62 protein-coding genes (2 of these 62 cut by a window edge) are annotated in these 55,307 nt (G+C 60.6%); 25 read left to right on the forward strand and 37 right to left on the reverse strand.

Translation table 11 applies throughout. The annotated features are described in order from the left end of the window. Positions 1-386, forward strand: partial view of a winged helix-turn-helix transcriptional regulator gene (locus PO778_RS12985; protein ID WP_160730849.1) — the 3' portion only. The gene continues 169 nt to the left of window position 1, outside the view; 386 of the gene's 555 nt are visible here — the last part of the coding sequence; its start codon lies off the left edge, out of view; the stop codon is at positions 384-386. A 131-nt stretch (positions 387-517) separates the two neighbouring features. After that, a complete protein-coding gene (locus tag PO778_RS12990; protein ID WP_333908197.1) occupies positions 518-739 on the forward strand; it encodes a hypothetical protein in 222 nt (73 codons plus the stop codon). Positions 740-838: 99 nt separating this feature from the next. Here PO778_RS12990 and PO778_RS12995 read toward each other — a convergent pair whose 3' ends face one another. Genes PO778_RS12995 through PO778_RS13005 form a run of 3 tightly spaced genes read right to left on the reverse strand, consistent with a single transcriptional unit; the run spans position 839 to position 3,551 of the window. Continuing rightward, entirely contained in the window at positions 839-1,285 is a 447-nt protein-coding gene (locus tag PO778_RS12995) for a GtrA family protein (RefSeq protein ID WP_271439948.1), read from the reverse strand. A 13-nt stretch (positions 1,286-1,298) separates the two neighbouring features. Beyond that, positions 1,299-1,988, reverse strand: a complete 690-nt coding sequence (locus tag PO778_RS13000) for a ferritin-like domain-containing protein (RefSeq protein ID WP_271439949.1) — start codon at positions 1,986-1,988, stop codon at positions 1,299-1,301. 54 nt (positions 1,989-2,042) lie between these two features. Next, on the reverse strand, positions 2,043-3,551 hold the full coding sequence (locus tag PO778_RS13005; RefSeq protein WP_271439950.1) for a YifB family Mg chelatase-like AAA ATPase: 1,509 nt from the start codon (positions 3,549-3,551) through the stop codon (positions 2,043-2,045). A 190-nt stretch (positions 3,552-3,741) separates the two neighbouring features. Here PO778_RS13005 and PO778_RS13010 point away from each other — a divergent pair, with 190 nt between their 5' ends. The 6 genes from PO778_RS13010 (at position 3,742) to yihA (ending at position 8,003) form a co-directional block, all read left to right on the forward strand. After that, positions 3,742-4,578, forward strand: coding sequence for an alpha/beta hydrolase (locus PO778_RS13010; protein ID WP_271439951.1), 837 nt, complete (start codon positions 3,742-3,744; stop codon positions 4,576-4,578). Positions 4,579-4,644: 66 nt separating this feature from the next. Next, complete coding sequence (gene rpmH / locus PO778_RS13015) at positions 4,645-4,779, forward strand: 50S ribosomal protein L34 (protein WP_067784371.1); 135 nt, start codon at positions 4,645-4,647, stop codon at positions 4,777-4,779. 35 nt (positions 4,780-4,814) lie between these two features. Continuing rightward, a complete protein-coding gene (gene rnpA / locus PO778_RS13020) occupies positions 4,815-5,186 on the forward strand; it encodes a ribonuclease P protein component (RefSeq protein ID WP_160731662.1) in 372 nt (123 codons plus the stop codon). Between the two features lie 82 nt (positions 5,187-5,268). Continuing rightward, the gene (gene yidD / locus PO778_RS13025) at positions 5,269-5,481 is read left to right on the forward strand and encodes a membrane protein insertion efficiency factor YidD (protein ID WP_271440043.1); all 213 of its coding nucleotides are present in this window, start codon (positions 5,269-5,271) and stop codon (positions 5,479-5,481) included. A 60-nt stretch (positions 5,482-5,541) separates the two neighbouring features. Next, positions 5,542-7,326 (forward strand): membrane protein insertase YidC, encoded by a 1,785-nt coding sequence (gene yidC / locus PO778_RS13030; protein ID WP_271439952.1) that lies wholly within the window; start codon positions 5,542-5,544, stop codon positions 7,324-7,326. Beyond that, positions 7,323-8,003 (forward strand): ribosome biogenesis GTP-binding protein YihA/YsxC, encoded by a 681-nt coding sequence (gene yihA, locus PO778_RS13035; RefSeq protein WP_271439953.1) that lies wholly within the window; start codon positions 7,323-7,325, stop codon positions 8,001-8,003. Before yidC ends, yihA begins: the two co-directional genes overlap by 4 nt. A gap of 82 nt (positions 8,004-8,085) precedes the next feature. Here yihA and PO778_RS13040 read toward each other — a convergent pair whose 3' ends face one another. Continuing rightward, positions 8,086-8,523 carry a VOC family protein gene (locus PO778_RS13040; RefSeq protein WP_271439954.1) on the reverse strand — a complete coding sequence of 146 codons (438 nt, stop codon included), beginning with the start codon at positions 8,521-8,523 and terminating at the stop codon, positions 8,086-8,088. Positions 8,524-8,789: 266 nt separating this feature from the next. On the opposite strand from PO778_RS13040, the gene PO778_RS13045 reads away from it, so the two are divergent. From PO778_RS13045 to dapE, 3 genes are read left to right on the forward strand one after another with little or no spacing between them, the layout of a single operon-like run. Then, positions 8,790-9,455: a glutathione S-transferase family protein gene (locus PO778_RS13045; protein WP_160730840.1), complete on the forward strand. Its 666-nt coding sequence runs from the start codon at positions 8,790-8,792 to the stop codon at positions 9,453-9,455. Next, complete coding sequence (locus PO778_RS13050; protein ID WP_333908198.1) at positions 9,452-10,381, forward strand: S1/P1 nuclease; 930 nt, start codon at positions 9,452-9,454, stop codon at positions 10,379-10,381. The genes PO778_RS13045 and PO778_RS13050 overlap by 4 nt, the downstream gene beginning before the upstream one ends. Beyond that, the gene (gene dapE, locus PO778_RS13055; RefSeq protein ID WP_271439955.1) at positions 10,378-11,502 is read left to right on the forward strand and encodes a succinyl-diaminopimelate desuccinylase; all 1,125 of its coding nucleotides are present in this window, start codon (positions 10,378-10,380) and stop codon (positions 11,500-11,502) included. Before PO778_RS13050 ends, dapE begins: the two co-directional genes overlap by 4 nt. Here dapE and nth read toward each other — a convergent pair. Both nth and dapB read right to left on the reverse strand, forming a co-directional pair. Next, positions 11,492-12,139 (reverse strand): endonuclease III, encoded by a 648-nt coding sequence (gene nth / locus PO778_RS13060; RefSeq protein WP_271439956.1) that lies wholly within the window; start codon positions 12,137-12,139, stop codon positions 11,492-11,494. The genes dapE and nth overlap by 11 nt on opposite strands. A 10-nt stretch (positions 12,140-12,149) precedes the next feature. Further along, positions 12,150-12,878, reverse strand: coding sequence for a 4-hydroxy-tetrahydrodipicolinate reductase (dapB, locus tag PO778_RS13065; RefSeq protein ID WP_271439957.1), 729 nt, complete (start codon positions 12,876-12,878; stop codon positions 12,150-12,152). Between the two features lie 34 nt (positions 12,879-12,912). Here dapB and PO778_RS13070 point away from each other — a divergent pair, with 34 nt between their 5' ends. Then, positions 12,913-13,629, forward strand: a complete 717-nt coding sequence (locus PO778_RS13070; protein ID WP_271440044.1) for an NAD-dependent deacylase — start codon at positions 12,913-12,915, stop codon at positions 13,627-13,629. A gap of 5 nt (positions 13,630-13,634) precedes the next feature. Here PO778_RS13070 and PO778_RS13075 read toward each other — a convergent pair whose 3' ends face one another. The 5 genes from PO778_RS13075 to mutM form a co-directional block, all read right to left on the reverse strand. Beyond that, positions 13,635-14,030 carry a hypothetical protein gene (locus tag PO778_RS13075; RefSeq protein WP_271439958.1) on the reverse strand — a complete coding sequence of 132 codons (396 nt, stop codon included), beginning with the start codon at positions 14,028-14,030 and terminating at the stop codon, positions 13,635-13,637. Continuing rightward, complete coding sequence (locus PO778_RS13080) at positions 14,027-14,797, reverse strand: HesA/MoeB/ThiF family protein (RefSeq protein WP_271439959.1); 771 nt, start codon at positions 14,795-14,797, stop codon at positions 14,027-14,029. The genes PO778_RS13075 and PO778_RS13080 overlap by 4 nt, the downstream gene beginning before the upstream one ends. Positions 14,798-14,894: 97 nt before the next feature. After that, the gene (gene dnaA, locus PO778_RS13085; protein WP_160730834.1) at positions 14,895-16,376 is read right to left on the reverse strand and encodes a chromosomal replication initiator protein DnaA; all 1,482 of its coding nucleotides are present in this window, start codon (positions 16,374-16,376) and stop codon (positions 14,895-14,897) included. Positions 16,377-16,799: 423 nt separating this feature from the next. Next, entirely contained in the window at positions 16,800-17,060 is a 261-nt protein-coding gene (rpsT, locus tag PO778_RS13090; protein ID WP_160730833.1) for a 30S ribosomal protein S20, read from the reverse strand. A gap of 127 nt (positions 17,061-17,187) precedes the next feature. Next, positions 17,188-18,003, reverse strand: a complete 816-nt coding sequence (mutM, locus tag PO778_RS13095) for a bifunctional DNA-formamidopyrimidine glycosylase/DNA-(apurinic or apyrimidinic site) lyase (protein ID WP_271439960.1) — start codon at positions 18,001-18,003, stop codon at positions 17,188-17,190. Positions 18,004-18,058: 55 nt separating this feature from the next. Here mutM and PO778_RS13100 point away from each other — a divergent pair, with 55 nt between their 5' ends. Next, positions 18,059-18,790 (forward strand): class I SAM-dependent methyltransferase, encoded by a 732-nt coding sequence (locus tag PO778_RS13100; RefSeq protein ID WP_160730831.1) that lies wholly within the window; start codon positions 18,059-18,061, stop codon positions 18,788-18,790. A 4-nt stretch (positions 18,791-18,794) separates the two neighbouring features. After that, positions 18,795-20,354, forward strand: a complete 1,560-nt coding sequence (ubiB, locus tag PO778_RS13105) for a 2-polyprenylphenol 6-hydroxylase (RefSeq protein WP_271439961.1) — start codon at positions 18,795-18,797, stop codon at positions 20,352-20,354. 46 nt (positions 20,355-20,400) lie between these two features. Here ubiB and PO778_RS13110 read toward each other — a convergent pair whose 3' ends face one another. Next, the gene (locus PO778_RS13110) at positions 20,401-20,802 is read right to left on the reverse strand and encodes a DUF4345 family protein (protein ID WP_271439962.1); all 402 of its coding nucleotides are present in this window, start codon (positions 20,800-20,802) and stop codon (positions 20,401-20,403) included. Positions 20,803-21,015: 213 nt separating this feature from the next. On the opposite strand from PO778_RS13110, the gene PO778_RS13115 reads away from it, so the two are divergent. From PO778_RS13115 to PO778_RS13125, 3 genes are read left to right on the forward strand one after another with little or no spacing between them, the layout of a single operon-like run. Then, on the forward strand, positions 21,016-22,671 hold the full coding sequence (locus PO778_RS13115; RefSeq protein ID WP_271439963.1) for a bifunctional phosphopantothenoylcysteine decarboxylase/phosphopantothenate synthase: 1,656 nt from the start codon (positions 21,016-21,018) through the stop codon (positions 22,669-22,671). Then, the gene (dut, locus tag PO778_RS13120) at positions 22,664-23,110 is read left to right on the forward strand and encodes a dUTP diphosphatase (protein WP_271439964.1); all 447 of its coding nucleotides are present in this window, start codon (positions 22,664-22,666) and stop codon (positions 23,108-23,110) included. Before PO778_RS13115 ends, dut begins: the two co-directional genes overlap by 8 nt. Positions 23,111-23,123: 13 nt before the next feature. Further along, on the forward strand, positions 23,124-23,465 hold the full coding sequence (locus tag PO778_RS13125; RefSeq protein WP_160730826.1) for a hypothetical protein: 342 nt from the start codon (positions 23,124-23,126) through the stop codon (positions 23,463-23,465). A gap of 73 nt (positions 23,466-23,538) precedes the next feature. Here PO778_RS13125 and PO778_RS13130 read toward each other — a convergent pair whose 3' ends face one another. From PO778_RS13130 to secB, 4 genes are all read right to left on the reverse strand, one after another. Further along, complete coding sequence (locus tag PO778_RS13130; RefSeq protein ID WP_160730825.1) at positions 23,539-24,243, reverse strand: DUF4136 domain-containing protein; 705 nt, start codon at positions 24,241-24,243, stop codon at positions 23,539-23,541. Between the two features lie 144 nt (positions 24,244-24,387). Further along, the gene (gene trpS / locus PO778_RS13135) at positions 24,388-25,404 is read right to left on the reverse strand and encodes a tryptophan--tRNA ligase (RefSeq protein WP_271439965.1); all 1,017 of its coding nucleotides are present in this window, start codon (positions 25,402-25,404) and stop codon (positions 24,388-24,390) included. Between the two features lie 31 nt (positions 25,405-25,435). Then, positions 25,436-27,007, reverse strand: coding sequence for a murein biosynthesis integral membrane protein MurJ (gene murJ, locus PO778_RS13140; protein WP_160730823.1), 1,572 nt, complete (start codon positions 27,005-27,007; stop codon positions 25,436-25,438). A gap of 28 nt (positions 27,008-27,035) precedes the next feature. Further along, a complete protein-coding gene (gene secB, locus PO778_RS13145) occupies positions 27,036-27,584 on the reverse strand; it encodes a protein-export chaperone SecB (RefSeq protein WP_160730822.1) in 549 nt (182 codons plus the stop codon). 255 nt (positions 27,585-27,839) lie between these two features. On the opposite strand from secB, the gene PO778_RS13150 reads away from it, so the two are divergent. From PO778_RS13150 to PO778_RS13160, 3 genes are read left to right on the forward strand one after another with little or no spacing between them, the layout of a single operon-like run. Continuing rightward, a complete protein-coding gene (locus tag PO778_RS13150) occupies positions 27,840-28,502 on the forward strand; it encodes a Tim44/TimA family putative adaptor protein (protein ID WP_271439966.1) in 663 nt (220 codons plus the stop codon). Positions 28,503-28,509: 7 nt separating this feature from the next. Continuing rightward, positions 28,510-29,691, forward strand: a complete 1,182-nt coding sequence (gene mltA / locus PO778_RS13155) for a murein transglycosylase A (protein ID WP_271439967.1) — start codon at positions 28,510-28,512, stop codon at positions 29,689-29,691. Further along, the gene (locus PO778_RS13160; RefSeq protein ID WP_271439968.1) at positions 29,688-30,263 is read left to right on the forward strand and encodes a Smr/MutS family protein; all 576 of its coding nucleotides are present in this window, start codon (positions 29,688-29,690) and stop codon (positions 30,261-30,263) included. The genes mltA and PO778_RS13160 overlap by 4 nt, the downstream gene beginning before the upstream one ends. On the opposite strand, the gene ahpF is transcribed toward PO778_RS13160, so the two are convergent. From ahpF to aroC, 3 genes are all read right to left on the reverse strand, one after another. Continuing rightward, on the reverse strand, positions 30,264-31,856 hold the full coding sequence (ahpF, locus tag PO778_RS13165) for an alkyl hydroperoxide reductase subunit F (protein WP_271439969.1): 1,593 nt from the start codon (positions 31,854-31,856) through the stop codon (positions 30,264-30,266). It abuts the gene before it with no gap. A 161-nt stretch (positions 31,857-32,017) separates the two neighbouring features. After that, positions 32,018-32,584 carry an alkyl hydroperoxide reductase subunit C gene (gene ahpC / locus PO778_RS13170; protein WP_160730817.1) on the reverse strand — a complete coding sequence of 189 codons (567 nt, stop codon included), beginning with the start codon at positions 32,582-32,584 and terminating at the stop codon, positions 32,018-32,020. Between the two features lie 212 nt (positions 32,585-32,796). Then, positions 32,797-33,870, reverse strand: a complete 1,074-nt coding sequence (gene aroC, locus PO778_RS13175) for a chorismate synthase (RefSeq protein WP_160730816.1) — start codon at positions 33,868-33,870, stop codon at positions 32,797-32,799. A 283-nt stretch (positions 33,871-34,153) separates the two neighbouring features. On the opposite strand from aroC, the gene ruvA reads away from it, so the two are divergent. Continuing rightward, positions 34,154-34,759 carry a Holliday junction branch migration protein RuvA gene (gene ruvA / locus PO778_RS13180; RefSeq protein WP_160730815.1) on the forward strand — a complete coding sequence of 202 codons (606 nt, stop codon included), beginning with the start codon at positions 34,154-34,156 and terminating at the stop codon, positions 34,757-34,759. Positions 34,760-34,762: 3 nt separating this feature from the next. Here ruvA and PO778_RS13185 read toward each other — a convergent pair whose 3' ends face one another. Continuing rightward, the gene (locus PO778_RS13185) at positions 34,763-35,893 is read right to left on the reverse strand and encodes a dipeptidase (RefSeq protein WP_271439970.1); all 1,131 of its coding nucleotides are present in this window, start codon (positions 35,891-35,893) and stop codon (positions 34,763-34,765) included. A 191-nt stretch (positions 35,894-36,084) separates the two neighbouring features. Here PO778_RS13185 and PO778_RS13190 point away from each other — a divergent pair, with 191 nt between their 5' ends. Together PO778_RS13190 and ruvB are read left to right on the forward strand one after the other, a co-directional pair. After that, the gene (locus PO778_RS13190; RefSeq protein ID WP_271439971.1) at positions 36,085-36,564 is read left to right on the forward strand and encodes a DsrE family protein; all 480 of its coding nucleotides are present in this window, start codon (positions 36,085-36,087) and stop codon (positions 36,562-36,564) included. Between the two features lie 85 nt (positions 36,565-36,649). Beyond that, positions 36,650-37,705, forward strand: coding sequence for a Holliday junction branch migration DNA helicase RuvB (gene ruvB, locus PO778_RS13195; protein ID WP_160731658.1), 1,056 nt, complete (start codon positions 36,650-36,652; stop codon positions 37,703-37,705). A 273-nt stretch (positions 37,706-37,978) separates the two neighbouring features. Here ruvB and PO778_RS13200 read toward each other — a convergent pair whose 3' ends face one another. From PO778_RS13200 to PO778_RS13225, 6 genes are all read right to left on the reverse strand, one after another. After that, complete coding sequence (locus PO778_RS13200) at positions 37,979-38,197, reverse strand: hypothetical protein (protein WP_271439972.1); 219 nt, start codon at positions 38,195-38,197, stop codon at positions 37,979-37,981. 68 nt (positions 38,198-38,265) lie between these two features. Further along, positions 38,266-39,000, reverse strand: a complete 735-nt coding sequence (locus tag PO778_RS13205) for a hypothetical protein (protein ID WP_271439973.1) — start codon at positions 38,998-39,000, stop codon at positions 38,266-38,268. 54 nt (positions 39,001-39,054) lie between these two features. Beyond that, positions 39,055-39,462, reverse strand: coding sequence for a hypothetical protein (locus tag PO778_RS13210; protein WP_271439974.1), 408 nt, complete (start codon positions 39,460-39,462; stop codon positions 39,055-39,057). A 133-nt stretch (positions 39,463-39,595) separates the two neighbouring features. Next, positions 39,596-40,021, reverse strand: coding sequence for a rhodanese-like domain-containing protein (locus PO778_RS13215; protein WP_271439975.1), 426 nt, complete (start codon positions 40,019-40,021; stop codon positions 39,596-39,598). Beyond that, positions 40,021-42,693, reverse strand: coding sequence for an aconitate hydratase AcnA (acnA, locus tag PO778_RS13220; RefSeq protein ID WP_160730810.1), 2,673 nt, complete (start codon positions 42,691-42,693; stop codon positions 40,021-40,023). The genes PO778_RS13215 and acnA overlap by 1 nt, the downstream gene beginning before the upstream one ends. Before the next feature lie 178 nt (positions 42,694-42,871). Further along, positions 42,872-43,768 (reverse strand): DMT family transporter, encoded by an 897-nt coding sequence (locus PO778_RS13225; protein ID WP_271439976.1) that lies wholly within the window; start codon positions 43,766-43,768, stop codon positions 42,872-42,874. Positions 43,769-43,905: 137 nt separating this feature from the next. Here PO778_RS13225 and PO778_RS13230 point away from each other — a divergent pair, with 137 nt between their 5' ends. Further along, the gene (locus PO778_RS13230) at positions 43,906-45,327 is read left to right on the forward strand and encodes a L,D-transpeptidase family protein (RefSeq protein ID WP_271439977.1); all 1,422 of its coding nucleotides are present in this window, start codon (positions 43,906-43,908) and stop codon (positions 45,325-45,327) included. 55 nt (positions 45,328-45,382) lie between these two features. Here PO778_RS13230 and PO778_RS13235 read toward each other — a convergent pair whose 3' ends face one another. The 7 genes from PO778_RS13235 to ispG form a co-directional block, all read right to left on the reverse strand. Beyond that, entirely contained in the window at positions 45,383-46,102 is a 720-nt protein-coding gene (locus PO778_RS13235) for a murein L,D-transpeptidase catalytic domain-containing protein (RefSeq protein ID WP_271439978.1), read from the reverse strand. Between the two features lie 63 nt (positions 46,103-46,165). Continuing rightward, on the reverse strand, positions 46,166-47,059 hold the full coding sequence (locus PO778_RS13240) for a histone deacetylase family protein (protein WP_271439979.1): 894 nt from the start codon (positions 47,057-47,059) through the stop codon (positions 46,166-46,168). 32 nt (positions 47,060-47,091) lie between these two features. Next, complete coding sequence (locus PO778_RS13245; protein ID WP_271439980.1) at positions 47,092-47,529, reverse strand: hypothetical protein; 438 nt, start codon at positions 47,527-47,529, stop codon at positions 47,092-47,094. Further along, positions 47,526-48,059 carry a thioredoxin family protein gene (locus PO778_RS13250; protein ID WP_160730804.1) on the reverse strand — a complete coding sequence of 178 codons (534 nt, stop codon included), beginning with the start codon at positions 48,057-48,059 and terminating at the stop codon, positions 47,526-47,528. The genes PO778_RS13245 and PO778_RS13250 overlap by 4 nt, the downstream gene beginning before the upstream one ends. Continuing rightward, a complete protein-coding gene (locus PO778_RS13255; protein ID WP_271439981.1) occupies positions 48,056-49,510 on the reverse strand; it encodes an NAD(P)-binding protein in 1,455 nt (484 codons plus the stop codon). Before PO778_RS13255 ends, PO778_RS13250 begins: the two co-directional genes overlap by 4 nt. 3 nt (positions 49,511-49,513) lie before the next feature. After that, positions 49,514-50,224 (reverse strand): hypothetical protein, encoded by a 711-nt coding sequence (locus PO778_RS13260; RefSeq protein WP_160730802.1) that lies wholly within the window; start codon positions 50,222-50,224, stop codon positions 49,514-49,516. Further along, positions 50,224-51,351, reverse strand: a complete 1,128-nt coding sequence (ispG, locus tag PO778_RS13265; protein ID WP_160730801.1) for a flavodoxin-dependent (E)-4-hydroxy-3-methylbut-2-enyl-diphosphate synthase — start codon at positions 51,349-51,351, stop codon at positions 50,224-50,226. Before ispG ends, PO778_RS13260 begins: the two co-directional genes overlap by 1 nt. Before the next feature lie 228 nt (positions 51,352-51,579). On the opposite strand from ispG, the gene PO778_RS13270 reads away from it, so the two are divergent. Then, positions 51,580-52,587 (forward strand): zinc transporter ZntB, encoded by a 1,008-nt coding sequence (locus PO778_RS13270; protein ID WP_271439982.1) that lies wholly within the window; start codon positions 51,580-51,582, stop codon positions 52,585-52,587. 4 nt (positions 52,588-52,591) lie between these two features. Here the strand turns inward: PO778_RS13270 and PO778_RS13275 are convergent, their stop codons facing one another. From PO778_RS13275 to PO778_RS13290, 4 genes are all read right to left on the reverse strand, one after another. After that, complete coding sequence (locus PO778_RS13275) at positions 52,592-53,902, reverse strand: sensor domain-containing phosphodiesterase (protein ID WP_160730799.1); 1,311 nt, start codon at positions 53,900-53,902, stop codon at positions 52,592-52,594. Positions 53,903-53,991: 89 nt separating this feature from the next. After that, positions 53,992-54,633, reverse strand: coding sequence for an NrsF family protein (locus PO778_RS13280; RefSeq protein ID WP_160730798.1), 642 nt, complete (start codon positions 54,631-54,633; stop codon positions 53,992-53,994). A 2-nt stretch (positions 54,634-54,635) separates the two neighbouring features. Further along, positions 54,636-55,166 carry a sigma-70 family RNA polymerase sigma factor gene (locus PO778_RS13285; RefSeq protein WP_160730797.1) on the reverse strand — a complete coding sequence of 177 codons (531 nt, stop codon included), beginning with the start codon at positions 55,164-55,166 and terminating at the stop codon, positions 54,636-54,638. 28 nt (positions 55,167-55,194) lie between these two features. Then, positions 55,195-55,307: the 3' portion of a DoxX family protein gene (locus PO778_RS13290; protein WP_271439983.1), read on the reverse strand. It continues 349 nt past the right edge of the window; only the last 113 of its 462 coding nucleotides appear in the window; the start codon falls outside the window, past its right edge; it ends in the stop codon at positions 55,195-55,197.

Below are 55,307 nucleotides of genomic sequence, written 5' to 3' on the forward strand. Positions count from 1 at the left end.
CCAACCGCCTGGCGAAGCTGGTCGAACACGGCATCCTCAACCGTGAACCTTGCCCCGATGACAAGCGCCGGATCGAATATCGCCTGACGGAAAAAGGTTTCGACCTACTTCCCGCGATGCTGGCCCTGCGCCAGTGGGGCCAGAAATACGGCGTCGAGATCGAAGAAAATCCGGTCCTTGTCGATGAACAGGACCGTCTACCAATCGGCCCCGTTTCAATTCTTGCCCATGACGGCCGCATATTGGGGCCGCAGGATTTGTGGCTGTCGGAACGCAGCAATGTCGGCATTCGCGCCGATGGCAGCAAGTCCGATCAGGCCGGCTCGCTGAAGCTGGGTGATCACGCCTATGTTCAGGACGAGCAGAAACTCGCCGCCAACGGTTGAGCCAATCGGGCGTTAATCGCGGCCCGCCACTGACCCCGGATCACCGGTATATAGTCGTCCGTGGCCGCTTATGGCGCGCATCCAACCCGCATCTTTCGGACGACCAGCGGCAGGCATTTGTCGACCGCCTGATGCATGCCCGCCGCGCTGTTCGGACGGCGCAATCGAACAATGACGAAGCCGCTTTGCGCACGGCGCGCGCCGAGGTCGATCAGGCGAAGCGTGATCTTGGCGAAAGAGGCCCCGTTTGGTGGGATGATGGCGCGCCCGATTACAACCGGCGCATGGCGCACCGCACGCCTTACGCAGACTGGTGGGCCGAATTGGACGCTGGAACCGGGCGAGCCAGCTGACTGGCCGGGCGCAGTCAGATTAACCGGCCCAACCTCTACCGAGCCCAACCTCACCCAGCCAAGCCCAACCTCACCTAGCCAAGCCTCACCCAGCCAAGCCTATACCCGGCGAAACACCAGCGCTGCATTCAGCGCAAAGATCACCAGCCCCGCGATGACCGATACCAGCACGCGCGAGACCAGATAATTGATCGGAGTGAATTCGAGTGCGACCGCCATCAGCGCCATCGTGAGCCCGAGTCCGACCACGCCGTTTACCAGGAACAGGGCATATCCGCTGGATAGAGACCGTGTCGTACCCTTGAAGATCCATGCCCTGCCGAGGATGTAATGCAGCGTGTTCGCAGTAATGAATCCGATGCCGCTCGCTGGCACTTCATCGACCCCGGCATATTCGACCAGCAGCCATAACACGCCCAGCCCGACCAGAAACACGCCCGTGCTTACCACCGTATTGCGCACGAGCATCCATCCGACCCGCGCCTTGAAGAAACGGGTCAGAAGATTTCCCTGGGCCTGCTCGGCTTGTCCCGGCTGAAGCGCCATCGGCTGGGGGTGATCAGCCTGCGGCGACGCGCGGCCGGTGCGAATAGCGGTCCGGATCGGCTTCGCCTTCGTCGGACCAGTCCTCGCGCCGTTTGACAAACGGGTTCAGGAACAGGACGGGCAATTTGAGGAAAAGCAGTTCGGAATGGATGAAGCCATCGACCATCCGTTCCCACCACGTGTGTTCCCGCTTTGCGTGCTGTTTCAGCCAGTTTTCGTAAGGTGCCCAGTGGCTGGGTTCGTCTTTCTTGATGATCTCGAAAATCTTGACCAGCCGCGAATCCGATTTGACGAAACGGTTGCCAAGCAGGATCTCGACCTGCTTGTACCCGCGCTGTTCGGTCAGTGCGATCACCCGGCACATGCGTTCGAACAATTTGTCCTGATCGATCACTTCCTGCGTATCGAGATTGTCGATCGTGCGGCCGAACATGATTTCGATGAACCGGTCGATATGGCCAAAATGCCGATCGAGCCGCATCGGTTTCTTGCCTTGCAATTCAAACCAGCGCTTGAACATCACGTAATGTTTGCGCTCATCCGCGCGGTGCTGCTCGATTGCTGAAATCAGTTCGGTATTCTCGGGCGAACGCACCCGGACGGCGTCCAACACGCGGTCGATCGCGGTGTAACCGCGGTGTTCGTTATAAATGTAGATCGAACCAAGAAGGTCGAGGTAGCGATTCTGAAACCAATGGATCATTGGTGAGACTCCTTTTCAGCTTCAATAGCTTAACCGGAGCCTGATGGCCAAGGATTACGCCCTCGGGGCCTGGCGCCGGTAGCTGAGCGCTTCGGCCACGTGCGTCCGGCCTACCCCTTCCGAACCCGCCAGATCGGCAATGGTCCGCGCCACTCTGAGCATTCGCGTATAACCGCGAGCGGACAGGCGCATGGCTTCTGCGGCCTGCAGCAAAAGCTTGCGGCCATCTTCATCGGGAGTGGCGAATTTTTCCAGCGCATCCCCATCCAGCTCTGCATTGCTGCGGACCCCGGTTTCCTGCGAACGTGCGGTCTGGATCGACCGCGCCCTTGCGACCCGTGCGGCGACCTGTTCGCTGCCCTCTGCTGGGGGCGGCAAGGCCAGGTCCATCGCGCTGACCGGGTCGACTTCGACATGCAGATCAATCCGGTCGAGCATCGGGCCGGACACCTTGCTCTGGTAATCTGCGGCGCATTTGGGTGCGCGTGAACAGGCCAGTGCCGGATCGCCCAAATGGCCGCAGCGGCACGGGTTCATCGCCGCGATCAGCTGCACCCGGGCGGGGAAGCTGACATGCGCATTGGCGCGTGCAACATCGACCTTGCCGGTTTCCAGCGGCTGGCGCAGCGAATCGAGCACGGCGCGCTGGAATTCAGGCAATTCGTCGAGGAACAGGACCCCCAGATGCGCCAGGCTGACTTCGCCGGGGCGGACCTTCAGCCCGCCTCCGGTCAGCGCCGCCATGCTGGCCGAATGATGCGGCGCGCGGAATGGGCGGGCGCGGCTGATGCGCCCTTCCTCTAGTGTGCCGGCGACTGATTGAACCATCGAAACCTCCAGCGCCTCAGACGGGGACAGCTCGGGCAATATTCCGGGCAGGCAGCTAGCCAGCAGGCTTTTACCTGCGCCCGGCGGGCCGTTCATTAGTAGATTGTGCCCGCCCGCAGCCGCGATCTCCAACGCGCGTTTGGCGGTTTCCTGGCCCTTGACCTGTTTCAGATCGGGCCCGCGTTTGGCCGGCTCCACCTCGCCCTGCTGCGGTTCTGCAAGCGGGGCGGTTCCCTTCAGGTGGTTGAGCAGGCTGAGCAGGTCAGGCGCGGCACACACGGGGACGCCGCTGGCCCAGCGGGCCTCTGCCCCTTGCGATGCAGGGCAAATCAGTCCCGCTTCCTGTTCGCTTGCGTGCAACGCGGCCAGCAACACGCCGGGTGATGCCGCAATCCGCCCATCCAGCGCCAGTTCGCCAACGGCAATCCAGTCACCCAGCTGTTCGGCATCGGTCACCCCCATCGCCGCCAGCAGTGCCAGCGCGATCGGCAGATCGTAATGCGAACCTTCCTTGGGCAGATCGGCAGGCGACAGATTGATCGTGATCCGTTTGGGCGGAAGCGACAGGCCCATGGCCGCCATTGCCGACTGCACCCGCTCGCGGCTTTCGCCCACGGCCTTGTCTGCCAGACCGACAATGTTGAAACGCGGCAAACCCGGTGCGACCTGGCATTGCACCTCGATCGCGCGGGCTTCCAAGCCCAGGTAAGCGACCGTCCTGACCAATGCGACCACGCGCACGACCCCTCAAATTGACTGGTCCTCACCGCCGGTCTGTCTGACGCCTCACCGCCCCGATGTCGAGGCCGGAAGGTAGCGCATGGCAGATTTATCAATAGGTTGGGCGTGTGCGGCACATCGGTAACCCGGTGTTAAGTTTCTCCATTGGCAATTGTTCAAAGGCGCATCCTCCAAAGAGGCAGGCATGCGTAGCCTAGTCGCCATTCTTATCGCCCTTGCTGCCCTGCTTGCGCCGTCCGCGCAGGCCCAGGTGCTGTCGGTCGAAGAATGGGTAGAGGAATGGGATGAAGCGCGGCAGGAATGGGTCCGGATCGAAGACGGCGCGGCCCGCCTTGCCAATGTGGCACCGGCTATGGCCCGCGGCAGCCTTGCCTTCCCAGCTCCGCACGCGGTCAAATCCGATGGATATGGCCCCTTCCGTGTCACAGGTGAAAACAGCGCCGAACTGGTCGGCCTGACTGACCGGGCATCGCCGAGGCATTTCGAACGCCTGCTGCGCGACCATCCGGGCATCACCGTGCTGAAATTCGTCGAGGCACCGGGCACTGACGATGACCGGGCGAATCTGGCGCTGGGCCGGATGATTCGCGAAGCCGGCATCACCACTCACGTGCCAAAAGGCGGCTCGGTGCGTTCCGGCGCGGTCGAGTTGTTCCTTGCTGGCGCCGCGCGCAAGATTGACGAGGGCGCGGAATTTGCGGTGCATTCATGGATCGACATCCACGGCAAGCAGCCGCATGATTACGCGATTGATGCCCGCGAAAACCGCATCTACCTGGATTACTACCGTGAAATGGGCATGGCGCCTCATCAGGCCCGCGCGTTTTACGACATGACCAATTCAGTCGGTTTCGACGGTGCAAAATGGCTGACGGCGCGGGACATGCGCGGCTGGCTGGGCCAGGATAATACCGGCACCGGTGCCGATGGCGACATGAACGGCAACATTGTCATCCCCAAGCCGCGAATTGAACTGCCAGAACAGATTGCATATCTTGACTCGGACGCGATGCTACCTTAAGCGCGCGCTCCATACAGGCGGTCGCCTCTGACGGGCGGCCCTTTTTATTTCTCACTCGAGGTTATCATGAAGCGTACTTTCCAGCCTAGCAATCTCGTGCGCGCTCGCCGTCACGGTTTCTTTGCCCGCAAGAAGACTGTCGGTGGCCGCAAGGTCCTTCGCGCTCGTCGTGCACGCGGTCGCAAGAAGCTCAGCGCCTGAGCCAAGCACCTGAAAAGCCGCCTAAGCCGGCGGTAATAGGGCAGCGTAAGGATTTTCTCGCTGCCAATCACGGGCTGCGCGTTGCGCGGCCCGCTTTCGTTTTGCTGGCCCGCGCCAATGGCGGGCTGGGCAAGCGCTATGGCATCACGGTGACCAAACGAATCGGCAATGCCGTGGTGCGCAACCGCGTAAAGCGCCGGTTTCGTGAATTGCTGTGGGATGCCTTGCCTGAAGCCGGCTTGCCTGATCACGATCATGTGTTGATCGCCCGCGATGGCGCTGTCGGGCGCGATTTTGCCAAGATGGGTGATGAATTGTCAGCCGCCTTGCAGCGGGCACGCGAGGGGAAGGGTGATCCGCCCCGGCGCAAGGGCTCTCACCGCCCGAGGAAAGGTAACCGCAAATAGGCGTATACAGGTTTTGCAGCTGTGTTTTGGCAGCAAGGGGTGTATTACCCTCGCAATTCACCAACACATCCCTATTTTGATAATCGTGAAAACTCTCCTGATCTGGATTGCCCGCCTGTGGCAGCTTGGCCCGTCGCGAATTTTACCGCCGACGTGCCGCTATATCCCGTCCTGCAGCGAGTATTCGATACAGGCCCTGCGCAAATATGGCGCAATCAAGGGTGGATGGTTGGCGCTTAAGCGTATATTGCGCTGCCACCCGTGGGGGGGACATGGTCATGACCCGGTTCCCTGAACACCGAAATTCACGTCACGCCTTTGCGACCAGACAGACATAAAGATACGGAATTAGACCTTGGATAATCAGAGAAACCTCCTGCTTGCCGTGGTTCTGTGCGGCCTACTTCTGGTCGGCTGGGAAGCTGCAGTAAATTACCTTTACCCGCAGCCAGCGGTCGAGGCGCAGGCCGAACAAGTGGCAGCGGCCGGGATTGACGATGGGGCCGCACCGACCGTCCGCCGCACCCGTGAAGGCGGGCTGACCGATGCCGGCGATATCGCCGAGGAGGCACGCGACCTCGAAACCGAGCTTGTCGCGGCCGAGCGCGTGAAGATCGCTGCGCCCGAAGTGACCGGATCAATCAATCCGGTCGGCGCGCGGATCGACGACATCACTCTGACCACCCACCGCCAGATGGTGGACAAGGATAGCGGCCCGGTCCGCATCTTCTCGCCCGCCAAGACCCCGGCACAGCATTTCGCGCAGTTCGGCTGGATCGGCGAAGGCGTGAGCCTGCCGGGCGCGGATACGGTGTGGCAGGCATCAGGCGGCCCGCTGGCACCGGACACCCCGGTCACGCTGCGGCATGACAATGGCGAAGGCCAGCTATTCACGATCAAATTGTCGATCGACAACCATTACATGATCACTGCGGAACAGACCGTTGCCAACACGGCGGATGGCCCGATCGTCGTTCGTCCCTACAGCTTCATCAACCGCACCAGCAAAACCGCCAGCGCATCGACCTGGAATGTCCATTCCGGTCCGATCGGCAATTTCGGCGATGCCGTGCAGTTCGGCCCCGATTACGAAGACCTGGCAGAAGACGCTTCGGAAGGTGAAACCGAAGGCCGGGCACATTGGCTCGGCTTTACCGATATCTACTGGCTGTCCGCGCTTATCCCGCAAGAAGGAAGCGATGCGGAAACCGATTTCCGTTCGCTGGGCGGCGAATTGTTCCGTGCCGACCTCATCTACCAACCCATAACCGTCGGTGCGGGCAAGCAGGTTACCCGTTCCACTCAGCTGTTCGCCGGGGCGAAGGAAACCGCGATCCTCGACCAGTATGAGAATGCCGGGGTCGACAAGTTCGGCAAGGCAATTGACTGGGGCTGGTTCGAAATCATTGCCTGGCCGATCTGGTGGCTGCTGACCCATTTGTTCGACCTGGTCGGCAATTTCGGCCTTGCGATTATCGGTCTGACCATCCTGATCCGGCTGCTGCTGTTTCCGATTGCACAAAAGCAATTCGCCAGCATGGCCGCGATGAAGGCTATCCAGCCGAAAATGAAGGCGATTCAGGAACGCTACAAGGACGACAAGCAGAAACAGCAGCAGGAAATCATGGCGCTCTACAAGAAAGAGAACGTCAATCCGCTGGCCGGCTGTCTGCCGATTCTGATCCAGATCCCGATTTTCTTCGCGCTGTACAAGACGCTGATCCTGGCAATCGAAATGCGTCACCAGCCTTTCGCCCTGTGGCTGAAGGATCTGTCCGCGCCTGATCCGGCGACGATCCTGAACCTGTTCGGCTATCTGCCGTTCGACGTTCCGAGCTTCCTGGCAATCGGCCCGCTCGCGATCCTGCTGGGTGTGACCATGTGGCTCACCTTCAAGATGAACCCGACCGCGATGGACCCGATCCAGCAACAGATTTTCAACATCATGCCGTGGATGCTGATGTTCGTGATGGCGCCATTTGCCGCCGGTCTGCTGCTGTACTGGGTAACCAACAACGTGCTGACGCTGGCACAGCAAACCTATCTTTATTCCAAGCATCCGCAGCTGCGCGCTGCGGCGGAAAAGGACAAGGCTGACAAGGCAGCGGCATCCGCACGGGACGCGAAGAGCAAGTCATGAGCCGCGCACTGAGCCCCGAGGAACTGGAAGCACAGGAAGCCGAGCACCGGGCGGAGCTGGCCAAGCGTGCGTCCAAACTGTTTTCGGGCCGGGTCGATTTTCTGCTGTCGGCACCGCAGCTGAAATTCCTGCCCGAACCGACCGTGCCGGAAATCGCCTTTTGCGGTCGTTCCAATGTCGGCAAAAGCTCGCTGCTCAATGCGATCACCGGGCGCAAGGCGATTGCCCGCGCATCGGTGACCCCGGGGCGCACGCAGGAACTGAATATTTTCGAAGTGGGCGACCCCACGCTGTTCCGCCTGGTCGACATGCCCGGATACGGTTTTGCCAAAGCGCCGGTGAAGGTCGTCGAAAAATGGAAGTCGCTGGTGAAGACCTATCTGCGCGGGCGGCAGGTGCTGCACCGCACGCTGATGCTGGTCGATAGCCGCCACGGGCTGAAAGATGTCGACCGCGAGATGATGAAGATGCTCGACGAGACGGCGGTCAGCTACCGCGTCGTCCTGACCAAAGCGGACAAGATCAAGGCCAGCGCGCTCGATGCTGTTGCGGCCAAAACCGCGGAAGAAATGGCGAAGCATCCGGCGGCTTTCCCCGAATTGCATATTACCAGCGCCGAAAAAGGCATGGGCATCGAAGAATTGCGCGCCGCCGTGTTAGGCGATGCCGGGGTCTGATATCGCGTGTTGATAAGGACGTCTGATAAGCGCGCCTGAGCAGATCGCGGCAGGCGCGGCCTGACATCAGCGGCAGTAAATTCTATTTCGCGAACAGCATTGCGTCATCCGCAAACGCTTTCATCTCCAGCGCATTGCCTGATGGATCGCGGAAGAACATCGTGGCCTGTTCGCCCGGCTTGCCCTTGAAGCGGATCGTTGGTTCGATTTCGAATTGGGTGTTCGCCGCGCGCAGTTTCTCCGCCAGATCCTCCCATTGATCCATCGTCAGCACCACGCCGAAATGCGGCACTGGCACCCCGTGGCCGTCGACCGGGTTTGCGCCCGCATCGCCCCCGCGGCCAGCGACCAGATGCGTCACGACCTGGTGGCCGTAAAAGTCGAAATCGATCCACTGGGCCGATGACCGGCCTTCACCGCATCCCAGAACGCCCCGGTAGAACTCGCGCGCAGCGGCGAGGTCATTGACGGGAAAGGCGAGATGGAACGGGCGCAGGGGCGTGGATTTCGGCGTGGACATGGGCATGGGCGCACCTTAGCGGGCGCGGCGACCGCTCCAAGCATTTTCCTACTCCCCGGCCATCCACCATAGCGCGGGGCATGACCCCAGAAGAAGCACGGCAGTTGGTAGACGCCCAGATCAGGGCATTGCGATGCGGCGTTCAGCCGAAAATCTTCACTTTGGACCGTGTTCCATGTGTTCCATCTGTTCAGTCTCGACACCGAAAGAATGAACGCCTAGGGCCGGGCAGCCATAGTGCGCTCGGTGGGAATAAGGTGGAAACGATGAAGCTGATCATCGGCAACAAGAATTACTCGAGCTGGTCGCTGCGCGGCTGGCTGGCAGCGAAGCAATCCGGCCTCCATTTCGAGGAAATCCTCGTCAATATCGGCGGCGAGGAATGGGCTTCTGCCAAAAAGGACAACGGCGAAATCATGCCCGCAGGCAAGGTTCCGATCCTGTGGGACGAGGAAACCGTCGTGTGGGACAGCCTCGCAATTCTCGAATATCTCGGTGACAAGGTCGGGCGTGACCGGTTCTGGCCCAAGGGCGACAGCGCGCGCGGTATGGCGCGGGCGATGGTTGCAGAAATGCACAGTTCCTATCTGGCGCTGCGCCGCGAATGTCCGATGAATATGCGCAAGCGTTTCGACGGCGTCGAGATCACCGATGAATGCAAACACGACATCGTGCGGATCCTGCAATTGTGGGCAGAGGCGCGTGCACGTTTCGGGCAGGGCGGCCCGTATCTGTTCGGAACTTTCGGCGCGGCTGACATCTTTTACGCTCCGGTGGTCAGCCGTTTCCTGACTTACGGAATTGGCGTTCCCGGTTTCGCCGAAGCATATATGCAGGCGATGTGGGAACATGAATGGATGCAGCAATGGCTGACCGGTGCAGAGGACGAGCAGTGGGTTCTGGAACAATACGAAGTGTCGCAATCAGCATGATTGGTGCTCGAATGGGCGCGGGTACGGGCGCAGGAATTGCGAGGCGGTTGATGGGCGTGTTGGCGGCTGCCGTGCTGCTGGCCGGCTCTGCCATGCCGAATGCTGCCTATGCTTGGGGCGGATACGGACACCGCACAACCGGGCAGATTGCGCTCGCCAATGTGAAGCCTTCAACCCGTGCTGCAATCGCGCGGCTGTTGCGTTACGAGAAAGAACTGGGCACGCCGGAATGCGCACTGAAAACGCTGGAAGACGCCGCAGTATGGGCGGACTGTGTGCGCCGCACGCGCTGGCGCTGGGGTTACACGGCCGCGTGGCATTACCGGACGACACCGATTTGCGAAGACTACCAGCCATGGCGCAATTGCAGCGGCGGCAGCTGTGTAACCGCGCAGATCGAACGCAATCAGCGCATGCTTGCCGATGAAGGTCTGCCCGGTCCGATCCGGCTGGAGGCGCTGGCCTTCATGGTCCATTTCGTCGGCGATATTCACCAGCCGCTGCATTCAGGTGACAAGGATGACCGGGGCGGAAATGACCGGGTAACCGATTACGGTATCGTGCCCGGTCTCAACCTGCACCGCATCTGGGACAGTGCGCTGGCGGAACGGGCGATTACGTCCACCAACGGCCCGATGGTGCGCGAATACACTGCCGCAGAACGCGCCGAATATGGTGGCGGCACCCCGGCAGACTGGGGCCGCGAAAGCTGGGAAACCGCGCGCGACTTCGTTTATCCAACCGCTTTCGATGTACCGCCTTGCGATGGTGATCTGCCAGACGAAACCGCGCTGAGCCAGGATGATATCGTGCGCGCCGTTCCGGTGGCGCAGCGGCGTATCCGGCAGGCGGGGTTGCGCATGGCAGCCATGCTGGACGAGGCATTTGCACCGGGGCCGTTACCCATGCCCGAGGGTGAACGATGAGTACCGTTACAGAACTCGCTGAAAAGCTTATTGCCGCGCCCAGCGTCACCCCGGCCACCGGGCTGGTGTTCGACGTGATGGAGGCGATGCTGGAGCCGCTCGGCTTTGAAGTGCACCGCTTCGTAAGGGGTGAAGAGCCCGACGGGCCGGTCGAGAACCTGTTTGCCATACGGCGCGGGCCTGAAGGATCGAAGCATTTCGCCTTTGCCGGGCATCTCGATGTGGTGCCGCCGGGTGAAGGGTGGACCTCTGCCCCGTTCGCTCCCGAACACCGCGGCGATCTGCTTTGCGGCCGCGGCGCAGTGGATATGAAGGGTTCGATCGCGGCGATGGTCGCGGCGATGGCCGATGTGCCGCAGGATGCCGGAACGGTCAGCTTCATCATCACCGGCGATGAAGAAGGGCCGGCGGTTTACGGCACCCGCGCGCTGATCGATTTCATGAACGAGCGCGGCGATACGCCCGATTTGTGCCTGGTGGGCGAGCCGACCTCGGTCAACCGGCTGGGCGACATGATGAAAATCGGACGGCGCGGCTCGGTCAATATCTGGCTGGAAGTGAACGGCACGCAGGGGCACGTTGCCTATCCGCATCTGGCCGATAATCCGCTGCCCAAACTTGTCGCGATCATGGCCGAACTGGATGCGCTGGTGCTGGATGAAGGGACCGACTGGTTTCAGCCGTCCAATCTCGAGATTACCGACATGGAAGTGGGCAACCCTGCGCATAATGTGATCCCGGCGAAGGCCACTGCGCGCATTTCGATCCGGTTCAATGACACCCATTCGGGCGAATCGTTGTCGCGGCACATTATGGAGATTGCGGAGAAGCATGGCGGAGTTGCGCGCCCGATCATCTCCGGCGAGCCTTTCCTGACCCCGCCGGGCGAATTTTCGCAGATCATCGCCGACGCGGTGAAAGCTGAAACCGGCGTCGATCCCGAACCGTCAACCACCGGCGGCACGTCGGACGCACGGTTTCTGCGTAGCGTGTGCCCGGTGATCGAATTCGGGCTCTGTAACGCCACGATGCACAAGCGTGACGAGGCGGTGGCCGTGGCCGATCTGGAAACGCTGGCGCGGATTTACGCACGGGTGACCCGGGCCGCGCTCAGCGCTTAGGCTTCACAAGAACCTTCTTGCGGTAACTGCACAGGTCGGCGACCGGGCAGCGCCAGCATTCGGGCGTACGGGCCTTGCAGATATAGCGGCCATGCAGGATCAGCCAGTGATGCGCGTGCAGGCGGAACGGCTGCGGCACGCGCTTTTCCAGCTTGGCCTCTACTTGTTCGGGCGTCTTGCCTTTGGCAAGGCCGGTCCGGTTGCCGACGCGCAGGATATGCGTGTCGACAGCGAAGGTTTCCTGTTTGAACCAGCAATTGAGCACGACATTGGCAGTCTTGCGGCCCACCCCGGGAAGACGCACGAGATCCTCCCGCGTGTCGGGAACCTCGCCGCCATATTCGTCGACCAACAACTTGCTGAGCAGGATCACATTCTTGGCCTTGGAATTGAACAGGCCGATCGTTTTGATGTGTTCCTTCAGTCCCTCTTCGCCCAGATCGAGCATCTGCTGCGGCGTCTTCACTTTCGCGAACAGCGCACGGGTGGCCTTGTTCACGCCCACATCGGTCGCCTGCGCGCTGAGCGCGACAGCAACGACGAGCTGGTAGGCATTGCCATATTCAAGCTCTGTCTCAGGCTCGGGATTGTCCTCCGCCAGACGGCGAAAAAACTCGAAAATCTGATCCTTGGTCATCGGGCGCCGGTTACAGTCCCAGCACGTCGTTCATGGTGTAGCGGCCCGCGCGTCGGCCGATCAGCCAAGCGCCTGCCTTCACCGAGCCGCGGGCGAAGATCATCCGGTTTTCCGCGTTGTGGGTCAGCGTGATCCGTTCCTCGCTACCGGCGAAGATGACGCTGTGATCCCCGGCCACCGTCCCGCCGCGCAGCGCGGCAAAGCCGATCGCACCGTCGGCGCGTTTGCCGGTATGCCCGTCGCGGCCGCGTTCGGAATTCGCGGACAGGTCAATGCCGCGCCCCTTGGCGGCTGCCTCACCCAGCAGGAGCGCCGTCCCCGATGGTGCATCGACTTTCATCCGGTGGTGCATTTCGACAATCTCGATATCCCAGTCGGGGCCAAGCTTGCTCGCCGCCTGTTCGACCAGATGGGCGAGCAAGGTCACGCCGAGCGACGTGTTGCCTGTCTGGAGCACTGCGATATCGCTGGCCGCATCGCCGATCAGTGCGTGGTGCGTGTCTTCCAGCCCGGTGGTGCCGATGACGATCGGGATGCCCGCCTCACGCGCTGCGGCAAGGTTTGCCTCCAGCGCGCCGGGCGCTGAAAAATCGACCAGCAGATCGGCCCTGGATGAAAGCTCGCGCGGGTCGTCGCCCTGATCCGCGCCGCCGGCGTATTCATGGCCTGCATCAGCAATCGCATCTTGCAGCGCCTGCCCCATGCGCCCCTGGCTGCCGATGATCCCGATTCTAGTCATTGCTTCTCCACTTCGCATCGTCTTCATGGGGGACATGGACAATGTTCGCAATATCGTGATCCTGACCGGCGCGGGAATTAGCGCGGAAAGCGGGATCGACACTTTCCGATCCGATGGCGGCTTGTGGGAACAGCACCGGATAGAGGATGTCGCAACGCCCGAAGGGTTCGCCCGCGATCCCGATCTGGTGCTGCGATTCTACGATATGCGCCGCGAAGCAGTGCTGACCAAGCAACCGAATCCTGCTCACGATGCACTCGCAAAGCTCGACCGTGAATGGAGCGCGCGGCCCAATCACAATCTGCTGATCGTAACGCAGAATGTCGATGATCTGCACGAGCGTGCCGGAGCCGCGCACGTCCATCACATGCACGGGGAATTGCGCAGCGCGCTGTGCACCGCTTGCATGAAGCGGTCGCCTTGGGACGCCCCGATGAGCGACCGTCCTGCATGCCCGCAATGCGGGGTGAATGCTCTGAGACCCGACGTCGTGTGGTTCGGTGAAATGCCGTACCATATGGACCGCATTTACGGCTTCCTGAGACGTGCGGACCTGTTCGTGTCGATCGGCACGTCAGGCGCTGTCTATCCCGCAGCCGGCTTTGTCCGCGATGCACGCGAGCTGGGCGCGCAGACGCTGGAGCTTAATCTGGAACGCAGCGAAGGCTCTGCCTGGTTCGGGGAAAGCCGGCTTGGGCCAGCGAGTAAACTGGTGCCGCAATGGGTGGATGAGGTGCTGAGAGTTTCCTGACCTGTTCAGCCCGGATCGCCTTCGTAATAGGCGAAGTCCAACCCATTGTTGAAAGAGCCATACGTAATGGACAGCGCTGATTGCGCCGGGTCTCGCTCCGCATTTCGTGGGGCGTCCAGATAGCGCACGCTTTGACTGGTGACGATACAGCCGATCAGCGCGCGGTTTTCGGGGGTGTCGCCAGCGATATGACGCCCGCCCATATCGAACCCGAAAATTGGCTTCCACGCATCAGCCTGGACGCGGTGTTTCTTCTCGCACTGTTCCAGGCGATATATTTGATATTTTTCATAGAAATATGGGCCAATAGACTGGACCGAAATTAGCAGGAACAGCCCCACAACCGCCAACGCGGCCCCTCCGGCGATGATCCTCGGGGCCTTGTCAGCTTGGTAGGTCACCGTGTGCCGCATCCCCGGCATTCGGGGTCTTTTGCGATATTGAGCGTCCGCATGGCTGGCTTCAGCCCGTCCATCATATGCAGCTTGCCCCACTGCGCTTCGCCAAATGCTGCCTTGCCGTCCAGCAGGATACGGACAGCCTGGATCGCGGCGAGGCTGCCTGCCCAACCGGCCATGGCGCCAAGCATCCCGTCATCTGCGCAGGTGTCGCAATCATCGGCGTCGAATGCATCGCCGACATAGCAGCGGTAACAGGCATGGTCCGCAAGATGCCCGGCAAATGCCGCAACCTGTCCCTGAAAGCGGCCAACCGCCGCGCTCAGCAGCGGTACGCCAAGCTCTACGCAGCTGTCCGAAACCGCAAGCCGCGTGGCAAACGTGTCGGTCCCGTCGATTACCAGATCGGTCTGTGCCAGCAGCGCGGGCGCGTTGCTGCGGCCTATCCGGTCGTCGCGGACATCCACCACGATCTCGCTGTCGAAATTGGCCAGCCAGCGGCGCGCGGCCACGGCTTTCGCATGGCCAATGTCGCGCTGGGTATAGATCGTCTGGCGCTGAAGGTTGGACAGCTCGACATCGCCATCATCAATCAGGCGGATATGCCCGATTCCGGCGCCGGCCAAATATTGCAGAACCGGGCTGCCGATGCCACCGAGGCCCACCAGTGTGATATGCGCGGAGGCGAGCGCAACCTGACCTACACCGCCGATCTCGGGGATGATGATCTGGCGCGCAAAACGGTCCAGCTGCTCTGTGGATAGGGCCATGGAAAGTCTGTTGGCACGATGTGCAAAAGCTGTCGACAGCCCTGTGCATAGGGCTGTCGATTAGCTGTTGGCAGTAAGTGGAAGCGTGGTGGCTAACTCAGCTTTCGAGCTGGCGCAGCAGGCTGCGCACGTCGCCGTCCATGTCGGCATCACGCTGGCGCAGATCTTCGATCAGGCGGACTGCGTGAATGACGGTGGAGTGATCGCGGCCGCCGAACTTGCGCCCGATTTCCGGATAGCTGCGCGGTGTGAGCACCTTGGAAAGATACATCGCCACCTGGCGCGGGCGAACCACCGCGCGGGCACGGCGTTTGCTGCTCATTTCGCTGCGGTCGATCCGGTAGAACTGGCACACCGTGCGCTGGATTTCGTCGATGGTGATCCGGCGGCGGTTGGCCGACAGGATATCGGTCAGCTGTTCTTCGGCCAGCTGCAACGAAACGGTCTGCCCGGTCAACTGGGCATAGGCGATCAGCTTGTTCAGGCCGCCAACCAGTTCGCGCACGTTGCGGGTAATGGTGCGGGCGAGAAATTCGATCACGTCCGCCGGAACTTCTAGCGGGGCGAACTTCGTCAGTTTCGATTCGAGAATCTTGCGGCGCAGCTCGATATCGGCAGGCGCGATATCTGCCACGAGGCCCATCGACAGGCGGCTGAGCAGGCGCGGTTCGACGCCGTCCAACGCTTGCGGCGCGCGGTCGGCGGCAAACACCAGTCGCTTGCCTTCGGCCAGCAGCGCATCGATCGTGTAGAGCAGCTCTTCCTGTGCGCTGGCCTTGCCGATGATGAATTGGATGTCATCGACGAGCAACAGGTCGAAGCTGCGCAGACGCGCCTTGAATTCGATCATCTGGTTCTGTTTCAACGCCTGGACGAATTCGACCATGAAGCGTTCGGCAGAGCAGTAGAAGATACGCGCACGCGGATGCGCCGCGAGATAGGAGTGGCCGATCGCGTGCAGCAGGTGCGTCTTGCCCTGACCGGTTGCGGCCTTGAGGTAGAGCGGGCTGAACTGCGGGGTTTCCGTCGCGGCCATGCGCTGGGCGGCGTTGCAGCCGAGAATGTTGGTTTCACCAGTAACGAAAGCGGCGAAGGTCAGCGACGGGTCGAGGCCGACAGAAGATGTGAAACCCTGCTCGCCCAGCTGGCCGGCCGAAATCGTGATCATCGAACTGTCGGATGCATCATTCGCGGCGCGGCGGCCCGAACCGAAGCCGTCGCCGTGCAGGCTGATGTCGGGCAGCTTGCGGCGTCCGGGATGAACCTGGATACGCACGTTGCGAATGTCGTTCTTGGCAATCTTCCAGGCCAGCGAAAGCCGGTCTGCAAAACGGTCCTGCACCCAGTTGGCGGAAAACTCAGTTGGCAGATACAGGTCGAGCGTGCCGGTATCCTTGCAGAAGCCGCCAACCTGGATCGGCTTGATCCACTGGCTGTGCAACTGGTGGCCCAGATCTTTTCGCAGGCCCTGGCTGATGTCAGCCCAATCCGCTGCCAGGTTTACCGCTTCCAGATCTTCCATGCCGTCCTTGCCCATTTTCTTTTTTGTCGCGCCGGAGTGGCTGTCGTTCGTTGCCATTACTGTCGTCTCATTCCTCAAACCCGGCGCGGTGGCCGGGGGGTCCCAGAAATAACGATGGCAAAGCTTTGCCCCTACCCGGAATCGATGATTCCAGGGTTCCCCCCATCGTACCAATTTGTAAGGGTTCAGACCGTCCAGCTCCGAACCGGCTATGACTTATGAACAGCTGGGTGCTTGAAGCAAGAGGGGATACCGTAAAAAATCTGAAATAATTGTATTGACTCGCCTGTACCCCGCAGAGTTACGTTTAACAGGCTGTTTAGATTGGATTTTATCGGTTTTTGCACCGCGAATCGCGGGACTTCCTAGCTTTCTTTTCGCCAACTCGTCTGTCGCCGCACTGCAACAAAAAAGGCCGGCGCTTTTCGCACCGGCCTTTAACTGTTTCAGACCGGGTTCGAGACCCGGTTTATGCTCGAATCAGAGTGCAGCGACTCGTTTCGAGAGACGCGACATTTTACGTGCCGCTGTGTTCTTGTGCATGACGCCGCGGGCAACACCGCGTGCGAGTTCAGGCTGTGCAGCCTGAAGAGCTTCTGCAGCATCTTTCTTGTCGCCGCCAGCGATGGCGGTTTCGACTTTTTTCACGAAACCGCGGATGCGGCTCATGCGCGCGCCATTGATTTCGGCGCGGCGGGCGTTGCGACGGATGCGTTTGCGTGCTTGCGGCGTATTGGCCATGTCTGTCCTTTATCGGGCCGCCGTATCAGCGGCCGGAATTCTTCAATTGGTTCGTTCGGAAACGGCAGTTACCCGCCGGAAAGCGCGCCCTTTAGCCAGAGCAGGGCGAATCGTCAATATCTTTAGATCACTTCTGGCATCTTGGGCAGAACCATGTGCTGCGCCCGCCTTGCTCAATCCGGCGTATAACCCCACCGTCGCCCCTGTCGCAAGGGTCGCCTTCGCGGCCGTACACGGCGAAGCGGGTGGCAAAATAGCCCAGTTCCCCATCGGGCTGGGCATAATCGCGCAGCGTAGAGCCGCCGTCCTTGATCGATTGTTCGAGCACTGCCTTAATCTCCGGCACCAGACGCGCCAGCGCAGGACGCGAGACTTTGCCCCCTGCCTTGCGCGGATGGATTCGCGCCCGGTGCAGTGCCTCGCACACATAAATATTGCCCAGCCCCGCCACGATCCGCTGGTCCAGCAGCAACAGCTTGATCGCCTGTTTGCGGCCGCTGAACGCCTGATGGAGGTGTTCAGCCGTTAGTTCGGGGCCGAGTGGTTCCGGGCCGAGCGCTGCGATTGACGGCCAGTTTCCCACTGCATCTGTCGCGACAAGATCGACCCATCCAAAGCGCCGCGGATCGCACAGGGCGAAACTGTGGTCCGCCGTTTCGATCACCAGGTGGTCATGTTTGTCGGGAGTTTCGGGATCGATTCGCCAGCGCCCGCTCATGCCGAGATGAAATATCAGGGTGCTGGCCCGGTCGGTATGGATCAGCCCGTATTTAGCCCGCCTGCCCATGCCGGTGACGACCGCCCCGGTCATCATCTGCACCAGATCGGCGGGAAACGGGCGGCGCATATCGGGGCGGTTCACCGCGACCCGCTCTATCCGCTGCCCATCAAGGAACCGAGCAAGCCCGCGAACCGTTGTTTCGACTTCTGGTAATTCTGGCATGCGAAGGCTCTTAACACCCTTTGCCCCCACCGCAATTCATCCTAAGGCGCCTCGCATGAGTGAAACTGTCTCTTTCGGATATAAAGACGTCGATGCCTCGGAAAAAACCGAGCTGGTCGGCGAAGTCTTCTCCAGCGTTGCTGCCAAGTATGACATCATGAACGATGCCATGTCGGGCGGTATGCACCGATTGTGGAAGGATCGTTTTGTCCGCCGGGTAAAGCCGCAGCCGGGTGAAGCGATTCTGGACATGGCCGGCGGCACCGGTGACATCGCGTTCCGCATGGCAGAGCGCGGCGCGTCGGTGACGGTTTCCGATATCAATCAGGATATGCTCGATGTCGGCATCGAACGCGCGATGGACCGCGGGATCGACGGGTTGGTTTGGTCGCGGCAGAACGCCGAAGAGCTGACATTCTCGTCGCGCATATTTGATGCCTACACCATCGCATTCGGTATCCGGAACGTTACCCACATCGACAAGGCATTGAAGGAAGCGCACCGTGTGCTGAAACATGGGGGGCGGTTCTACTGCCTCGAATTCTCGACCACGACATGGCCGGGCTTCAAAGAGGCCTATGACCTTTATTCGCACAAACTGATGCCGAAAATTGGCGGCATGATTGCGCAGGACGAGGAAAGCTATCGCTATCTCGCCGAATCGATTCGCCGGTTCCCGCCCATGCCGAAATTCGAACAGATGATCCGCGATGCCGGTTTCTCGCGGACCCGGGTCGAGCCGATCCTTGGCGGAGCCGTGGCGATCCATTCGGGCTGGAAGATCTGACGAAGTGACCCGGCCCAGCACGCATATCTGGCGGCTCCTGAAATGGGGCCGGACCCTGGCGCGGCATGGCGCCTTGCGCGGGATCGAGAGCGACCCGAACACCCCCACGCCGGTCAAACGGTTGGCGCGGATTGCCCGTATCGGAACGATCCAGCCCAAGACCCCCGACTATGCGAGCGCTTTTCGCGACATCGGACCGGCAGCGATCAAGCTGGGCCAGTCGCTGGCCACCCGGCCCGATCTGGTGGGCAGCGAAGCCGCGCACAATCTGCTGTCGTTGCAGGATGATCTGCCGCCGGTGCCGTTCGCAGAAATAAAGCAGGTTATCGAAAGCAGTTTCGGCCAGCCTGCCGAAGCGCTGTTCAGTTCGATCGAGGAAACCCCGATCGGTGCGGCATCGATTGCGCAGGTTCACCGGGCAGTGACCACCGATGGCAAGACCGTCGCGGTGAAAGTTCTGCGTCCGGGCATCCGCGAGAAATTCGAACGCGACCTGCAGACCTATCACTGGGCGGCGGCCCATTTGGAGGCAATGGGCGGGGAGGCAGAGCGTCTGCGCCCGCGCCTGACCATTGCGAATTTCGAACGCTGGACCAACCGCGAGCTCGATCTGCGGCGCGAGGCGGCCTCTGCCAGTGAACTGGCGGAAACCATGCGCGCGATCGACGGGTATGAAATCCCGGATATCGACTGGGACCGTACCAATGGCCGGGTGATGACCATCGAATGGGTCGAAGGCATCAAGATCAGCCGGCGTGATGATCTGGTGGCGGCCGGGCACGACTTGCCCGAATTGGCCAACCGGCTTGTGCTGGCGTTTCTGACGCAGGCGATCAGCGGCGGGTTCTTCCACGCTGACATGCATCAGGGCAATCTGTTCGTGAAAGCAGATGGCACCATCGTCGCGATCGATTTCGGCATCATGGGGCGGATTAACCGTCAGGCGCGAACCTGGCTGGCAGAGATCCTGTATGGTCTGACCACCGGCAATTACCGCCGTGTGGCCGAAATCCATTTCGAGGCGCAATATGTGCCCAGTTATCACGATGTCGGAGAGTTCGCGACCGCACTGCGCGCCGTGGGCGAACCCATGCGCGGCAAACCGGTCAGCGAATTGAGCGTCGGGCAGATGCTGGACGGCCTGTTCGCCATCACCCGTGATTTCGACATGCAGACCCAGCCGCATTTGCTGCTGCTGCAGAAAACCATGGTGATGGTCGAAGGGATCGCGACGCAGCTCAATCCCGAAATCAACATGTGGGATACGTCGGCACCTTATGTGCGCAACTGGATCCGTGACGAGCTAGGCCCGGAAGCCGCGATTGCAGACCGGATCAAGGAAGACACAGAAACGCTGCTGCGCATCCCCGCGCTCATCAGGCGGATAGAGGACCAATACCCGCCAAAAGGCGGCGCGCCCGAACCGCCGCCATTGCCGAATGTACCGCTGATGTTCGATCGAAAGCCGCGCAGCACGACGCGGCGCATGTTCGGCTATGCGCTGTCGGCACTTGTCGGCGCAGGCGCCGCTGCGGGCGCGATGATGCTCGGCTGGATCGGCTGACCCGCCCGGCCCATGCCAGGCAGGCCATGACTGCTGCAGCTTAGGCTCAGGTCGTCTCGTCGCCGTCTGTGACCGGATGCGGCAGGATACGGCTGCCGAGCAGTGACAGGATCACGAATACGCCCTCGACAATCATCGGCAGGAAAAACCCGTCATCCGCCCCGTTCACGAGCAGTGTGATGAACCGGCCTAGCAACGCGCAGCCCAGCATGAAGGCGGGGATCAGCAGGATGTCGCCATTCCGCCGCCACGCGCCGATCAGCATGGACAATCCCGTGATCAGGAAAAAGGCCGTCATGTCGCCCCGGATGGCGGCAAGCCCGGTCTTGGTTGTCGCTGCCATGCCAAAACCGGCCGCCGCATCTTCCGGACGGATCAGGAAATCAGCCCCTGTCACCACGAAAAACAGGCCGCCTACGAACAGCAGGGCCGTCAAAATCAAGCGCATATCAAATCCCCTCTCGGCATTATTTTATGGCGTGGTTTATAGGCCGGTAACGATGATCGGCCAGATAAAACTTAACCACTGTCACGCAGGGCTAGCGGGCCTTGCAGTCGCTCGCTAGGCTGCGGCGATGGTTAACGATGGGAAATTGGTGATGCGCGCGCTTGTGGCTTGTGTACGTGTTTGCGCGGATACGGCAGTTGAGAGCATGTTGAAATGAATGCACCGCGCACACCAAAGGTGCTGCTTGTGGTGGGCGGCGGTATCGCTGCCTACAAGTCTTGCGAACTCGTCCGTCTGATCCGCAAGGGCGGCGGCGAGGTTACCTGTGTGGTGACCAATGGCGGCCAGCAATTCGTGACCCCGATGGCGCTCGCCGCGCTCAGTGAAAACCCGGTTTACACCACCCTGTGGGATCTGAAGAACGAAGCGGAAATGGGCCACATACAGCTCAGCCGCGAAGCCGATCTGGTGGTGGTCTGCCCGGCAACGGCAGACCTGATGGCCAAGATGGCAGCAGGCATCGCTGACGATCTGGCGACTACGCTGATCCTCGCCACCGACAAACCGGTGATGGCGGTCCCGGCGATGAACGTGCGCATGTGGCAGCACGAGGCGACCCAGCGTAACGCCGCCTGGCTCAGGCAAGCCGGGGTGCATGTGGTCGACCCCGATGAAGGTGCGATGGCCTGCGGCGAATTCGGCCCGGGCCGCCTGCCCGAACCGGAGATGATCTGGCTGGAGATTGCCGAACTTCTTGGCATCGATCCCGGTGATGTCGGCGCGGCAGAAATCGACGAGTATGTCGAGGCAATCGAGCCTGAGGAAGAACCGCCGGAACCGCGCGGCGGACTGGGCGGATTGCTTTCATCGCTGATTCCGCGCTCCACGCCAAAGCGCTCGGTCGAGGAAATCGAAGCGCAGTGGAGCGACGAGATTCCCGAAGATGCACCCGAAGGTGCAGAAGAATTCGGCGACGATCAATTCGAGGAAGAGGTGATCGAATTCGATCCGAATTCCTCGCTGCTCGCTGCAAAGGGCGGGGCGGCATCTGCACCCCCGACCGATCCGGAAGCGATGAACCACACGGTCAAGACCGGTGCGGGCGAGGCAGAACCTCAGCCGCTGGATGGCGATGATCACGCTATCACTGTGAGTGATGACGATCACGATCCGCTGGACGGGCAGCCTGATTTCGACACCGATCCGGAGCACCGCCCGCTGTATGGCAAGCACGTGCTGATTACTGCCGGGCCAACGCGCGAGGCGATTGATCCCGTCCGCTACATCGCCAACAGATCATCGGGCAAACAGGGCTTCGCCATTGCCGCCGCCGCCGCCAATGCAGGCGCGCGTGTGACCCTGATTGCAGGGCCGGTTTTTCTCGACACGCCGCCAGGGGTCGATCGCATCGATGTCGAATCCGCGCGCGAAATGGCAGATGAGGTGAAAAAGGCACTGCCGGTCGATACGGCGATCATGGTCGCTGCAGTCTCCGACTGGCGCAGCAAGGATTTCTCCGACGAGAAGATCAAGAAACGCGGTTCCGCGCCGCCTGCGCTGATGTTGACGGAAAATCCGGATATCCTGGCCAACACCGCGGCAGGCGGAAAACGCCCGCGCTTGCTGATTGGCTTTGCTGCGGAAACGCAGGACGTGGTTGAAAATGCCAAGATCAAGCTGAAGCGCAAGGGTGTTGACTGGATCGTCGCGAACGACGTTTCGGGCGACGTGATGGGCGGCGACAATAATCGTGTGCACATCGTCACCAGCAGCGGTGTCGACAATCTTGAAAACATGCCAAAGGATGCTGTGGCGCGCAGGCTGATCGAGCGCGTGGCGGAAGCTTTGGAGAGCGAGGATAATGAGTGACCCTGTCGGCGTAAAACTGAAGCGCCTGCCGCACGGAGAGGGGCTCGCACTGCCCGCTTACGCCACCGAAGGGGCTGCCGGAATGGATGTGCTGTCGGCTGAAGATGTGGTTCTGGAACCGGGTATGCGGCACGCGGTTGCAACCGGCCTGTCGATGGCGATCCCGCAAGGATATGAAATTCAGGTGCGACCGCGATCAGGCCTCGCATTCAAATTCGGCGTTACCGTGCCGAACACCCCCGGCACGATCGATTCCGACTACCGCGGCGAACTCAAGGTGTTGATGATCAATCACGGCAGCGACCCGTTCCCGATCAAGCGCGGCGAGCGGGTGGCCCAATTGGTGCTGGCCCCTGTCACACAGGCCGCCTGGCTCGAGGTGGACGATCTGGACGAAACAGCGCGCGGCAGCGGCGGTTTCGGCTCTACCGGACGATGAGGCGGCGTTCCTGATGCTGGCCGGGATCGGCGTGGGCGGGGCACTGATCGGGGCAGTGGCCCTGATCGCATGGATCGTCATCCTAGTCTGGCTGGCAGAGCGCATCCTTCGCTATATCGGCATCCGCACAAGTTGGGGGCCGCTAGACCCGCGCAATGTCCTGATAACTTTCGCTCTGCTTACCGGCGTCATCCATCTGGCAAACTACCTGCTCGACCAGATCGACAGTTCGATGGGCGGCACTGATGGCGGTGTTCCGCTGACTTTCCCCGGCGCGTTCCTGATCGGGTCGGTGGCGATGGCGGTGGGTGTGGCTGCCGTCAGATGGCGCTGGAAACAGAACGACCGGAAATAGCGTCTGCGCGGCCCACGCACAAAAAAGGCGGACCGTTTCCGGCCCGCCTTCGATTCCCGTCCAAGGGATGATTCTAGTCGATCTTGCGGACCTTGGTTTCTTCCGGCTGGATCGAAATTCGCAGTGTCTCACCCGAATTTCCGGGGAAATCGGTGAACATCGCCTCTACCAGATTGGGCACCAGATATTGCAGGCGGTTCGACGTCGAGACAGCTTGCGCCTTGCCTTCGAACAGCCGCTCTCCGGTTGCACCGTTGTCGATCTTCATGTCGATGCCGCTGGTGTAAATGGTATAGCTGCGAACATCGTCCTGGCCGAACCACGGATCGTAAAATCCGTAACCCCACGCACGCGAGGGGACATGGACCAAGCGATAGCCGCGCCGGGTGCGGACATATGCCACCCGCGAACGCGGACCATACCAAGGGTCATAGAACGGGTCGCGGAAACCGGTCGAGCGTACCCGTTCCCGGCCCTTGTCGACACCGTAATCGAAACGAACCAGCAAGGTCGCATCTTCGGGAGTACCTTCGACGTAACCCAGCTTGGCCATCTCTGTTTCGACCAGATCGGCATATTGCGAAAATTCGAGCCCGCCTGCCAGAGCCGGATCGTCCGCGACCACGGCAAAGGTCTGGCCCTGCGGCGCGGGAAGCTGGCTCTGGAAGCGTGAAACGTCCGCCTTGAACGGCGTGGTGCACGCGGCAACGCTCGCCAGGGCGAGCGGCACGGCGGCAAGTTTTACCGCCCGTTTGAATGTGAAATTCTTGATAGACATGGAACTACCTTCTGAAATCGCATGAAGACAGCGCGGCGTCCCCCATGGCGCATCGAAAGCTGTCACTATGGGGCTTGATTGTAAAGCGGCCGACTGAACCGACCTTGAACGGAATCAGGGCCAATTTTCTTTGATTTTAAAGGGTTATCCCCTGACCAGCCCCAGCGCATGATATGTCTTGTCGATTGTCGGGCGGCCTATTTCGCGCGCCTTCGCAGCGCCGCGTGCAAGGATGGCATCAAGCGATTCGCGATCCGATTTGAGATCACGGAAGCGTTCGGAAATCGGCGCCAGCGTTTCGACCAGCACTTCGCCCAATGCAGGCTTGAACTTGCCGAAACCTTCACCGCCGAAACGGCCCAGCACCTGATCGACGCTTTCACCGGTCACGGCGGCATAGATGGTGACAAGGTTCTGCGCCTCGGGGCGTCCTTCCAATCCCTTTTCCTCCGACGGCAATGCATCGGCATCCGACTTTGCCTTTTTGACCTTTTTCATGATCGTATCGGCATCATCGACCAGATTGATCCGGCTCATTTCCGAAGGGTCCGACTTGCTCATCTTTGCGCTGCCATCGCGCAGGCTCATGATCCGCGCGGCCTCCGGCGGCACGATCGGGTCGGGCAGGGTGAACACCGGTGCATCTTCGGTGCAGAAATCATTGTTGAATTTCTGCGCGATGTCCCGCGCCAGTTCGAGATGCTGTTTCTGGTCATCGCCGACCGGGACGTGGGTGGCCTGATACAGCAGCACGTCGGCGGCCTGAAGCACCGGATAAGTGAACAGGGCGACACTGGAACCTTCGCGGTTCTTGCCTGACTTGTCCTTGAACTGGGTCATCCGGTTGAGCCAGCCCATCCGTGCGGTGCCGTTGAGCAGCCATTGCAGTTCGGTATGTGCCGGGACCTGAGCCTGATTGAACAGCACAGACCGCGACGGATCAATCCCGCATGCCACCAGTGCGGCGACCATTTCCAGCGTTCCGGATCTCAGCTCTGCCGGATCATGCGGCATGGAGATCGCGTGCAGATCGGCCAGAAAGAACAGGCATTCGCTGCCTTCTTCCATTTCGTCCTGCATCTTCACCCAGTTCCGGATTGCCCCGAGATAATTGCCAAGGTGAAGATTGCCTGTCGGCTGGATGCCGGAAACTACGCGCATGAATAATCCTGTTGGTTTGCAGATGCCTTGCTCAGGCTTTGCGCCGCATAAGCCGGGCAATGGTGTCGCGGTCAAGGACTCGAAGGACAATTGCCGCGATTGCGAAAGTGATCAGCCCGGTCAGAACTACCGCAGCGATGGCCCCTCCGCGCTGTGCGATGGTACCGCTGAAATAGGGATCGAGCGGCGGCATCAGGGCCCATAGCGCCGCCCCCATGATTGCCGCGGCGACCATGATCCGCGCGAGCCGCCCGGAAATCCGTGCGGGCAGGCGGAAGTATCCTTTGCGGTGCAGGATCAGATACAGCAGCGCGACATTGCACCACGCACCGACCGACCCGGCAATCGCCAGCGCCAGCACGCCGAGCGTAGGCACCAGCATGATGTTGAGCGCCACCGTGACCACCAGCGATGCGGCGGCTGTATAGACCGGGGTCCGTGTGTCCTTGCGGGCGAAGAAATTGGGGGTCAGCACCTTGATCAGCACATAGGCAGGCAGGCCGATCACCAGCCCGCCGACCACTGTGCCGGTTATCATCGCGTCTTCCACGGTGAACTCACCGCCGGCAAAGAACACTCGGGTGAATGCGCTGCCGGTCACGAACAGGGCGACGGCCGCCGGCAAGGTCAGCAGCATTGCCAATTCGATCGCGTTCGACTGCAGGCGTGCGGCCTCGTCATTTTCATCACGTGACAGAAAGCGCGAGAGGGCAGGCAGAATTGCCGTGCCCAGCGCAATTCCGATGATGCCCAGCGGCAACTGGTTCCAGCGGTCGCCCATCGCGAGATAGGTGTAGCTGCCCACCGGCAGCGTGGAGAGGAAAAACAGGTCGATGAAGCGGCTGATCTGGTACACGCCCGCGCCAAACACTGCGGGCACAACCAGTATGCCCAGCTCCTTGACCCCGCCGGTGATTTTCGGCGCGACCAGCGAAATGCGGAAACCCGCCTTGCGCATCCACACGCTCAGCCAGACGAGTTGCAGTAAACCCGACAGCGATAGCGCGACTGCCATCAGGGTCGCAGTTTCACGGCGCGCCTCAAGCCCGCCGTCCAGCGTCGCGCCGTATGCCAGCGCGGTGATCAGGCAGATATTCAGCAGGATCGGCGCCGCAGCAGCCGCAGCAAAGCGGGACAGCGAATTGAGCACTGCAGCCACCAGCGTGGCGAGGCTCATGAACAACAGATAGGGGAAGGTGATGCGCGCCATCGTGGTGGCAATTGCGAGGCTGTCCCCATCTTCGGCGAGCCCCTCCGGCGCGAAATAGGCGACCACCCATGGCATCACGATCAGCGCGATGGCGCCGAACACGATGAGTATCGGCAGCAGCACTGCGAGCACGTTTTCGGCGAACCGTCGCGCTTCGCTGAGGTCGCCGTCTTCCTTCATTCGGCGGTTGAACAGCGGCACGAACGCGCTGGCAAAGGCGCCTTCGGCAAACAGCCGCCGGAAGATGTTGGGCAGCATGAAGGCCAGCTGCCAGGCATCGCCCATGGCGGTCGCGCCCAGCACGCGGGCCACCAGCATATCGCGCACGAAACCAAAGACGCGGCTGACAGCTGTCAGCCCGCCAATGGTTCCAACGTTCTTGAGCAGGCTCATGCTTCAGCGCCCGCGTCTGGCATCAGCCTCAGGCGTCCCCGGAAGGTGCGGCTGCACCGCCTGCTTCTTCGGCCTCGCGCTGCGCTTTCGCCTGCAGCTGCTGGATGTAGAGGCCGTTGAAATCGATCGGGTCCATCATCAGCGGCTGGTAGCCGAGATCGCGGGTAGCGTCCGAAATCACGCGTCGTGCAAACGGGAACAGCATACGCGGCGCTTCGGCATAAAGAAACGCGTGCGCCTGGTCGTCCGGCAGGTTGCGCATGGCGACCAGCCCGCAATAGGCCAGTTCGATCAGATAGGCATTGCCCTGATCGGTCTTGGCGTTGACGTTGATCTTCAGTTCAACTTCGTGAACGTCGCCCTCGATCGGCTTCGCGCCGATATTGAACTGCAGGTCGATCTGCGGCTGGCTCTGCCACTGATAGCTGGCCGGTGCGTTCGGGTTTTCGACCGAAAGGTCTTTCACATACTGCGAAATGATGCCTGCTGCGGGCGAAGTGTCTTCGCCATTGGGCACTGGGCCATTCGGCGCTGCATCCATGTTGAGGTCGGTGAGGATATCGCCTTCGTCGGCCATGATAAATCGTCTTTCGTTAGATCAATGTGTCAGTACCGCGTTGCGGCGGGTTCGGACGCGCGCCTAGCACTTGGGCGCAGCGGTCGCAATGCGTGACACGAACTGCCTGAAAAGGAACCCAGCAGGGCGTTGTTCATTTGTGTTCAGTCCCTATTTAAGGCAGGATTGGTAAGAAACCGGATGTAAGGCAGGACCAGTTACGGGCAGACATGCGCTGGCCGATCCGGCCCCAACATCGCAAGACAGGTATTCAACGTGATTTTTGAGATTGTAATCCTCGCCATGATCGCCGCCTTTTTGGGCCTGCGTCTCTATTCCGTGCTGGGCCAACGTGCTGAGCATGAGGAGGAATCGATCCCGACACGTTTCGACCCGACCAAACAGGTAGCGCCCCCACCGGCTGCGCCGAAGAATGAAGATGGTGCGCAGGCCGAAACCAATGTCCGCGAATTCCCGGGCGTGATGCCTGCGGTGGAACGCGGCGTTCGCGAGATTTCCGCGGCTGATCGCCGGTTCGAAATTATCGGTTTCCTGGAAGGCGCGAAGGCCGCTTACGGCATGGTGCTGGAAGCGTTCTGGAACGGCGACCGCGAAACCTTGAAAGAGCTCTGCGACGACGATGTTTATCAGAGCTTCGACAGCGCAATCACCATGCGTGAGGAAGCTGGCGAGACGTTGGACAACACGCTGATCCGGATCGAAGAAGCCGTTATCGACCGCGCCTCGCTCGACGGGACAATGGCCCGTGTCGCAGTTCGCTTCGTTGCAGACATCGCTGCGGTAACGCGCGACAAGGATGGCAACATGATCGCCGGCTCACTCGACGATGCGATTGAAACCCGCGACGTCTGGACATTCATGCGCGATGTGAACTCGGCAAATCCGAACTGGCTGCTCGACGAAACCGACGAGGGCTGATCGCGCCATGCCTGCAGCGGCTCTGCGCCTGATCGCACTTGCCGCATCGGCGTTTGTCGCCGGCTGTACGGTAATTCCCAAACCTGCCGCGCCGCCGGTCTCTCCGCCACCAGCAAGTTCTGCGGCGATGCTGGGCGTGTCCGTGGCGCCGCTCGCAGGCAGGCTGAACCTCACCGCGGGTGATGCGGCCAGCGGGCTGGCGTCTTTCATCGAATCGTGCCCATCGATCCTGCGCCGTGAAGATAAGTCGGGCCTCACCATTCTATCCGACTGGGAAACGGCGTGCAGCGCCGCCCGCATCCATTCCGGCGATCCGGCACGGTTCTTTTTTGACAATTTCCAGACCGCCCGCGTCGGTTCTGGTGATGCCTTTGCGACGGGATATTTCGAACCTGAGATACGCGGGTGCCGCACGCGCCAGCCGGGCTGCGAAGTTCCGGTCTATGCATTGCCCGATGATTTGATCAGGCAATGGCCCGATGAAATGCCCGAGTCCGAACGCACTGGGCGCGCCCCACTGGGACGGATCGACGCGAACGGTGATTTCGTACCTTACTTTGAACGTGCAGAGATCGAAGACGATGCGCTAGCCGGACGCGGGCTGGAAATCGCCTATGCCGCCGATCCGGTCGAGATGTTTTTCCTCCAGATACAGGGTTCCGGCCGCCTCGCACTGGCCGAAGGCGGGGTCATGCGGATCGGATATGCGGGGCAGAATGGCCGCGGCTATACCGGGATTGGCGGCGTCATGCGCGAACAGGGCCTGCTGGGCGACGGGCCGGGACAGTATCCCGGCTCCATGCAAGGCATCATGCAATATATCCGCGAAAACCCGGAGGACGGGCGCGAATTGATGCGGCTCAACAAGAGCTGGATATTCTTCCGCGAACTGACTGGTGATGGCCCGCTTGGCTCGCTGGGCGTGCCGGTCAGGCGGGAAAGCTCGGTCGCTGTCGATCCAAATTTTGTGCCTTATGGCGCGCCGGTGTGGTTGCAGCTCGACCGGCCCGAGGCAAACGGATTGTGGATCGCGCAGGACACGGGCGGCGCGATCAAGGGTGCCAACCGGTTCGATACGTTCTGGGGTGCGGGTGATAGCGCGCGCGAAATTGCAGGCGGCATGTCAGGGCGCGGACAAGCGTTGATCCTGCTGCCAAATTCTGCCGCCGACCGCCTCAGCCGCAAGTGAGGCTGCCGCGCGGCCTGACTGCCGATGAAGAAGCGGCATGGGCGAAGCTTGCGTCCTCTGTCGAACCGTTTGAAGGGCGCAGAGCGCCAAAGGTCGAACCATCGAAGAAGGTTGCCCCGCAAGCTCCGGTCATACCGAAGAGGGCCGCGGTAAAACCGGCACCCACGCCCAAAATTCCAACGCCCGCCACGCAGCCGCCACCGCGCAGTGCGCGGCGCATTGGCGGATCGAGTCTGGATTCGCACTGGGATCGCAAGCTGAAAGCGGGAAGCATAGCGCCTGATTTCACTCTCGACCTGCACGACCATTATGTCGATGCGGCGCACACCCGGCTGGATAGCGGGATGCATCAGGCCCGATCGATGGGCGCGCGGCTGGTGCTGGTCATCACTGGCAAGCCGCGCCCGGTAGAGGCGGCGGACCGGGGATCGAAACGCGGGGTGATCCGCGCCAAGATACTCGACTGGCTGGCAGCTGGCGATCATGCCGATGCCATCGCCGCCATAAGAAAAGCGCACCGCCGCCACGGGGGCGAAGGTGCGCTTTACGTTGTTCTCAGAAAGAACCGCTGATCAGGCGTAAACTTGGGCGATTTCATCTGCCGGTTCGGTCCGGATGAGATAGTCGAACGCGCTCAGACCTGCTTTCGAACCTTCGCCCATGGCGATGATGATCTGCTTGTACGGAACGGTTGTGCAATCGCCCGCAGCAAACACGCCGGGCAGATTTGTCGCTGCCTTGTCGTCGATCACGATCTCGCCGAAGCGGGTCAGTTCGAGGCCCGATTGCTTCAGCCATTCAGTGTTCGGCACCAGACCGATCTGGACGAACACGCCGTCGAGCGCGACGTCATGGTTCTCGCCGGTCGTGCGGTTCTTGTAAGTCAGCCCGGTAACCTTCGATCCGTCGCCAGTAACCTCGGTCGTCTGCGCTGATGTAACGACATCAACATTGGCAAAGCTGCGCAGCTTGTCCTGCAGAACCTGGTCAGCGCGCAGCTGGCTGTCGAATTCGATCAGAGTGACATGGCCGACGATGTTGGCGAGATCGATTGCTGCCTCGACACCCGAATTACCGCCGCCGATCACGGCAACACGCTTGCCCTTGTAAAGCGGGCCGTCGCAATGCGGGCAGTACGCCACGCCCTTGTTCCGGTATTCGTCTTCGCCCGGCACGCCGAGCTGGCGCCAGCGGGCCCCGGTGGTCAGGATCAGCGCGCGCGCCTTCAGCGATGCGCCATTGGTCAGCCTGACCTCGTGCATCCCGCCGGCCTCGCGCGCGGGGATCAGCTCCTGCGCCTCGACACGGTCGATCAGGTCGATGTCGTATTCCTCGGCATGGGCCTGCATTTGCGCGACCAGCTTGGGGCCTTCGGTGTAAGGGACAGAGATAAAGTTCTCGATGCCCATCGTATCGGCCACCTGCCCGCCAAATCGTTCCGCAGCGATGCCGGTGCTGAACCCTTTGCGGATGGTATAGATTGCCGCCGCGTTGCCGGCGGGGCCGCCGCCGACGACCAGCACTTCGAACGGTTTTTTCCCGGCCAGCTTTTCAGCGGCTTTGGCGTCAGCATTGGTATCAAGCTTCGCGATGATGTCGCGCGCGTCCATCCGACCATTGGCGAACGGTGCGCCGTTCAGATAGACCGCCGGCACAGCCATCACCTGGCGCTGCTCGACCTCGTCCTTGAACGCGCCGCCTTCGATCAGGGTCGCGGTGATACGCGGGTTGAAGATCGACATCAACGTCAGCGCCTGGACCACGTCGGGGCAGTTCTGGCAGCTGAGCGAGAAATACATTTCGAAATCGAAATCGCCGTCCAGGTCTTTCACCTGTTCGAGCACTTCGGCTTCGACTTTCGGCGGATGGCCGCCGGCCCACAGCAGCGCGAGCACCAGCGAGGTGAACTCGTGGCCCATCGGCAGCCCGGCAAAGCGCACCGAAGCATTGTGATCGGATGCGCGGCGCACTTCGAAACTGGGCACGTGCTTTGCGTCGCCATCGAAGGATGCGCTGACCATGCTGTGCAACGAGGAAATCTCCTCCAGCAGGACGCGGGTTTTCTGCGAGTTTTCGTCATCACCCAGCGTGCCGATCAGCTCGATCGGTTCGCGCAGGTTCGCGAGATAGGTTTCAAGCTGCTGTTCGAGAGCGGCGCCAAGCATGATGATACTCCGTGAGGGGTGTTGAGAGGGTTTCTGGCAAGAAAAAGGCCCGGGACCGGGGGGGGTGGTCCCGGGCCTCCCAGCGACCCGAAGGGCTCTTTTGGCCCCCTGGGCTTTACTGAAAGTCCTGAATGCGGCTCACGAAAGAGCCATCAGGCTTCTTAAATCTTGCCTACGAGGTCAAGCGACGGTGCCAGAGTTTCCGCACCTTCTTCCCAAGCAGCAGGGCAGACCTGGCCAGGGTTTTCGCGGACATACTGTGCAGCCTTGATCTTGCGGACCAGTTCGCTTGCATTGCGGCCGACGCCTTCGCAGGTGATTTCCATGATCTGGATCACGCCGTCCGGATCGACAACGAAAGTTGCACGGTCGGCAAGGCCGCTATCTTCGCGCAGGACGTTGAAGTTCTTCGACAGCGTGTGCAGCTGGTCGCCCAGGAATGCGTACTGGATACCGCCGATCTTTTCCGACGTGTCATGCCATGCCTTGTGGCTGAAATGCGTGTCGGTCGAAACGGCATATACGTCCACACCCAGCGACTGGAGGTGGTTGTACTGCTCGCCAAGGTCCTGCAGCTCGGTCGGGCACACGAAAGTGAAGTCTGCCGGATAGAAGAAGAAGATCGACCAGCGGCCTTCGAGATCCTTTTCAGTGACGTCGAAGAAGTCCTTGCCAGCCTGAAATGCGGTGGCTTTGAACGGTTTGATTGCGCTTCCGATAATACCCATGATGTCTCCGATATGGTGTGTTGGATTGATGTTCGCGAACGAACGGAAATTGCTTGCAGTAGCCAGATAGTGTCTGCTGCATTGCAGTAAAACGTTATGTTGCGATTGCTAACATCGACAAAACCGATCAATCGGTGCCGGGTTCCATGAAGTTTCGAAAAATCGAAAGATTTCAGATAAGAGTCTGGATAATCAGGCGGTTGCCTAGCGCCCTATCCGCATTGTGCGCGATGCAGCATTTTGTGATCGGCCAGAACCAGCGCCATCATCGCCTCTACCACCGGGGCTCCGCGGATGCCGACACACGGATCATGCCGGCCTTTTGTGCGAATCCGGGTGTTTTTGCCATCCCGCCCGATCGTGTCGACCGGGGTCAGGATGGAACTGGTCGGTTTGAAGGCGACCCGGCAAACAACCGGCTGGCCGGTCGAAATCCCGCCGGAAATCCCGCCTGCGTGATTGGCCCCGAATTCCGGCCCGCTGCCGTCTTCGGCTTCGCGCATCGGGTCTGCATTCTGTTCACCCGATAGCTGCGCCGCGCCGAAACCATCGCCGATTTCCACGCCTTTCACGGCGTTGATGCTCATCATCCCGGCGGCAAGATCCGCGTCGAGCTTTGCATAGACTGGCGCGCCCCATCCGGCGGGCACGCCCGTGGCAACGCATTCCACGACCGCACCCAGCGACGATCCGGCCTTGCGCGCATCATCGACCAATTGCTCCCACCGTTTTGCTGCGGCGGGATCGGGACAGAAGAACGGGTTGTTACCAATTTCGGCAAAGTCGGCCTGATCCCGGTCGATCTCGTCAGTGCCGATCTGGCTGACATAGGCGGTGATGGTCACATCCGGCATGATCAGCCGTGCCACCCCGCCAGCGGCCACCCGGGCCGCCGTTTCGCGCGCGCTGGAACGCCCGCCGCCGCGGTAATCGCGGAACCCGTATTTCGCGTCATACGCATAATCGGCATGGCCGGGTCGATAGGCGTTGGCGACTTCGGAATAGTCTTTGCTGCGCTGGTCGACATTCTCGATCATCAGGCTGATCGGGGTTCCGGTGGTCTTGCCCTCGAACACGCCGGACAGGATTTTGACCTGGTCCGGTTCCTGCCGCTGGGTGGTGAATTTCGACTGACCCGGGCGGCGCGCATCCATGAATGGCTGGATATCGGCCTCGCTCAGCGCGATCCCCGGCGGGCACCCGTCCAGCACCGCGCCCAGCGCAGGCCCGTGGCTTTCGCCCCATGTCGTGAACCGCAATACGCGGCCAAAAGTGTTCCAGCTCATGCCGCTTCTCTTTGCGCAATCTGCCGCCTGTGTCGAGCGCGGCGGTATACAGGATTGCTTGACGCAGATGCGGTTTTCCTACTGCCCGCGGGCCGGGCTATGCAGCGGGAATGCCTATTTCGTGCGCCTCCCAGACAACCGGCCTTCAGTCCGCCCCGCACCTGCGATGGATTGATCATCAGGACTGTGTTCCATGTGTTCCATCTGTTCAGGCTTGTGGATCACTGGCTGAACAATCCGGTTTCCTCTGGCGCATCGCGTCCGCTTGCGGCAGGAACAAACCATGATTGCGAAACTGAAAGGCCTGCTCGACGAGACCGGAGATGACTGGGCGGTGATCGACGTTCAGGGCGTGGGCTATCTGGTCCATTGTTCGACCAAGACGCTGGCGGCGCTGGGCGAACAGGGCGAAGGCTGCACTATCTATACCGATCTGCAGGTTTCGGAAAACGACATGCGGCTGCTGGGTTTCGCGGAAAGCGCGGAACGCGACTGGTTCCGCCTGCTAACCCAGGTTCAGGGAGTGGGCAGCAAGGTAGCGCTGGCGATCCTGTCCGCGCTCTCCACCGCTGAAGTGCAAAGCGCGTGCGCCAATGGCGATGCAGCGATGGTCGCGCGCGCCAACGGGGTCGGGCCTAAACTGGCCGGGCGCATCGTCAACGAACTGAAAGACAAGGCGGGCGCGCTGCCGGTGTCTGGCGGCGGCGGAATGGGCGTTGCCATTACCCCTGCGGGCGGGGCCAGCGCCGATGCGGTCAGCGCGCTGGAAAACCTCGGTTTCAAACCGGCGATTGCCGCGCGCGCCGTGGCCGCCGCGCAGGGCGAGCTGGGCGAGGATGCGAGCGAAAATGACCTGATCCGCGTGGCCCTGAAGAAAGCAGCAGGGTAAGCTCTAACCGCCCCAGACTTCGGTGTAGAGCCGAAGGAAATTGGTGCCCATCAGTTTTTCAAGACGCGTCTGGCTCCACCCGCGCGCTTCCAGATCACGGACCAATCGGCGGTAGCGGTCAATCGAGTTGTACTCCTGCACTAGCGGATAGAAGCCTATTTTTTCACCTGGCGCAGCGATCCCTTTGTCGAGGCGGTCTTGCTGCATCGCGTCCAGCGCGGCCTTCATTTCATCGTCAAACGGAAGGGGCAGAATGCCGTTATCGGTCCCGATGCCGACAGCATCCTCGCCGCCGACATTGGCAATATGTTCGATATGCGCGATCACGTCCGACGCTGATGGTTCCATATCTGCCACGATATAGGGCATGAAATAGACGCCGATGACTCCGCCGCCGTCTGCGACTTTGCGGATAAGCTCGTCAGACACATTGCGTGGATGATCGGCCAGCGCGCGCGCGCCGGTGTGGCTGATGGTCAACGGGCGCTTCGCCGCTTGGGCGGCATCGTGCATCGTCTGGGCGCCGCCATGCGACAGGTCGAGCAGCAGTTTCTCGGCCTCGGCTGCCTCGATGGTTGCATGGCCAAGTTTGGAAATCCCCGCATTCGCGGGCTCAATCGCGCCATCGCCGGCCAGATTGCGATTGTTGTAGGTCAGTTGGACGGTGCGCAGCCCGTCCTCGCGCAGAATCGCCATCCGGTCGAGCTCAGCGCCGATCATCGATGTGTCTTGTGTGCCCAGAATTACGCCCAGCTTCCCGTCGCGCTTGGCGTGAATGATATCTTTGCCGGATTTGATCAGCGCCAGCCTGTCAGGATTTGCGCCGAATACGTCGTGATGGTCCGCCACGCTTTCGCGATACACTTCCCATGCATTGTCGGGATTGCCGACAGGGAAGATCGTGGTGCGAAGGACAGTCACACCTGTCTCCAGCGATTCTTTCCAGCCACGTTCGGTAAAACGGGTGACGCCCTCTTCGGCATAGGGATCACCCATCCGGCCAAGGGCATCGACAACAATGGCATCGTCAAACCAGTCATTCCTGGTCGCGGCCAATGCGGCGGCTCTGGGGAATGCGGCGGCGCTCGCAGTGGATGCCAATGCGGTCAGGGCTTTGCGTCTGCTGATTTTCATGGGAAGGGTAATAGCCAAATCGGACGGGTGTGATAACCTGTTCGGCGAGCTCAATAGGCTGTTGATCGAAAGTCGCAGCGGCTCGAGTGAATTGCTTTCAGGGTTCGGCAAATAGGATTGCGTATATGGCTTGTGTTCGGTTGATCATTTTGGCGGTGTTGGCATTTGCAGCACCGGTTTCCGCGCAGGATATGTCCGCTTTCAAAACCGGCCCGGTGTTCGAAGGCTTCGGCCCGCACGCCCCGGTCGAAGGGATGGGGCCGGTCCCGGCGGATACCGAATTTTCCCACGCGTTCGATGTTGCGGTGCCTGCGGAAGAAGGCAAGAACAGCCGCGGTTTCGAAAGCGCGGCGCGGTTCATCAATATGCACGTGGCCGCGGGGGTCGATCCCGACAATATCCGCGTCGCGGTGGTGGTTCACGGCAAGGCGTCGATGGATTTGCTGAACGATGCGGCATGGGCGGCCAAGGGCAGGGAAGGCGCGAACCCTTCGGGCGCGATGATCCGCGAAATGCTGGACCACGGCGTGCGCTTTATCCTGTGCGGGCAAAGCGGCATCGCTTACGGCATCACGAAGGATGACCTTATCCCCGGTGTCGAAACCGCGCTGTCGGCAATGACCGCGCACGCGCTGCTGCAACAGCGCGGCTACACGGTAAACCCGTTTTGAACAGACTGCTGAGTCTCTGGGCAGCGCTGGGTTCCCTGGTCGTACCAGGAGAGCCAGCGCCAGATTTCCCCATGAAGTGTCCATGATGACCGATCCCGTCCCCCTCCATACCCCCGATCGCCAGCCGGATGATCCCGATGCAGCGCTGCGGCCGAAATCGCTTGGCGAATTTATCGGGCAAGAGGCAGCGCGCGATAATCTGCGCGTGTTTATCGAGAGCGCAAAATCGCGCGGGGAGGCGATGGACCATGTGCTGTTCTTTGGCCCTCCCGGCCTCGGCAAGACCACCCTCGCGCAGATCGTGGCCAAGGAACTCGGCGTCGGTTTCCGTGCCACCAGCGGGCCGGTAATCGCCAAGGCGGGTGACCTTGCGGCGCTGCTGACCAATCTTGAAGAGGGCGATGTCCTGTTCATCGACGAGATTCACCGTCTCAATCCGGTGGTCGAGGAGGTGCTCTATCCGGCGATGGAGGACCGCGCGCTTGATCTGATTATCGGCGAGGGGCCTTCCGCCCGCAGCGTGCGGATTGATTTGCCGCCCTTCACGCTGGTTGGCGCGACCACGCGTCAGGGCCTGCTGACTACGCCGCTGCGCGACCGCTTCGGCATTCCTGTGCGCCTCAATTTCTATACCGAGGATGAGCTGGAGCGTGTGGTGACGCGCGGTGCCAATCTGCTGGGTCTGGATGTGGACCCAGCCGGCGCGCGCGAGATCGCCCGCCGGTCACGCGGCACCCCGCGCGTTGCCGGGAGGCTGATGCGGCGCGTGCGCGATTTCGCCCATGTTGCGGGCGACGGCGTGGTAACCGCGAAGATCGCCGACGACGCGCTGGGCAGGCTGGAGGTCGACCGGCTCGGCCTGGATGCGATGGACCGGCGCTATCTGCGGATGATTGCCGATATATATAAGGGCGGGCCGGTTGGCGTTGAAACGCTGGCAGCGGGCCTCGCCGAACCGCGCGACACGATTGAGGAAGTGGTCGAGCCGTTCCTCATTCAGCTTGGTCTGGTGGCGCGGACCGCGCGCGGGCGGTGCCTGAATGATGGCGGTTGGCAGCATCTCGGCATGGCGATTCCCCGTCCCGCAAGTGATTCGCCCGGATTGGACCGTCAATCGGGTTTGTTCGACACAAATGGTTAAGCCCGCATAAGGGATTGCCGGTTTTTCGGTTCCATTGTGGGACAACTCGCGGAATCGCGCCGATTGATGGGCAAAAAACATGCCTCGCAGGCCGTTTTTCATGGTTAACGTAATTGCCGGTTAGGTGTGTTGTGCTCTTTCTGATGTGACAGGGAAATGCCCGAATGCGGACCCGCCGCGTTCTGGCCTCCCCAGAGTAATTGAGAGAGCTTGTCCATGTCGGTAAAGATGGCCCTGGCGAAATTGTCCGCGACCGCAGCGGGCGGTGCGCTTCTAGCAGGTGGTGCGGTGCACGTCGCCGAACCACCGGTAACGGACAGCCCGACCTACAAGTCGGCCAAGGGCGCGACCAAGTCGGTCAAGGCGCAGCCGGTCTATGTGAAAGACCAGCCGCGCAAGCGCCGCGTGACCAAGACAGTCCAGCGCAAGCGCCGCGTGGTTAAGCGCGTTGTCGAATGCGAACCGGTTGAAGGCGGTTACCTGCCCGGCCATGGCGGCATGCGGGCAAACGGTGCGCAAGCGGGCGGCGCAGCGGCCGGTTCTGCTGAATGTCCGCCAGTCTATCGCACTGCGATGCGCGCCATTCCGGCACCATACGCACCTGTTCCCCAGCCGACATTCACCGGCGGCGGCAGCAGCGGCGGCGTAACCGTAATTGGCGGCAGCGGCGGTTTCGGCGGCGGCTTTGGCGGCGGGTTCTTTGGCGGGTTCTTCGGCGGTTCCAGCGGTGGTTCCAGCGGCAGCGTAGTGGTCACTTCGACCACGACAACGTCGGGCGGGATCAGCAGCGGCGGCAGCGGCGGCACATCGACCTCCACCTCGGGCGGATCGACCTCCACCAGTAGCGGGACTTCCGGCACCAGCGGCATCGTGATCGATATCGACATCAACAACACCAGCGGCGGCAGCACGACCACCACGGGCGGTGTCAGCACATCGACCGGCGGCGTGTCGACTTCGACCAGCACTGGCGGCGTTTCGACCTCGACCGGAGGGGTCTCGACTTCCACCGGCGGCATCAGCAGCACGACCACCTCGACGTCGGGCAACGTGTCCAGTTCGAGCGGTAACGTTTCCTCGTCCTCGGGGAATGTTTCGTCGTCCTCAGGCAATGTGAGCTCGTCTTCAGGCAACGTCTCCTCCTCTTCGGGTAACGTCAGTTCGTCTTCAGGCAACGTGTCGTCTTCCTCTGGTAATGTCAGTTCGTCGTCGAGCAGCTCCTCGTCGAGCTCCAGCTCTTCATCGTCTTCCTCCTCCTCCAGTTCTTCCAGTTCCGGTGGTGGTTCGGGCGGCAAGCCGGGCGGTTCGTCCAGCTATGGCGGCTCTTCGAGCCATGGTGGCAGCTCCAGCTATGGCGGCAGCGGAGGCTCGGGCAGTTCCGGCTCAAGCGGTAGCTCGGGCGGCAGTTCGTCCTCGAGTTCTTCGTCGAGCAGCAGCTCGTCGTCTTCCTCGTCATCCGGCGGTAGCAATGGCGGCGCAACCAGCACGGGCGGTTCTTCTTCGGGCAGCAGCTCGTCATCGTCGAGCTCCAGCTCCAGCTCTTCTTCGTCGGGCGGGGCAACCAGTTCGACCAGTTCCGGCGTGATTACGAGTTCTTCGACCAGCAGTTCGTCGTCGTCTTCCTCGTCGTCATCGAGCAGCAGTTCTTCATCGTCGAGCACATCGTCGACATCGACCAGCAGCGGTACGCAGGTTCCTGCCCCGCCGATGACAATCCTGTTCGGCCTTGCTGCCGCAGCGATCCTTGGCCGGCGCAAGTTCAAGGTTGTGAACGGCGGCTAAGCTCTCACGAACACGCATTGAAAAAGGGCGGCACCGCGTGATGCCGCCCTTTTTGTATCTGGAGTTATCGCTGAGGTCAGCGCTCAGGCATTACCTGAGTGTGGCAAGTTACTTTGAAACGGGCATACCCGCTTCTTCCCAACCGATGATCCCGCCATCGAGATGGACTGCATCACGACCGGTATGTTCCGCGAGCTTGCTGGCCGCAATCCCAGAACGGCGATCCGTTCGGCAGTAGAGGATGACTTCGTCACCATCCGAATTGGTCAGCGCCTTCGGGTCGAACTGGGCGAGCGGGATATTAACTGCGCCTGCGATGTGGCTGTCTGCAAATTCCTCTGCCGTCCGCACATCGATCAAATGAACCGTGCCCGCTTCCAGTTTCCCGGCAAGCGCCGCTGCGTCCAAGGTCAGAACCTGCCCGCCAATTGAACCAGTATCTGTATCGGCAACGGGGGCAGAGGCCTCACTGGCCCCGCAGCTGGCAAGCAGAAAGCTGCCAACCGCTGCGAGGCACAGGAAGTGGCTGCGCATTACGCGGCCAGATTACGCAGCACGTACTGCAGAATGCCGCCGTGCTTGTAATATTCCATTTCGTTGGCGGTATCGATCCGGCACTGGGCAGTGAAGGTGATGCTCTCGCCATCGGCACGGGTTACTTCCACTTCGACATCCTGGCCCGGCGTAAGGCCTGCCAGACCCTTGATGGAGAAGGTGTCATCCCCCTTCAGTCCGAGGGAATTGCGGCTGTCGCCGTCCTTGAACTGGAGCGGGAGCACACCCATGCCGATCAGGTTGGAACGGTGAATACGTTCGTAGCTTTCCACGATGACCGCGCGAACACCAAGCAGGATGGTGCCCTTGGCCGCCCAGTCGCGGCTGGAACCGGTACCGTATTCCTTGCCGCCGATAACGACCAGCGGGGTTCCGTCTTCCTTGTGCTTCATCGCAGCGTCGTAAATCGCCATCTGCTCGCCGCCATAGGTGGTGTAACCGCCTTCGACGCCCGGAACCATTTCGTTCTTGATGCGGATGTTGGCGAAGGTGCCGCGCATCATCACTTCGTGGTTACCGCGGCGTGAGCCGTACGAGTTGAAGTCCGCCTTCGCGACCTGATTGCTCATCAGATACTCGCCCGCTGGCGAATCTTCCTTGATCGCACCGGCCGGGCTGATGTGGTCGGTGGTGACCGAATCGCCGAGGATCGCGAGCGGTTTCGCGTCGGTGATATCGGTGATCGGGGCAGGGGTCATTTCCATGCCGTCGAAATAAGGCGGGTTTGCAACATAGGTGCTGCCCGGGCGCCACTGATAAGTGTCGGATCCGGTCACATCGATTGCCTGCCAGTGCTCGTCACCCTTGTAGACGTCGGCATAGCGGCTTTCGAACATCTGGCGGTCGATCGAACTCGAGCGGATTTCAGCGATTTCCGCATTGGTAGGCCAGACGTCTTTGAGGAAGACGTCGTTGCCGTCCTGATCCTGGCCCAGCGGGGTTTCGGTGATGTCTTCGGTGACTGTCCCCTTCAGCGCATAGGCGACCACCAGCGGCGGCGATGCGAGGAAGTTGGCGCGAACGTCGGGGCTGACGCGGCCTTCGAAGTTACGGTTGCCTGACAGAACCGACGCAGCGACGATGTCGTTGCCGTTGATTGCCTTGCTGATCGGCGGCGCAAGCGGGCCGGAGTTACCGATGCAGGTCGTGCAGCCGTAACCGACCAGATCAAAACCGATCTGGTCCAGCTCGGCCTGGAGGCCCGCCTTCTCGAGATAGTCCGTTACGACCTGCGATCCCGGTGCAAGGCTGGTCTTGACCCATGGCTTGGGCTTCAGGCCTTTTTCGTTGGCTTTCTTCGCGACCAGACCGGCGGCGATCAGCACATCGGGGTTGGATGTGTTGGTGCAGCTGGTGATGGCGGCAATAACAACGTCGCCGTCGCCGATGTCGTGGTCCTTGCCCTCAACCGCGGTGCGTACCGGGCCGTCTTTCTTGTAAAGCGTCTTGAGGTCGTTGTTGAACAGTTCGTCCACCTCGGGAAGGATGACCTTGTCCTGCGGGCGCTTTGGTCCGGCCAGCGAGGGGACGACCGATCCGACGTCCAGTTCCAGCGTGTTGGTGAAGACCGGCTCGTTCTCGGGCGTGAACCACATGCCCTGTTGCTTCGCATAGGCTTCGACCAGCGCGATGCTGTCTTCGCTACGGCCGGTGAGGCGCATGTAATCAAGCGTCTTGTCGTCGATGCCGAAGAAGCCGCAGGTTGCGCCGTATTCTGGTGCCATATTGGCGATCGTTGCACGGTCGGCCAAACTCAGTTCGGAGACGCCAGGGCCGTAAAATTCTACGAAACGTCCAACCACGCCGACTTCGCGCAGCATCTGCACACAGGTCAGCACGAGGTCAGTCGCAGTAATACCTTCGGACATCTTGCCAGACAGTTTGAAGCCGACGACTTCGGGTACCAGCATGGAAATCGGCTGGCCGAGCATCGCAGCTTCCGCCTCGATGCCGCCAACGCCCCAGCCAAGTACGCCGAGACCATTGATCATCGTGGTGTGGCTGTCGGTACCGACGCAGGTGTCAGGATAGGCGACAGTGGTGCCGTCGCCGTCTTCGCTGGACCATACGCCCTTGCCGATGTGCTCGAGGTTCACCTGGTGGCAAATGCCGGTGCCGGGAGGCACGGCGGAGAAGTTCTGGAAGCTCTTCGAGCCCCATTTGAGGAAGTCGTAACGCTCCGCATTGCGTGCGTATTCAAGCTCGACGTTCTTTTCGAAAGCTTTCGGATGTCCGAATTCGTCGACCATCACCGAGTGGTCGATGACGAGGTTTACCGGAACCTGCGGGTTGATCTTCGCAGTGTCGCCGCCAAGCTGGGCGATGGCATCGCGCATCGCGGCAAGGTCGACAACGCAGGGAACTCCGGTGAAATCCTGCAGCAGGACGCGGGCCGGGCGGTACTGGATTTCCTTGCCGGTTTTCGGATTTTTCTGCCAGTCAGCCAGACCCTGAATATCGTCGGTCGAAACGGTGAAGCCGTCATCTTCGAAACGCAGCAGGTTTTCGAGCAGGACCTTCATCGAGAATGGCAGCTTGCTGACATCACCGATCTTTTCCGCTGCCTTGTCGAGCGAATAATATGCGTAGGACTTGCCGCCTACGTCCATGGTGCTGCGTGTTCCGAGTGTGTCCTTGCCGACCTGGGTCATGCTGTGGGTAATCCTTTCATGGATGAGGCCCGTTTGGTCCCGGTGGTGAATCGGGCGTTTTCCGGGCTGAATTTCTGTCGCGGCACCTGCTACGTCCGGCCGCGTTGGTCAAGGGGACCAGACCGTAAAAATCGATCAAACACGGCCGAAATTGTGATACTTTCAAACAATCAAGCGCCTACAGCGCGCTTTGTTCCGTTTGCGGGACCTTGGGTCTCGTTCTGGTCGCTATCCAGCAGCCGATCACGATAAGGACGGTTCCGGCGATTGTCGCTGTGCTGATCGGCTCGCGAAAGAACATCCAGCCAAACAGGGCTGCCCACAAAAAGCCGCTATATTCCATCGGCACCAATGATTGCGCTTCTGCCCGGGCATAGGCCCAGGTGATCGCCAGCGCGCCGCCCAGTGTCAGCACCGATGCGATGGCGATATCGCCCATAGGCTCCCATTCTGGCACCGTCAGGAACCACGGGGCAAACACCAGCAGCACCGCGCAGGCAACGCCGCTATGAAAAGTCGTCGCCTCCAGCGGGCTGGATACCTGCGCCTGCTGGCGGATGACGATGAAATTGTATGCGTAGAGCAGGGCGGAAAAGAGGATCGCGCCAAGCCCCTTCATCGTTTCCGTGCCGTATTCGGCAGCGCCCAGCCGTCCACTGATGATCACGATAGTTCCCGCAAGGCCGAGGATCGAAGCCAGCACAGCCTGCGGCCTGATGACTTCGCCCAGCATGATTGCCGCAAGATAAAGTGTCAGCAAAGGCGCGATGAAACTGATCGCGATGGCTTCGGCAATTGGCAGCTTGGTGAGGGCGTAAAAGAAGCTCAGTGCCATAAAGCCTGACACGGTGCCCCGGATCAGGTGGAGTTTCAGAACCGGCCGTTCGGGCCATCTGCCGCCGGCGCCCAGCCAGACAGGGGTTATGATTGCCCCGGCAATGGCGGATCTGAAAACCGCCGCGCTATACGCCCCGGCGGCAAGAGCGGCGCTTTTCATGAAGGCATCCATCAACGACAGGAAGCCGACACCCAGCAAAGCGGCCAGGAACGGCAAAATGGCGCGTGCTGCGGACATGGCGCGGGCATATCCTGCACCGCACCACGCGTCATCTCTTTCCTGTGATTAAGGCCCGAGACAGGCATTATGGTTGATGCTAAATTACTAGTCCGATAAAAATGACAAATGCGCCGGGACTGTTTCGAGGGCGCCAGATGGATGGAATTCAAGTGATTTACAGTTCAAAAACGCGTCTTCACCTGCTTGCTGCGACGGCAATTCTTGTGCCTGCTGGTCTTGCGGCGCAATCTTCGGGCAATTCAGAGCCGGTCAATCTGCTTCCCGACGAAGCACCCGCGGCCTCGATCGAACAGCAGACGGTCGAGATGGACGGCGCGCCTGTCATATCGGAAGAAGTCGTTCAGGCGATCGACGAAATGGGCAAGCCCAAGCAACCGATCGTTCAGGCCTGGCCAGTCGAACATGCTCGTGCACTTGCTGCCGTTGTTGAGGGAGTTTCCGAAGAAGGTCTGGTTTCGGCCGATTACAATCTTGACGGCCTGCGTGCTGCGATTGCCATGGGCAGCGGTACCGCGCTCGACGAAGTCGCCAGCCAGAGCTTCCAGTTTCTGGTAGAGGATCTGCGCGACGGGCGCACCCCGATGGACAGCCGGAAACAATGGTTCGTGTTCGATCCGGATCAGGATCGCTATCCGACCGGCGAATTGATGGCAGATGCGCTTGCATCGGGCGATATTGCCGGGACTCTAGCCCGGATCATGCCCGAACACCCGGACTATTTCCGCCTGAAACGCGAACTGGCCGCAACTCCGGCTGAACAGGCCAAACGGCACAAGTTGATCCGCGCTAACATGGACCGCTGGCGCTGGCTGCCGCGCGATCTGGGCAAGCAATATCTGATGACCAATGTTCCGGAATATCAGCTGCGTCTGACGGTGAACGACAAAATCGTGCGTACCTACCGCACCGTGGTCGGCAAACCCGGACGCACGGCGACGCCGCAGATTGCGGAAAGTGTCGAAGGGGTTATTTTCAATCCGACTTGGACTGTCCCGCAATCGATCGTCAAAGGCGAAGGCCTTGGCGCGCGCGTGCTGAACAATCCGGCATGGGCCCGCCGGGCCGGTTATTCTGCCACCAAGGGCGCGAACGGCTGGGTTTCTGTCGTTCAGCAGCCGGGGCCAGGCAACTCACTCGGCTTGATGAAGCTCGATATGCCCAACCGGCACGCGATTTTCTTCCATGACACCCCGTCACGGCACCTGTTCAACAATGACAAGCGCGCGCTTAGCCATGGCTGCATCCGTACCGAACGGGCAACCGAACTGGCGATTACGTTGGCTATTCTGCAGGGCGGGCTGACGGCTGATGAAGGCGTCGAAAAACTCAAGTCTGGCGAATATACCAAGGTGCCATTCCAGAAGACGATGCCCGCCTATATCACCTATTTCACCATGGCTCAGGATATCGACGGCACGCTTACCGCATTCCCCGATATTTACGGCCGTGACGATGCAGTTCTGGAAAGCATGGATGCACCGCGCAAGCCGAACCGTTCGCGGGTTACCGACGAGCAGGTGATCCCGATCGAAAACGATCCGCGCGACATCGCCTGAGGCACTATGACCGAACCGGCGGTCTTGATGGCCGCCGGTTCAGGATATCCCGGTGTCAATAAACGCCGGGGTTAGATTGTTCGATGCCGGTGGGCAGATCGCGCTGCAGGATCTCGATATCGGCAGGCTCGTCGATTGTCGGCGGCGTGACCACCGTGCCGTCTGCCTGCAAACCCAGGCTATCGGCGTGGATTACCCGGCCGCCGCCAAGTTGCAGCAGCGCCAGTTTGAATTCCGCGTCGCCCATCGCAAAACAGCCATTCGAGCGGCCAAGACGGCCCCATTTCTCAAGATGCTGACGCTCCGCATAATTGGCCCTGTGCATGACGATTGCACGGTCGAGAGCGTTGGAATTCGTCGCATCTAGACCTTCGAGACGGATCGAGGTGCCATAGCGACCAGTGTACCAGCCAAAGGTCGCATAGGTCCCCTTGCTGGTGCAGTGCGACCCATGAACGTTGGAAAACCAGTTCAGCCAGCCATCATGCTCCGGATCTGAGCCGTCACCATGCGTGACAAGATAGGATTTCACCTCGCCAGCCTCCAGATTTACGAAATGGAAGCGCGGCTCTGTCGATTTCAGCCCGAAATCTGCGATGCCGACATAGTCATTCGCCCACAGCATATCGCCAGCCTTGGCCTGCGCCCGCTTGGCGATTTCTGCCAGCTTTGCATCACGCGGAAGCCCGGCGCGAACCTGTGCAGGCAAGCGAGCGGGGACAGCCAGCGCGGCACCGGCTGCCAAAGTACCTTTGATGAGATCTCGTCTGTTCATATCCACCGTATAGCATAATTTGAGGTAGCTGGCAGGTGAACGGGAAAGGGCCGAACCGTTGTGTCAGCGCGGTGTAATGCGGCGGTTCTCGTCTGCCATGGCCAGCATCGACCTTGCGTGACGATCAGCGACCGCCCTTTGATCATTGCCGTAGCCGCCGCCCAGTACGCTGGCGACCGGAATGCCGCGTTGCCGTATCGTCCCCACGACATACCTGTCGCGCATGTCCAGCCCCTTGTCGGTGAGGGAAAGGCGGCCCAGACGGTCGTCTTCGTGCGGATCGACCCCGGCTTGATAGAGCACAAGGTCGGGCCGAAAACTGTCGAGCACCTCGGGCAAATGGCGGTTGAGGGCAGCGAGATATTCGGCGTCGCCAGCCTTGTCGGGAAGGGCAATATCGAGGTCAGAACGCGCCTTGCGCACAGGGAAGTTCTTTTCCGCATGGAAAGACAGGGTGAAGATGTCGTCTCGCCCGGCGGTCAGGCTGGCGGTGCCGTCACCCTGGTGTACATCGCAGTCGGCAATCAGCACGCGCTTTGCAGTGCCTTCTGCGATCAGCCGATTGGCTGCGACAGCCAGATCGTTGAACACACAGTATCCCGCGCCTGTTTCATGCAAAGCGTGATGGCTGCCCGCCGCACTGTTCGCCGCAAAACCGTGCTCCAAAGCGAGCTGCGCGGCCAGCCATGTTCCGCCATTTGTATGGCGTACCCGGCTGGCGATATGCGGAGTTACGGGAAAGCCGATCCGGCGTTCCTTGTCCTTTGGAACGCTGGCGCTGAAAACCTGGTCGACATAGGCAGGGCAGTGGACAGCCTCCAGCCATTCGCGAGCCATCGGTTCGGGGGCATGTTCGACCAGGGCGACCCCGTGGTCAGGCGCAAATTCGCGTAAGGCGATCATCACGAGCTGGTATTTGTCGAATTTGAACGTGCCGCGTTCCGGTGGCGGCGCCATGTAATCGGCACGATGGACGACGTGCAGCACGGCTAATCCAGTGAAATCGGTTTGCCGTCGATTGTGGGCACTGATCCGGCGGGTGGCGGCACCGCAGGTTGGCGGGGCCGGGGCTCGCGCGGCCATTGCCCAAACCCTGTGAGCAGCCAGATGAGAAATGTCTGCAATTTGTAGGCGGCGAAAATGGCCAGCAGCGGACCGCCGATCATGACAGCCATGGCCGCTGCGAAACCATGGTCATTGAGCGCGCGCAGCGCGCCGAGGAAACATGCCAACGCTGGAAGGAGAAAAATTGCCAATGTAAAAGGGAGGCCAAGTAACCTGGCAAATTCGCCGGGCTTGGGTTTGCGCATCCAGATCAGCACGGCCTTGATCAAGGCCAGCAGGAGGATGGAAAGAAGCCAGGCGCCAAGCAATTCGCGCCAATATGGCTCGTAAGCCATCAGCTTCAGCTCGTATTGCCGGTTCACTCAGCCACTACCTCTGGATCGTGCTGGATGTAACCTGCCAGCTCCTCGTAAATCGATTGTTCGGTGCGGCTGGCGGCGTTGCGCCAGGATCCGGCGGTCTCGCCATTCAGCAGACTGCCGGAAGGGGACAGGATCAGGACAGTCGGAGTGCCCACGATTTCATCGATACCGAAACGCCTCGCAATTTCGATGTTATGTCCGTCACCTGTCTGCGGCATGCCGACATTCACAAATACGGTTTCGTAATGATAGCCGAGCAATTCCTTGAACCGGGGGGTTTCGGTCCACCCGGCGAAGGCCCGGCTATCGTGACACCAATTTGCGCCCAGCACGATCAGGATGTGGTTGCCGGAACTGCGTGCCCGCGAAAGCGCGGCGTCGACATCGGCCGCTGCATTGCGGCTGGCATCGTACAGCCTTGCTTCGGGATGTTTTTCACTGCCTGAAGCAGCGGTCATCTGCGTACCAGTGGAGGCGCACCCTGCGAGTGTGAGCGCGAACAGAGCAGCGGCAAGCAAGGAGCCTCTCATCGCGGCTGATGTTCCGCCTGCGCCGCTTCGGCAAGCCGCTGCAGACCCGGAATACCGGTCTCGATCGCCGCCTGAAAGCCGCCCATCACAGCAAGCCTGGTATCCCCCTCTGCCATCATTTTGGCGAAGGTTGTACCAGTTGGGTCCAGCCGGGATTTCGCCAGCCAGGCTGCGATCTTCGGATTTTGCGACCAAGCCCCGCGGTTCATGAAATTGGTGAGCATCCCCAGCGGATAGGTGTTTGGCGTATCGGTGAGCGGGGCAGGGACGCCAAGCCGGTTCTTTGTCTCGTCATCGCCGAAATGCACCTCCAGAAATGCAGTCAATGCCGCGCTGAAGGTCACTAGCGGAACATGCAAAGGTTGCAACACGATCGTATCTCCGCGGAACTGCGGCCCATGCTGGCGGGTGTCATCGAACGGCACAGCGGTTGCCGTGCAATCGATAAACAGCGTGTTGCCAGGCACAGAATGTTCATCATCCGCAAACACAATCTTGCCCGGTTCAACCGATGTTACCCGGCCTTTACGTACGACATTCTTGATCTGGCGCAGCAGATCGATCTCGCCTTCCGAAATCGTGGCGTAGTGGAACATCTCCGGCTTCACGTCTTCGTCGATACGAAGCATATATCCGCCGCGGCCCAGCAATTCGAACATTTCATCGCCGGTCTTTGCCTCTGCCGCAGCGTTCAGTTGGGCAATCTGGTTTTCGACGACCTTTTCAAAGAAATCCGGCCCCGGCTGCGTGTAGGTCCGGTTTATCAACCAGGAATCGCGCGGGCGAACCCAGGTGATATCGTCAGGATCGACACCGGCTTGTAGCAACCATACGCCTGCATCCATGGCAGTCTTGCCCGCGCCCAGGATTGCATAATGGGCTGGCAGGTCGTTGCCCCGTTTCCACAGATCGGGCAGGTCGCCGGGAATTGCCATCGGGGTTCCTGGAGCAACGCCGAACTGGCGCTTGTGGGTGGACGGGACCGATGTCTTGTAAAACGTGGCATCGACGGTTTTCTTGCGCACCTTCACGTTCGTCCGTTTGCCGGAAAGAATCGAATCAAATGCGGCATGGCCATCTGAACCATCCCCGTCATACCGGGACAGGGGATGGTAAGAGACGCGACCGGACGGCAGCAGGCGCCGGTTCATCAGGTGTGTGAAATAGGCAGAGACTTCAGCGCCGCTTGCAAGCGGGTAGAGCCCCTTGTTCGGACCGTGCGAATCCACCACATCGTCGCCGAATTCCAAGGAATTAACGCCGTAGAATGCGCTTGGTTGATGCAGGGCGACAAAGGAATAGGCGTCGTTCCAGTGTCCACCCGGCTTGGCGTGCATGTCCACGATCGTCACATGGCAGTCGGGATCTTCGTCAAGCAGCGCATCAACGAAAGCGAGGCCGACCGCACCAGCGCCGACAACAAGGTAATCGGTCTCGAAATCCGCGCTCATTAGCTATTCCTTTGTTCTCCGGAGGACGTATCCATGGTGCATTGCCGTGCCTGCCAGCATCGCCAGTGCGCCGACGACCAGGGAATCGAATACCATCAATGCCCAGACCGCAGCAGCACTCTGCCCCATCGCCCATTGGTGATTGAGTTCATGAAGCCATTGCAGCGGCACCCATACGGCAGCGGCGAAGATCAGAATTCGCAGGGTAGCAAGCCAGCCCGAACGATAGATCGCCGCGAGGCCGGTGTCCCTGTCGCCGATCAGGCCTGCAATCAGCAGGGCAAGCAGCGGCAATGTAGCGATGCCGATGACTATGCTGACCACGTCGCTGACCTGTTTGCTGGTGATCGACGGCAAAACCAAACCGGGAATTGCCGTAATCACGAGGAGGACAATCGCGATCCAGAAATTGCGCCACGCCAGGCCGCGTACATCCCACCATTTCTGGCCGCGATCCCGTGCGCCCCAGAACCGTGCGGCTGCCATGATGCACAGAAACAGGCCGACGATTTTCAGCACGCCCCAGACCATGCGCCGGGGATCCGAAGCGAGCGAATTGAACGCTTCCTTGCTGGCAAACATGCCGATGTTGATTTCGGCCACATGCTGGATGAACTCGGGTACGACAGCCAGAGCAGCGATCAGCGGTGCGATCCAGAACAATGATATCCCGTCACGCAGGACCTCGGCGAAGCGTTTGAAGACTGCGCCCATTATTCAGCGGCAACTGCTTGTTGTTCAGCTTCCGCCTCCAGCGCGGCGGCCTTCGCCTCGACCAGGTCGACGATGTGGTCGAGCATGTCGGCGCTCTGCACAGTGTGATCGGTCACGCCTGACAGATAAACCATGTGCTTGCCGTTGCCGCCGCCGGTCAGCCCGATGTCGGTTTCGCGCGCTTCACCCGGTCCGTTGACTACGCAGCCAAGGACCGACAGCGATAGCGGTGTCTTGATATGCTGAAGCCGTTCTTCCAGCGCCTGAACGGTGCGGATTACGTCGAAACCCTGGCGTGCGCAGCTGGGGCAGGAAACCACCCGAACCCCGCGGGTGCGCAGGCCCAGCGCTTTCAGCATTTCAAAGCCGACACGCACTTCTTCTTCAGGCTCAGCCGACAACGATACGCGGATGGTGTCGCCGATACCGGCCCACAGCAGGTTGCCCATCCCGATGCTGGATTTGACCGTCCCGCCGATCAGCCCGCCGGCTTCCGTGATCCCGAGGTGGAGCGGGCAATCAACGGTATCGGCCAGCTGCTGATACGCAGCTACGGCCAGAAACACATCGCTTGCTTTTACCGCGACCTTGAATTCATGGAAATCGTGGTCCTGCAGCAACTTGATATGATCAAGCGCGCTTTCGACCAGTGCCTCGGGGCAGGGTTCGCCGTATTTTTCCAGCAAGTGTTTTTCGAGACTGCCGGCATTCACCCCGATGCGGATCGCGCAGCCGTTTGCCTTCGCTGCACGCACAACTTCGGCGACGCGTTCGTTCGATCCGATATTGCCCGGATTGATGCGAAGGCAGGCGGCGCCTGCATCGGCCGCCTCGAGCGCGCGTTTATAGTGAAAGTGGATGTCCGCCACGATCGGAATGCGTGCTGCCTTGGTAATTTTGCCAAACGCGTCGGTCGCTTCCTTGGTCGGACAGGATACGCGAATAATATCGGCGCCGGCATCTTCGCAACGCCGTATCTGGTCGAGAGTTGCCACCGCGTCCTCGGTCGGCGTGTTGGTCATCGTCTGGACCGTGATCGGGGCATCGCCGCCAACCGGCGTGTCGCCGACCATGATCTGGCGGCATTTCCGGCGTTCTATGGTGCGCCAAGGGCGTATTTCATTCATCCTGCTGGCTCTTTGTCTGTCACATGAAGAGTATGTGGCACGTGTCTACGCTAAAACGGATCGAACTGCACAGGGCAGTTGCTGATCGGCATATGGAGGCTTTCCTACGAATTTGCGACAGCTTTCATCGGCGTGCGTGCACATCCGGCGGCTCATGTAATGGCAAATTCGGCCCTTTCGCAGCTGATGGCCGATTGCGCCGTGCGGCGATCTGCGCAAAAAGCGCGCATGATCCAAGCCACCGACCAGAACAATAATTTCGCTGAAACTCCGCTATTGTTCGGGCGGGTACTCGACGGACGCGGCGGCGGCCGCCGGATCGAATGGGACGAGGTCGGCCACTGGGAGCCCGAGGCTGACGGCGAAGTGCTGTGGGTTCATTTGTGCCGCAACAAGCCCGGTGTTTACAAATGGCTGCAGGATCAGATGGATGTCCCTGAGCCAACGGCGGAACTGCTCACCAGCGATGCAACCCGGCCGCGTGCATTCCGCGAAGGCAATACGCTGGTGGCGACGCTGAGGGGGATCAACTTCAACCCTGGTGCGGAGCCGGAAGACATGGTTTCCATGCAGCTGTGGAGCGACGGCCAGCGGCTGATTACACTGCGCCGCGATCCGCTCCAGACCCCGCGCGATACGCTGGCGGAAATTGATCGGGGCAGCGGACCCAGCGATGCCGGGGCGCTGATTACATCGCTAACCGAAAACATGATTGCCCGCATGAACGCGTCGATCGTCGACATGAACGACCATATCGACCTGCTGGAGGCTTCGGACCCCGAGGCCGAGGCCGAATCCATGCTGGTGAAGATTGCGGTCATCCGGCGGAATTGCCTGGGTTTGCAGCGCCACATGGGGCCACAGCATGTGGCATTCGAGGCTATCAGCCGCGAAGCCCCGGCATGGTTCGAAGATCACGACCGACGCGAAATTGCCGAAACTATCGCCCGCCTGCGCCGCTATCTCGACGACATCGACATCAGCAAGGAAAGCGCGGTCGTGTTGATGGATGAATTGCGGGCGCGCGCAGTGGCCAGTTCGGAAAGGACGAATTACCTGCTTACGATTGTTGCGGCGATCTTCCTGCCGCTGGGCTTTCTGACCGGGCTACTCGGTATCAATGTTGGCGGAATGCCCGGCATGAACGATGCCGATGCGTTCTGGGTCGTTGTGGCCCTGTGTGTCACGATTATCGCCGCGCAAATCGTGTTCTTCTGGAAATGGAAGTGGCTCTGAAGGTTCAGGCGCTAAGCCTTAGCTGACCGACTTCTACGCCATTATCGAAGGCAATATCGCGCGGTTTGCGGATCTCGACATTGTCGCCGCGCCCGCCCTCGGTCTTCATCAACCATTGCTGCGAAGCGACCACCGGAAGCGGGCGGCTATAGAAATAACCCTGACCGTATTTCACGCCGAGTGACTTCAGCGTGTCGCGTTCGTCGCAATTCTCGACACCTTCCGCGATCAATGTGCTGCCGATCTGCTTGCTGAAAGCTACCAGTGCCGATGCCAGCGCGCGGCGGGCCGGATCACGGTGGATGTCGCGAGTCAGGCTCATGTCGAGTTTGAGAATGTCGGGTTCCAGATCGACGATATGGCGCAGCCCTGCATAACCTGCGCCAACATCGTCGATTGCGATGCGCGCTTTTGGCCCGATGCGGCGAAGGGCTTCCTTCAGGGCAGTGAAATCCTCTACCTGCTGGTGCTCTGTCACTTCGATGACCAGTCGGTCACCATCGCTCTCGTTCAGCGCCTGCTCCAGCGCGCCGGAGATAATCGTCGCGGGGGAAGCGTTGACTGACATGTAGAATCCGTGGGGAACGTAAGGCAGCGTTTCCAGAGCAGAGCGCACGGCCAGCATTTCCAGCTCGATACCCAAGCCAACCTCGTCAGCCTCGCCGAACCATGCATCTGGCCCACGCGTCTTCGCATCGGGAAACCGTGCAAGGCATTCGACGCCTGCGGCGCGGTCGCCGTCCAGCATATGGATCGGCTGATGCAGAATCGTCAGACGCTGTCCGGCAATCAATTGACTGATCGTGCTTTCCAGCGCGGATCGCCTGACATCCTGTTCCAGCGTCACTTCGATCTGTTCCGCCGCCAATTGGGCAAACGCCTTGACCACGCCAAGATCACGTTCGCCCATGCTTCGGTCCGGCAGCCTGCTCAATGCGCAGAAACTGCCATAGATCGAACCGTCCGACAGTTTGAGCGGTACGTTCAAATGGCAGCCGACGGGCAGCATTTCGGTGATTGCGAGCTCATTTGTGAAAGGGAAATCTGCCGGATCCTGTATCAGTTCCGGCAGCGTGCCCTGCAGAATATGCCAGCAATAGGAATTTTCGCGCGGCTCGCGGAAACCCGGGCCCATCGGAAGGTCCAGATCGCTGCTGACATTCATCAATTCCCGGTCCTCATCGACGTAACGGGAAACGAATGCGATCTCGAGGCCGAGATGATTTCTGACAGCATCGAGGATCCGGTCTACCGGTCCTGTTTCGCTGTCGCTGGAGCTGAAGAGGGGGATCTTCCGAGAAGTGACGGGGTTCATTCCCGACCCACTAGGCGGCAATTATGAAGCATCGCTCTGCACGGATGGTTCGCATCTGGTTAACGCGGCACTAGGGATGCCTCTGGCCGTCACCAGCGGAGCAATGGGGGAAGGGCAAACATCCCGATTACGGCCCCGGCCAGCACCGGCGCGGCGTGCCACAAACCCAGGTGGCTGACCGTGTCGATCGGGCAGGCAAGGCCATAGGCGGCGGAGCCTAGCGCAGTTGCCGCCACACCGATGTGCAATCCTGCAAGTTTTGGCGAAACCGGGGCACCCCGGCGAAGCCACAGGATCAGTGCGCCGGCAGTCAGGATGGACGCAGCCATTCCGGAAGCGAAGCATCCCAGCCCGTAAGGATCCTGCAAAGCTGCCACCGGGTGATCATGGCCCAACAAGGTGACGAACGCGGCCAGCGGAAGCACCGCTGCCATCGCCATCGCCCATCCGGGTCCGTCATGGCGGTTGCCGACTTGCGGGGTTGCCATCCCGATCACGCTGTTCGCACTGGCGCAGCCGAGCACCAGCAGCAGTCCGTTGGCAATAAGGAAAAACGGAGACGCTTCTCCCGCTGCGATCCCGCGCCAGATCCCGTCGAGCAGTTCGACGCCCAGCACTGTTATGATCACGGCCAGACCGACCAGCAATGCACCGTCGCGAAAGCGCAAGGCGCGCACTGGCTCCAGCTCGTTTGCCATTTGTTCGATCAGGGGATTGGGCACCCTATTCATCGTTATTCTGCCTTCTCGATAAGCGCGGACAGCTTTTTCAGCCCGCGATGGATATTCACTTTGACTGCGGATTCCGATTGGCCAGTTCGCGTTGCCGCTTCCCTGATCGACAGTCCCTCGATCTTGACCATCTCGATTGCGCTGGCCTGTTTTGCCGGAATGCGGCCAAACATCCGATCCAGGCTAAGACGGGCCAGCACTGCTTCCTCTTCACTGTCCTCAGGCGCATCGTAGTCTTCCAGCGCATCCTCGGCGCTGCGGTATACTTTGCGCAGATGATCGACCCAGCGATAGCGGGCAATTGCCGCAAGCCAGGGCAGGAATGGCCGGGCAGGGTCATAAGTGGCACGTTTTTTATGAACGGCCATCATTACCTCCTGCACAAGGTCATCCATTTGTGCAGGGGCGCAGCGACGCCGGAAATATCGCTCCAGCCAGAGCTGCACCTCGGTCAGCAATACGCTGTACGACTGCTTGTCGCCCTGCTGGGATGAGGCCATCAGGCGGGCCAAGGTCTGTTCGTCTGCAATCACGGGTCCCGCTCCTGTACCTATCGCCTGCCTAGCGTTTCGCCTGATCGCGCAGTCTGGTTACAATCGCATCCAGCGAAAAGATACCGGCACCGCGGGAAATGAGGATCAGAGCCATCGCTGCCCACAGGGCATGGACCGGCC

This window comes from Pontixanthobacter luteolus, assembly GCF_947494915.1.
GTDB classification, from domain to species: Bacteria; Pseudomonadota; Alphaproteobacteria; order Sphingomonadales; family Sphingomonadaceae; genus Pontixanthobacter; species Pontixanthobacter luteolus.

Coding starts and splice junctions, on each gene's coding strand:
- PO778_RS12990 (WP_333908197.1), top strand. CDS start 518: ATGCATGCCCGCCGCGCTGTTCGGACGGCGCAATCGAACAATGACGAA.
- PO778_RS12995 (WP_271439948.1), bottom strand. CDS start 1,285: ATGGCGCTTCAGCCGGGACAAGCCGAGCAGGCCCAGGGAAATCTTCTG.
- PO778_RS13000 (WP_271439949.1), bottom strand. CDS start 1,988: ATGATCCATTGGTTTCAGAATCGCTACCTCGACCTTCTTGGTTCGATC.
- PO778_RS13010 (WP_271439951.1), top strand. CDS start 3,742: ATGCGTAGCCTAGTCGCCATTCTTATCGCCCTTGCTGCCCTGCTTGCG.
- rpmH (WP_067784371.1), top strand. CDS start 4,645: ATGAAGCGTACTTTCCAGCCTAGCAATCTCGTGCGCGCTCGCCGTCAC.
- yihA (WP_271439953.1), top strand. CDS start 7,323: ATGAGCCGCGCACTGAGCCCCGAGGAACTGGAAGCACAGGAAGCCGAG.
- PO778_RS13040 (WP_271439954.1), bottom strand. CDS start 8,523: ATGTCCACGCCGAAATCCACGCCCCTGCGCCCGTTCCATCTCGCCTTT.
- PO778_RS13045 (WP_160730840.1), top strand. CDS start 8,790: ATGAAGCTGATCATCGGCAACAAGAATTACTCGAGCTGGTCGCTGCGC.
- PO778_RS13050 (WP_333908198.1), top strand. CDS start 9,452: ATGATTGGTGCTCGAATGGGCGCGGGTACGGGCGCAGGAATTGCGAGG.
- dapE (WP_271439955.1), top strand. CDS start 10,378: ATGAGTACCGTTACAGAACTCGCTGAAAAGCTTATTGCCGCGCCCAGC.
- nth (WP_271439956.1), bottom strand. CDS start 12,139: ATGACCAAGGATCAGATTTTCGAGTTTTTTCGCCGTCTGGCGGAGGAC.
- dapB (WP_271439957.1), bottom strand. CDS start 12,878: ATGACTAGAATCGGGATCATCGGCAGCCAGGGGCGCATGGGGCAGGCG.
- PO778_RS13070 (WP_271440044.1), top strand. CDS start 12,913: ATGGACAATGTTCGCAATATCGTGATCCTGACCGGCGCGGGAATTAGC.
- PO778_RS13080 (WP_271439959.1), bottom strand. CDS start 14,797: ATGGCCCTATCCACAGAGCAGCTGGACCGTTTTGCGCGCCAGATCATC.
- dnaA (WP_160730834.1), bottom strand. CDS start 16,376: ATGGCAACGAACGACAGCCACTCCGGCGCGACAAAAAAGAAAATGGGC.
- rpsT (WP_160730833.1), bottom strand. CDS start 17,060: ATGGCCAATACGCCGCAAGCACGCAAACGCATCCGTCGCAACGCCCGC.
- mutM (WP_271439960.1), bottom strand. CDS start 18,003: ATGCCAGAATTACCAGAAGTCGAAACAACGGTTCGCGGGCTTGCTCGG.
- PO778_RS13100 (WP_160730831.1), top strand. CDS start 18,059: ATGAGTGAAACTGTCTCTTTCGGATATAAAGACGTCGATGCCTCGGAA.
- PO778_RS13110 (WP_271439962.1), bottom strand. CDS start 20,802: ATGCGCTTGATTTTGACGGCCCTGCTGTTCGTAGGCGGCCTGTTTTTC.
- PO778_RS13115 (WP_271439963.1), top strand. CDS start 21,016: ATGAATGCACCGCGCACACCAAAGGTGCTGCTTGTGGTGGGCGGCGGT.
- dut (WP_271439964.1), top strand. CDS start 22,664: ATGAGTGACCCTGTCGGCGTAAAACTGAAGCGCCTGCCGCACGGAGAG.
- PO778_RS13125 (WP_160730826.1), top strand. CDS start 23,124: ATGCTGGCCGGGATCGGCGTGGGCGGGGCACTGATCGGGGCAGTGGCC.
- PO778_RS13130 (WP_160730825.1), bottom strand. CDS start 24,243: ATGTCTATCAAGAATTTCACATTCAAACGGGCGGTAAAACTTGCCGCC.
- trpS (WP_271439965.1), bottom strand. CDS start 25,404: ATGCGCGTAGTTTCCGGCATCCAGCCGACAGGCAATCTTCACCTTGGC.
- murJ (WP_160730823.1), bottom strand. CDS start 27,007: ATGAGCCTGCTCAAGAACGTTGGAACCATTGGCGGGCTGACAGCTGTC.
- secB (WP_160730822.1), bottom strand. CDS start 27,584: ATGGCCGACGAAGGCGATATCCTCACCGACCTCAACATGGATGCAGCG.
- mltA (WP_271439967.1), top strand. CDS start 28,510: ATGCCTGCAGCGGCTCTGCGCCTGATCGCACTTGCCGCATCGGCGTTT.
- ahpF (WP_271439969.1), bottom strand. CDS start 31,856: ATGCTTGGCGCCGCTCTCGAACAGCAGCTTGAAACCTATCTCGCGAAC.
- ahpC (WP_160730817.1), bottom strand. CDS start 32,584: ATGGGTATTATCGGAAGCGCAATCAAACCGTTCAAAGCCACCGCATTT.
- aroC (WP_160730816.1), bottom strand. CDS start 33,870: ATGAGCTGGAACACTTTTGGCCGCGTATTGCGGTTCACGACATGGGGC.
- ruvA (WP_160730815.1), top strand. CDS start 34,154: ATGATTGCGAAACTGAAAGGCCTGCTCGACGAGACCGGAGATGACTGG.
- PO778_RS13185 (WP_271439970.1), bottom strand. CDS start 35,893: ATGAAAATCAGCAGACGCAAAGCCCTGACCGCATTGGCATCCACTGCG.
- PO778_RS13190 (WP_271439971.1), top strand. CDS start 36,085: ATGTCCGCTTTCAAAACCGGCCCGGTGTTCGAAGGCTTCGGCCCGCAC.
- ruvB (WP_160731658.1), top strand. CDS start 36,650: ATGACCGATCCCGTCCCCCTCCATACCCCCGATCGCCAGCCGGATGAT.
- PO778_RS13200 (WP_271439972.1), bottom strand. CDS start 38,197: ATGGCCGGGCAGGTAACCGCCTTCAACCGGTTCGCATTCGACAACGCG.
- PO778_RS13215 (WP_271439975.1), bottom strand. CDS start 40,021: ATGCGCAGCCACTTCCTGTGCCTCGCAGCGGTTGGCAGCTTTCTGCTT.
- acnA (WP_160730810.1), bottom strand. CDS start 42,693: ATGACCCAGGTCGGCAAGGACACACTCGGAACACGCAGCACCATGGAC.
- PO778_RS13225 (WP_271439976.1), bottom strand. CDS start 43,768: ATGTCCGCAGCACGCGCCATTTTGCCGTTCCTGGCCGCTTTGCTGGGT.
- PO778_RS13230 (WP_271439977.1), top strand. CDS start 43,906: ATGGATGGAATTCAAGTGATTTACAGTTCAAAAACGCGTCTTCACCTG.
- PO778_RS13235 (WP_271439978.1), bottom strand. CDS start 46,102: ATGAACAGACGAGATCTCATCAAAGGTACTTTGGCAGCCGGTGCCGCG.
- PO778_RS13240 (WP_271439979.1), bottom strand. CDS start 47,059: ATGGCGCCGCCACCGGAACGCGGCACGTTCAAATTCGACAAATACCAG.
- PO778_RS13250 (WP_160730804.1), bottom strand. CDS start 48,059: ATGAGAGGCTCCTTGCTTGCCGCTGCTCTGTTCGCGCTCACACTCGCA.
- PO778_RS13255 (WP_271439981.1), bottom strand. CDS start 49,510: ATGAGCGCGGATTTCGAGACCGATTACCTTGTTGTCGGCGCTGGTGCG.
- PO778_RS13260 (WP_160730802.1), bottom strand. CDS start 50,224: ATGGGCGCAGTCTTCAAACGCTTCGCCGAGGTCCTGCGTGACGGGATA.
- ispG (WP_160730801.1), bottom strand. CDS start 51,351: ATGAATGAAATACGCCCTTGGCGCACCATAGAACGCCGGAAATGCCGC.
- PO778_RS13270 (WP_271439982.1), top strand. CDS start 51,580: ATGATCCAAGCCACCGACCAGAACAATAATTTCGCTGAAACTCCGCTA.
- PO778_RS13275 (WP_160730799.1), bottom strand. CDS start 53,902: ATGAACCCCGTCACTTCTCGGAAGATCCCCCTCTTCAGCTCCAGCGAC.
- PO778_RS13280 (WP_160730798.1), bottom strand. CDS start 54,633: ATGAATAGGGTGCCCAATCCCCTGATCGAACAAATGGCAAACGAGCTG.